At 61.1% G+C, this 57,671-nt stretch carries 48 protein-coding genes (2 of these 48 cut by a window edge); 15 read left to right on the top strand and 33 right to left on the bottom strand.

Annotated elements, in window-relative coordinates; translation table 11 throughout:
• The 6 genes from LB559_RS30070 to LB559_RS30045 all read right to left on the bottom strand — a co-directional run.
• A protein-coding gene (locus tag LB559_RS30070; RefSeq protein ID WP_224675665.1) for an ABC transporter ATP-binding protein crosses the window boundary here: on the bottom strand, nt 1-381 show its 5' portion. The gene continues 372 nt to the left of window position 1, outside the view; the window shows 381 of its 753 coding nt (coding positions 1-381); the start codon lies at nt 379-381; its stop codon lies beyond the left edge, outside the window.
• 247 nt (nt 382-628) lie between these two features.
• Entirely contained in the window at nt 629-1,600 is a 972-nt protein-coding gene (locus LB559_RS30065; RefSeq protein ID WP_063167471.1) for a biotin-dependent carboxyltransferase family protein, read from the bottom strand.
• On the bottom strand, nt 1,590-2,465 hold the full coding sequence (locus tag LB559_RS30060; RefSeq protein WP_013533154.1) for a 5-oxoprolinase subunit B family protein: 876 nt from the start codon (nt 2,463-2,465) through the stop codon (nt 1,590-1,592). The genes LB559_RS30065 and LB559_RS30060 overlap by 11 nt, the downstream gene beginning before the upstream one ends.
• Before the next feature lie 9 nt (nt 2,466-2,474).
• Nucleotides 2,475-3,839: an acetyl-CoA carboxylase biotin carboxylase subunit gene (locus tag LB559_RS30055; protein ID WP_013533153.1), complete on the bottom strand. Its 1,365-nt coding sequence runs from the start codon at nt 3,837-3,839 to the stop codon at nt 2,475-2,477.
• The gene (locus tag LB559_RS30050; RefSeq protein ID WP_013533152.1) at nt 3,839-4,072 is read right to left on the bottom strand and encodes an acetyl-CoA carboxylase; all 234 of its coding nucleotides are present in this window, start codon (nt 4,070-4,072) and stop codon (nt 3,839-3,841) included. Before LB559_RS30050 ends, LB559_RS30055 begins: the two co-directional genes overlap by 1 nt.
• Nucleotides 4,073-4,138: 66 nt before the next feature.
• Entirely contained in the window at nt 4,139-4,861 is a 723-nt protein-coding gene (locus LB559_RS30045) for a LamB/YcsF family protein (protein ID WP_224675664.1), read from the bottom strand.
• A gap of 135 nt (nt 4,862-4,996) precedes the next feature.
• Between LB559_RS30045 and LB559_RS30040 the strand changes: the two genes are divergently transcribed.
• Nucleotides 4,997-5,902: a LysR family transcriptional regulator gene (locus tag LB559_RS30040; protein WP_224675663.1), complete on the top strand. Its 906-nt coding sequence runs from the start codon at nt 4,997-4,999 to the stop codon at nt 5,900-5,902.
• A gap of 213 nt (nt 5,903-6,115) precedes the next feature.
• On the opposite strand, the gene LB559_RS30035 is transcribed toward LB559_RS30040, so the two are convergent.
• Nucleotides 6,116-6,856: an NADPH-dependent F420 reductase gene (locus LB559_RS30035; protein ID WP_224675662.1), complete on the bottom strand. Its 741-nt coding sequence runs from the start codon at nt 6,854-6,856 to the stop codon at nt 6,116-6,118.
• 354 nt (nt 6,857-7,210) lie between these two features.
• Between LB559_RS30035 and LB559_RS30030 the strand changes: the two genes are divergently transcribed.
• A complete protein-coding gene (locus LB559_RS30030) occupies nt 7,211-7,810 on the top strand; it encodes a TetR/AcrR family transcriptional regulator (RefSeq protein ID WP_224675661.1) in 600 nt (199 codons plus the stop codon).
• Between the two features lie 253 nt (nt 7,811-8,063).
• Here the strand turns inward: LB559_RS30030 and LB559_RS30025 are convergent, their stop codons facing one another.
• The 3 genes from LB559_RS30025 to LB559_RS30015 all read right to left on the bottom strand — a co-directional run bounded on the left by LB559_RS30025 (nt 8,064) and on the right by LB559_RS30015 (nt 11,174).
• Nucleotides 8,064-9,203 carry an alpha-hydroxy acid oxidase gene (locus LB559_RS30025; protein ID WP_224675660.1) on the bottom strand — a complete coding sequence of 380 codons (1,140 nt, stop codon included), beginning with the start codon at nt 9,201-9,203 and terminating at the stop codon, nt 8,064-8,066.
• A gap of 101 nt (nt 9,204-9,304) precedes the next feature.
• Nucleotides 9,305-10,405, bottom strand: a complete 1,101-nt coding sequence (locus tag LB559_RS30020) for an isocitrate/isopropylmalate dehydrogenase family protein (protein WP_063171496.1) — start codon at nt 10,403-10,405, stop codon at nt 9,305-9,307.
• Nucleotides 10,406-10,430: 25 nt separating this feature from the next.
• Nucleotides 10,431-11,174 (bottom strand): glucose 1-dehydrogenase, encoded by a 744-nt coding sequence (locus tag LB559_RS30015; protein WP_027163984.1) that lies wholly within the window; start codon nt 11,172-11,174, stop codon nt 10,431-10,433.
• A gap of 141 nt (nt 11,175-11,315) precedes the next feature.
• Between LB559_RS30015 and LB559_RS30010 the strand changes: the two genes are divergently transcribed.
• On the top strand, nt 11,316-12,812 hold the full coding sequence (locus LB559_RS30010) for an aldehyde dehydrogenase family protein (RefSeq protein ID WP_224675659.1): 1,497 nt from the start codon (nt 11,316-11,318) through the stop codon (nt 12,810-12,812).
• Between the two features lie 100 nt (nt 12,813-12,912).
• On the opposite strand, the gene LB559_RS30005 is transcribed toward LB559_RS30010, so the two are convergent.
• The 9 genes from LB559_RS30005 to LB559_RS29965 form a co-directional block, all read right to left on the bottom strand.
• Complete coding sequence (locus tag LB559_RS30005) at nt 12,913-13,809, bottom strand: LysR family transcriptional regulator (protein WP_013533142.1); 897 nt, start codon at nt 13,807-13,809, stop codon at nt 12,913-12,915.
• 124 nt (nt 13,810-13,933) lie between these two features.
• Complete coding sequence (locus tag LB559_RS30000; RefSeq protein ID WP_224675658.1) at nt 13,934-15,433, bottom strand: sugar ABC transporter ATP-binding protein; 1,500 nt, start codon at nt 15,431-15,433, stop codon at nt 13,934-13,936.
• A 3-nt stretch (nt 15,434-15,436) separates the two neighbouring features.
• A complete protein-coding gene (locus LB559_RS29995; protein ID WP_027163981.1) occupies nt 15,437-16,531 on the bottom strand; it encodes a hypothetical protein in 1,095 nt (364 codons plus the stop codon).
• Nucleotides 16,528-18,645 (bottom strand): ABC transporter permease, encoded by a 2,118-nt coding sequence (locus LB559_RS29990; RefSeq protein WP_224675657.1) that lies wholly within the window; start codon nt 18,643-18,645, stop codon nt 16,528-16,530. The genes LB559_RS29995 and LB559_RS29990 overlap by 4 nt, the downstream gene beginning before the upstream one ends.
• Before the next feature lie 12 nt (nt 18,646-18,657).
• Nucleotides 18,658-19,674, bottom strand: a complete 1,017-nt coding sequence (locus LB559_RS29985; RefSeq protein WP_127370934.1) for a sugar ABC transporter substrate-binding protein — start codon at nt 19,672-19,674, stop codon at nt 18,658-18,660.
• Between the two features lie 33 nt (nt 19,675-19,707).
• Nucleotides 19,708-20,661 (bottom strand): ABC transporter permease, encoded by a 954-nt coding sequence (locus LB559_RS29980; RefSeq protein ID WP_032809776.1) that lies wholly within the window; start codon nt 20,659-20,661, stop codon nt 19,708-19,710.
• Between the two features lie 393 nt (nt 20,662-21,054).
• Nucleotides 21,055-21,879 (bottom strand): alpha/beta hydrolase, encoded by an 825-nt coding sequence (locus LB559_RS29975; protein ID WP_224675656.1) that lies wholly within the window; start codon nt 21,877-21,879, stop codon nt 21,055-21,057.
• A 10-nt stretch (nt 21,880-21,889) separates the two neighbouring features.
• Nucleotides 21,890-23,371, bottom strand: coding sequence for an NAD-dependent succinate-semialdehyde dehydrogenase (locus LB559_RS29970; RefSeq protein WP_013533135.1), 1,482 nt, complete (start codon nt 23,369-23,371; stop codon nt 21,890-21,892).
• Nucleotides 23,372-23,387: 16 nt separating this feature from the next.
• A complete protein-coding gene (locus LB559_RS29965) occupies nt 23,388-24,614 on the bottom strand; it encodes an iron-containing alcohol dehydrogenase (RefSeq protein WP_013533134.1) in 1,227 nt (408 codons plus the stop codon).
• Nucleotides 24,615-24,790: 176 nt separating this feature from the next.
• On the opposite strand from LB559_RS29965, the gene LB559_RS29960 reads away from it, so the two are divergent.
• From LB559_RS29960 to LB559_RS29915, 10 genes are all read left to right on the top strand, one after another.
• The gene (locus LB559_RS29960) at nt 24,791-25,492 is read left to right on the top strand and encodes a GntR family transcriptional regulator (protein ID WP_013533133.1); all 702 of its coding nucleotides are present in this window, start codon (nt 24,791-24,793) and stop codon (nt 25,490-25,492) included.
• A gap of 11 nt (nt 25,493-25,503) precedes the next feature.
• Nucleotides 25,504-27,096 (top strand): sugar ABC transporter ATP-binding protein, encoded by a 1,593-nt coding sequence (locus LB559_RS29955; protein ID WP_224675655.1) that lies wholly within the window; start codon nt 25,504-25,506, stop codon nt 27,094-27,096.
• Complete coding sequence (locus LB559_RS29950) at nt 27,084-28,082, top strand: ABC transporter permease (protein WP_127365748.1); 999 nt, start codon at nt 27,084-27,086, stop codon at nt 28,080-28,082. Before LB559_RS29955 ends, LB559_RS29950 begins: the two co-directional genes overlap by 13 nt.
• A gap of 54 nt (nt 28,083-28,136) precedes the next feature.
• A complete protein-coding gene (locus LB559_RS29945; RefSeq protein ID WP_013533130.1) occupies nt 28,137-29,087 on the top strand; it encodes a substrate-binding domain-containing protein in 951 nt (316 codons plus the stop codon).
• A 72-nt stretch (nt 29,088-29,159) separates the two neighbouring features.
• Nucleotides 29,160-29,753: a DJ-1/PfpI family protein gene (locus LB559_RS29940; RefSeq protein ID WP_013533129.1), complete on the top strand. Its 594-nt coding sequence runs from the start codon at nt 29,160-29,162 to the stop codon at nt 29,751-29,753.
• Nucleotides 29,754-31,188: 1,435 nt separating this feature from the next.
• Nucleotides 31,189-33,783 carry a non-ribosomal peptide synthetase gene (locus LB559_RS29935; RefSeq protein ID WP_082826410.1) on the top strand — a complete coding sequence of 865 codons (2,595 nt, stop codon included), beginning with the start codon at nt 31,189-31,191 and terminating at the stop codon, nt 33,781-33,783.
• The gene (nadE, locus tag LB559_RS29930) at nt 33,780-34,763 is read left to right on the top strand and encodes an NAD(+) synthase (RefSeq protein WP_263499181.1); all 984 of its coding nucleotides are present in this window, start codon (nt 33,780-33,782) and stop codon (nt 34,761-34,763) included. Before LB559_RS29935 ends, nadE begins: the two co-directional genes overlap by 4 nt.
• A gap of 3 nt (nt 34,764-34,766) precedes the next feature.
• Complete coding sequence (asnB, locus tag LB559_RS29925; RefSeq protein WP_224675653.1) at nt 34,767-36,788, top strand: asparagine synthase (glutamine-hydrolyzing); 2,022 nt, start codon at nt 34,767-34,769, stop codon at nt 36,786-36,788.
• The gene (locus LB559_RS29920) at nt 36,785-38,338 is read left to right on the top strand and encodes a class I adenylate-forming enzyme family protein (protein ID WP_224675652.1); all 1,554 of its coding nucleotides are present in this window, start codon (nt 36,785-36,787) and stop codon (nt 38,336-38,338) included. Before asnB (LB559_RS29925) ends, LB559_RS29920 begins: the two co-directional genes overlap by 4 nt.
• A 39-nt stretch (nt 38,339-38,377) precedes the next feature.
• Nucleotides 38,378-38,644, top strand: coding sequence for an acyl carrier protein (locus tag LB559_RS29915; RefSeq protein ID WP_013533122.1), 267 nt, complete (start codon nt 38,378-38,380; stop codon nt 38,642-38,644).
• Nucleotides 38,645-38,703: 59 nt separating this feature from the next.
• On the opposite strand, the gene LB559_RS29910 is transcribed toward LB559_RS29915, so the two are convergent.
• The 7 genes from LB559_RS29910 to LB559_RS29880 form a co-directional block, all read right to left on the bottom strand.
• Nucleotides 38,704-39,396, bottom strand: a complete 693-nt coding sequence (locus LB559_RS29910) for a N5-glutamine methyltransferase family protein (RefSeq protein ID WP_224675675.1) — start codon at nt 39,394-39,396, stop codon at nt 38,704-38,706.
• Between the two features lie 110 nt (nt 39,397-39,506).
• Nucleotides 39,507-40,769, bottom strand: a complete 1,263-nt coding sequence (locus LB559_RS29905) for a polysaccharide biosynthesis/export family protein (protein ID WP_224675651.1) — start codon at nt 40,767-40,769, stop codon at nt 39,507-39,509.
• Nucleotides 40,770-40,785: 16 nt separating this feature from the next.
• Nucleotides 40,786-42,015 (bottom strand): hypothetical protein, encoded by a 1,230-nt coding sequence (locus tag LB559_RS29900; protein ID WP_224675650.1) that lies wholly within the window; start codon nt 42,013-42,015, stop codon nt 40,786-40,788.
• Nucleotides 42,012-43,016 (bottom strand): SDR family NAD(P)-dependent oxidoreductase, encoded by a 1,005-nt coding sequence (locus LB559_RS29895; RefSeq protein WP_024502427.1) that lies wholly within the window; start codon nt 43,014-43,016, stop codon nt 42,012-42,014. The genes LB559_RS29900 and LB559_RS29895 overlap by 4 nt, the downstream gene beginning before the upstream one ends.
• Nucleotides 43,017-43,103: 87 nt before the next feature.
• Complete coding sequence (locus LB559_RS29890) at nt 43,104-43,706, bottom strand: sugar transferase (RefSeq protein ID WP_224675649.1); 603 nt, start codon at nt 43,704-43,706, stop codon at nt 43,104-43,106.
• A 68-nt stretch (nt 43,707-43,774) separates the two neighbouring features.
• Nucleotides 43,775-44,911, bottom strand: a complete 1,137-nt coding sequence (locus LB559_RS29885; RefSeq protein ID WP_013533116.1) for a DegT/DnrJ/EryC1/StrS family aminotransferase — start codon at nt 44,909-44,911, stop codon at nt 43,775-43,777.
• Nucleotides 44,912-44,950: 39 nt separating this feature from the next.
• Nucleotides 44,951-45,673, bottom strand: a complete 723-nt coding sequence (locus tag LB559_RS29880) for an NDP-sugar synthase (protein ID WP_013533115.1) — start codon at nt 45,671-45,673, stop codon at nt 44,951-44,953.
• A 480-nt stretch (nt 45,674-46,153) separates the two neighbouring features.
• On the opposite strand from LB559_RS29880, the gene LB559_RS29875 reads away from it, so the two are divergent.
• Nucleotides 46,154-46,828, top strand: a complete 675-nt coding sequence (locus LB559_RS29875; protein ID WP_224675648.1) for a LuxR C-terminal-related transcriptional regulator — start codon at nt 46,154-46,156, stop codon at nt 46,826-46,828.
• On the opposite strand, the gene LB559_RS29870 is transcribed toward LB559_RS29875, so the two are convergent.
• Nucleotides 46,821-48,563, bottom strand: coding sequence for a PAS domain-containing protein (locus LB559_RS29870; protein WP_024502428.1), 1,743 nt, complete (start codon nt 48,561-48,563; stop codon nt 46,821-46,823). The two genes, LB559_RS29875 and LB559_RS29870, sit on opposite strands and share 8 nt — an antisense overlap.
• Before the next feature lie 213 nt (nt 48,564-48,776).
• Here LB559_RS29870 and LB559_RS29865 point away from each other — a divergent pair, with 213 nt between their 5' ends.
• Nucleotides 48,777-49,484 carry a helix-turn-helix transcriptional regulator gene (locus LB559_RS29865; RefSeq protein ID WP_224675647.1) on the top strand — a complete coding sequence of 236 codons (708 nt, stop codon included), beginning with the start codon at nt 48,777-48,779 and terminating at the stop codon, nt 49,482-49,484.
• 81 nt (nt 49,485-49,565) lie between these two features.
• Here the strand turns inward: LB559_RS29865 and LB559_RS29860 are convergent, their stop codons facing one another.
• From LB559_RS29860 to LB559_RS29835, 6 genes are all read right to left on the bottom strand, one after another.
• Complete coding sequence (locus LB559_RS29860) at nt 49,566-50,606, bottom strand: glycosyltransferase family 2 protein (protein WP_024502430.1); 1,041 nt, start codon at nt 50,604-50,606, stop codon at nt 49,566-49,568.
• On the bottom strand, nt 50,603-51,970 hold the full coding sequence (locus tag LB559_RS29855) for an oligosaccharide flippase family protein (protein WP_224675646.1): 1,368 nt from the start codon (nt 51,968-51,970) through the stop codon (nt 50,603-50,605). The genes LB559_RS29860 and LB559_RS29855 overlap by 4 nt, the downstream gene beginning before the upstream one ends.
• Nucleotides 51,971-52,148: 178 nt before the next feature.
• Nucleotides 52,149-54,380: a GumC family protein gene (locus LB559_RS29850; RefSeq protein ID WP_224675645.1), complete on the bottom strand. Its 2,232-nt coding sequence runs from the start codon at nt 54,378-54,380 to the stop codon at nt 52,149-52,151.
• Nucleotide 54,381: 1 nt separating this feature from the next.
• Nucleotides 54,382-56,379, bottom strand: coding sequence for an asparagine synthase (glutamine-hydrolyzing) (gene asnB, locus LB559_RS29845; protein ID WP_224675644.1), 1,998 nt, complete (start codon nt 56,377-56,379; stop codon nt 54,382-54,384).
• Nucleotides 56,380-57,639, bottom strand: a complete 1,260-nt coding sequence (locus LB559_RS29840) for an O-antigen ligase family protein (protein WP_063167494.1) — start codon at nt 57,637-57,639, stop codon at nt 56,380-56,382.
• On the bottom strand, nt 57,636-57,671 hold the end of the coding sequence (locus LB559_RS29835; RefSeq protein WP_063167495.1) for a glycosyltransferase family 4 protein. It continues 1,173 nt past the right edge of the window; only the last 36 of its 1,209 coding nucleotides appear in the window; its start codon lies beyond the right edge, outside the window; its stop codon occupies nt 57,636-57,638. The genes LB559_RS29840 and LB559_RS29835 overlap by 4 nt, the downstream gene beginning before the upstream one ends.

The following is a 57,671-nucleotide window of genomic DNA, read 5'->3' as shown; positions in this document are numbered from 1 at the left end:
ACCGATGCCTATCCAGTCGAGCATCGCTTCCGCTTCGGCGATGGCAGCGCGCCGGCTCATTCCCAGGCCAACGCCCGTTACCTCCAAATTGTCCAGCACAGGCAGGTCGCGGAAGAGCCGCCCACCCTGGAAGGTGCGGGCGATGCCGCGCCGCCGGACCTGATGCGGCTTGAGACCCGTGAGTGCTTCCCCGTCGAGCTTGATGGTGCCTTCCGTCGGTGCCTGGAAGCCGGTCAGCGCGTTGACGAGCGTGGTCTTGCCAGCGCCATTCGGGCCGATGAGGCCACTGATGCGGCCGGGCGTAATTTGGAGGTCTACCGATGACAGGGCCTTCAGCCCCGCAAACGATACCGAGACGTTCTCCGCGCTCAGATGACTCATGACCCTTTCCTTCTTTCTACCGACGGAAAGGCGCGAAGCATCCGGCCTTGCGGCCAGCCACGTTGCAAATGTCTTCCCCTGTCGGTTCCGGCGGTCTCTAGCGGACTGCTCGGGTGCCAAATTCACGCCGTTGCCCGGCGTCGTCTTGTCGTTTCGCGCACCGGATTTTGTCTTCCGCCACGCGCGGTCGGTTTTGGCCGGCCGATCTCCTCGCCTCCGGCTCCTCCGCCGGCATTCCCGGCTGACGTCAGCCGGCCAGATGCCCTTCAGCACGCGCCAGCGCGGCGCGCTGTTCGGTTCGCGCGGCAAGCGCGTCTTCCAGCGTCACCGGAACGAAGCGCGCCGGGGTGTGCGGCTGGAGCTGGGCGATAAGGTCCATGTCGGCCGATATCACCACGCCCAGCATCATATACCCGCCACCCGAAACCGCGTCCCGGTGAAGAACGATCGGCTCCGTGCCACTCGGCACCTGGACAGATCCGTAGGGATAGCAGGCATCGACGATGTTCGAGGGGTCGGAGCCCGCACCGAAAGGCTGCTCGCGCTCGACGAATTCGAGCGGCGTCCCGCCGCGGAAGCGATAGCCGATGCGGTCGGCTTCGGGCGCGACCTTCCAGGTTTCCTCAAAGAACCGATTGCCGGCAGCCTCAGTGATCCGATGCCAGTATATGCCGGGAAGCATTCTGAGTTCCGCCGGACTATTGCGCGCGCGGCGCAGATTTGCAGGCAGTGAAAGACCGGCTTTGCCGGAACCTTCGCCGAGGGGAAGCTCATCGCCCGCCTTCAGCGTGCGGCCCTGATGGCCGCCAAGCGCGCCCAGAATGTAAGTCGAGCGCGAACCGAGAACCACGGGTACGTCAATGCCGCCGGAGACGGCCAGATAAGCGCGCGCGCCGCCCTTGAGGAAGCCGAAGGAAAGCCGGTCACCGGCCTTCACCGGAAAACTTTCCCACGTCGACCGTTCCTCGCCATTGAGTTTGGGTGGGAGCTCTCCACCTGTGACGGCGACGACCGCGGATTGGGTGAATTCGAGTTCGGGACCCATGAAAGTGGCTTCGAGCACCGCGGCACCCGGATCGTTGCCGACAAGCAGGTTTGCGATGCGTGTCGCAAAGCGGTCCATGCCGCCGCCTTCTGGAATGCCGACATGATAGTGGCCGGGTCGGCCAAGGTCCTGCACGGAAGTGGAGAGGCCGGGAGAAATTACCTTAACGGCCATTGATAAGCTCCATCAGCTTTGCATTGGTGCCGTAAATGTCGCTGTTGAAATCCTTCAGGCTGAAGGTGCACTCGCGAACCGTCGGCTGCCACCGATTGGCTTCGATTTCCTCAAGCGTGGCGTCGTAGTCATCGCGGCCAATGGCCTTGAACTTGACGATATCGCCTGGCTTGAACAGGCACATGTCATCGGCGAGGTAGCGCACCTTCCTGGTCGGGTCGTAGATCGGGGCCGGGGTTATGCCATACATCTGGTAGCCGCCAGCGCCGCGTACCGAATAGATCGCTGCAAAGCAGCCGCCATGGCCAATGGTGAGCTTGGGAGTGTCGGTGCGTGGACGCAAGTATTTCGGCGCCTGAATCTGTTTCTTGCGCTCAACCATCTGGTACAGGAAGGGCAGTCCGGCGACGAAGCCGACCATCGATACGAACCAGGGCTGGCCGGAATAGGCCTCGATAAACTCTTCCACCGTGGCGTAGCCGTTGATGCGTGCCGAATATTCAAGATCGGTGGAGGAGGGGTCCTGATGGCGCTCGCGGAAGCGCAGGCAGGTTTCACGCGTCCATGGATCCTGGAAATAAACCGGCAGTTCGATGATCCGGGTCTTCAGCACCGGGTCCGACTTCGAGGCGGCCTCTTCCATCGACTTCAGTTCGCTGAGCAAATCCTGCGGCTTGACGATGTCGGGGTTGAAGCGAATCTGGAAGCTGGCGTTGGCTGGGCAGATCTCGGTGACGCCTCGGATGCCTGCCGTACGCACCGCATTGGTCATCGAAAGGCCGGTAAAGAAGGAGGTGAGCGACATTTCTTCGGACACCTCGCCGAAGATATGTTCGTCACCGCCGAAGTTGAATCGTATCGACATCGGTCCTCCTTAACCCGCCAATGCTGCGGCGTTTTCGATGAGCCAGCCTTCCAGCCAGCGGGTATGCACGTCTCCCGCCCGCATCGCCGGATCGGCGGCCAGCGCAAGAAACAGCGGCTTGGTGGTCTTGAGCCCGCCGATCTTCAACTCGTTGAGCGCGCGGATCAGGCGCACTATCGCCGCCTCGCGCGTCTCTGCATGCACGATCAGCTTGGCAAGCAGCGAGTCATAAAAGGGCGGCACCTGATAGCCTTGATAGAGCATCGAATCGAAGCGTACGCCCGGACCGCCGGGAATGCGAAGCTCGGCCACCTGCCCGGGGAATGGAGCGAACTCCTTCGCCGGGTCTTCGGCATTGAGCCGGACTTCGATCGCATGCCCTTTGACGGAGACATCGCTTTGCCGGATCCGCAGCTTCTCGCCGCCGGCGATGCGAAGCATCTCCGCAACGAGGTCGATGCCGGTGATCGCTTCGGTGACCGGGTGCTCGACCTGGATACGGGTGTTCATCTCGATGAAGTAAAAGCGGTCTGCTTCATCGTCGTAAAGATACTCTACCGTGCCGGCACCAGAGTATTTGACCGCCTTGGCCAAGGCGACCGCTGAAGCGCAGAGCTCTTCGCGCAGCCTGTCTGAAAGTGCGCGCGACGGCGCCTCCTCCCAAACCTTCTGGCGTCGCCGCTGCAGCGAGCACTCCCGCTCGTAGCAGTGGATGGCATCGCTTCCGTCTGCCAGCACCTGCACCTCGATATGGCGGGCCTTGCCGATCACCTTTTCCATGTAGAGACCACCATCGCCAAAGGCGGCGAGGGCTTCTGCTTCGGCCTGAGGAAAGGCTTGTTCGAACTCGGCAAGCGAGTTCGCGATGCGGATGCCCCGCCCGCCGCCGCCTGCCGCCGCCTTGATCATCACCGGAAAACCGGTTGCGGTCAGCACCTCGTGGCCAGCCTCGAGGCCCTCGACCCGGCCAGCCGAGCCTGGCACGACGGGGACACCTGCAGCGGCAGCGGCCGATCGCGCCGAGACCTTGTCTCCCATCATCCGGATCGCATCGCCCGACGGGCCGACGAAGACCAATGCAGCGCCTGTGACCGCGTCGGAAAACGCGGCATTCTCGGCAAGGAACCCATAGCCTGGATGAACACTGTCGCAACCGGTGTCGCGGGCAGCCTTCAGAATTGCTTCGACATTGAGATAGGACTTCTTTGCAGCTGGTGGGCCGATGTTGACCGCTTCGTCCGCAAGCTGGACGTGGAGCGACTCGGCGTCTGCGGCCGAATACACCGCCACGGTGGCGATCCCCAGATCTTGCGCGGCCCGGATGATCCTGACCGCTATCTCGCCCCGGTTGGCAACCAGAAGCTTTTTCAGCATCAGTCGAGATCCGCAATAGGTGCGCCGGCCATGATGGGATCCTCATTGTCGGCAATGAAGCGGATGTTCGTACCGGCCGTCTCGGCCCTCACTTCGTGGAACGACTTCATCACTTCGATGAGACCGATTACGTCTCCGGCGGACACCGCGTCGCCATCCGCCTTGTATGGCGGCTGGTCTGGCGAAGCGCTGCGATAAAAAGTGCCGGGAAGAGGTGAAAGAATCTGGGCCATAAAAAGCTCCGGAAAACTGCGGACAGACTAATCTGGAACCGCCCGCGCGGGCGGGTTCGGTCGAGTTCAGTGCCAGGGGGCGATTGCGGTGCGCACGGCCCGGGCTATTTCGATGGCGTTCGGCGTATCGGAATGCACGCAGATGGTTTCGCAGCGTACAGGGAAGAAACTGCCGTCCTCTGCCGTGCCCTCGCCCTCCCTGATGGCGCGTACGCACCGCTCGGCCATCTCTGCGGGGTCCTTGGCGTCATGAACGCGTGTCAAGATCAGCTTGCCGGAGGCATCGTAGTCGAGATCGGCATAGAACTCAGCGACAAATGGGATACCGCGCTCTTGATAGATCTTCTCGTGCAGGGTGCCCGTCATGCCGAAGAGGGGTACGCCGAAAACCTCTGCCGCGTCGCACACGCCATGGGCGATTGCCTCCTGCTGCATGGCCATGAAGTAGAGGCTGCCATGCGGCTTGATGTGGTGGAGTTCCACACCCTCGGCCTTGAGGAAGCCGGCAAGCGCTCCCACCTGGTAAATGATGGTGTTCCTGACTTCTTCGCGGGTCATCCGCATCTCGCGCCGGCCGAAACCCTGAATGTCGGGCAAGCCTGGATGGGCGCCGATCTTTACGCCACTCGCCTTGGCGCTGCGGACGGCGGCGTGCATGTGATCCGGATCGGAAGCGTGAAAACCACAGGCGACATTGGCAACGTCGATGATGGGCATCATGCTCATATCATCGCCAATCTTGTAGAGGCCAAAGCTTTCGCCCATGTCGCAGTTTAGCGTCACCGCCATCGCATTGTTACCCCTCGAAGCTGCCGTCTTTGCGGCGTTGCAGCATTTTTTGCGCATGCGAGGGCATTTGTGAAATAGTAGTTTATTGATTGTCATATCAAAAAAACAGATAATGGTTCTGGGCCAGGGCGCACCATGACCATCACCTTGAAACAGCTGGATTATTTTATCGCGACCGCCGAGAGCGGACAGGTCAGTCATGCCGCGGTGGAACTCAACATCTCGCAATCGGCGGTCACTGCGGCGATAAAGACGCTTGAGGCTGACCTGGGCGTACGGCTTTTGGAGCGTAACCACGCTGGCGTAAGCCTGACGATGGAGGGCGCGCGGTTTCTTGAACATGCGCGTGTTATCACCGGGGCCGTCGCTGCCGCCGTCCGAAGCCCGTTGCGCGATAGGAAAGGCCTGGCGGGCAAGCTGCGGCTGGGCATGACCTACACGGTCGTCGGCTACTACATGTCGCGCCACTACGCGCGGTTTCGAAAGACCTATCCCGAGATCGAGGTCGAGGTGCTGGAATTGCCCCGAGACGCTCTCGAAAGCGGCTTGATGTGCGGGGACATCGACATGGCCGTGATGCTGGTGTCGAACCTGGAGCACACCAAGGAGTTGGCGCAGGAGGTCTTGATGCGGTCGAACCGCCGGCTCTGGCTTTCGGCTGATCATCATCTGCTCGCGCGGCAGGAGATCAGCCTCGCCGATGTGGCGGCGGAAGATTATGTCATGCTGACGGTTGACGAGGCACGCACGACGGCCGCCCGTTACTGGGATGCCGCGGGCCTTTCGCTCCGCGCCGTCCTTACCACCAGTTCGGTCGAGGCCGTGCGGTCGCTCGTGGCTGCCGGCATGGGGGTCACTGTCCTGTCCGACATGGTTTATCGCCCCTGGTCCTTGGAGGGGCAGCGCATCGAAGTGCGCGGGCTTGTCGAGCCCATCCCCACTATGGACGTTGGCCTTGCCTGGTCGCGTGACAGATCAATCGAACCGGCGGCTGCGGCCTTCCGGGCCTTTATGTCCGTAACCATGGGCGGCGGCGGCTAATCTCCTGCCGCCAGTCAGGCGCTATGGCTCAGGCTCGCTGGTTGAGCAGCGGAGCATGCCGCGCTCAGGATCTGATGCCTTGCATCCTCAAGGGGGATTTCACCTTTGTCGCAAATTACCTCGTCATCGTCGTCCCTCAGGTTGCTCCCGACAAACAGAAGGAATTCTTGGACAGTCTTATTGGTCACCTCGGACCGGAACCGGAGAAGTTTCTCATCGGCGGGCGGTGACTTCACGGTTGCGGGCTACGATCTGCTCGTGGCGGAGGGGAGGCGTCGCCTCCATGAAGCCCTTGATCAGCGCGTCGCGAATTCCGGGTGCGCGCGCCTTTTCCGCCGTGGACAGCGCATCCTGAAGATCAGGCAACGTCAGTTCCGTGCAGTAGGCGGGCGTGCCCGGTTGCTGGCGCCAGGAATTCGCGAGATCGCCGGCATCAAGTGCGTCGAAACCGGTCTCGTTCACCAGTTCGCGTGCGATCGCTTTGGCATGCACATCATCGCCTGCGACGGGGATCGCGATGCGTCCGGTCATTCCGGTCGCTGCGCCACTTTCTGCGAGCGTTTGGGCGAGGACTGCATTGAATGCCTTGACCACTGGCCGGCCGAGTTGTTCGCTGGACCACACGCTTTCCGGCTTGCCATCGTCAACCTCCGCGATATTCCCGTCGCGCATGGGATAATAGTTGGAGGTGTCGATCACGACCACGTTGGCTGGTACATGGGCAAAGAGGCCGGCGACATCGGGGATATTCGCAAACGGGATCGATAGAACGATCGCCTCGACATCCCTGGCTGCTTCGTGCGCGGCAACCGGGAGCGCACCAACCTCCGTCGCTTTCTCGCCGATGTCCTCAGGCCCCTTCGAGCCCGCCAGCTTCACCGCGTGTCCGGCGGCTGACAGCTTTCGTGCAAGGGTGGTGCCGATATTTCCCGCGCCGATAATGCCGATCTTCATGCCGATTTCCTTCCAGATAATTGTGATTATGAGCTCAGCGCATGGTGCGCGGATCTACTCCGTATTGAGCGGACATCCAGAGGGTCACGCAGGGCGGTGCTGCCGACGGAGCAGTCCGCCTCGAAACTCGTATAGCTCGCGGCATCTGCTGACGGCGCGCGCCAGGCGCCAGGCAGGTTGCGGTACCCGTTGCCCGGATGCATGCCGGTATCATCTGCCTGATCATCGTGTCCTCGTTTAGCTCGCTGATGCCGACCTGTTAGAATAGTCGACCGGGGGCTATATGGAGACTCTCTCCGATTCGGCTTTTAGATGCGGAGAGTGTCTCCGGTATTCAAGGGTTCAAAGTCAGTAATGTCGCAATTGTCGGTCGCGTCAGCCCTGCGCAGGGACGCGCAGCATAATCGGGCGCACATTCTCGAGGTGGCGCGACAAGCGTTCGGCAACGACAGTGTTGACGTTTCGATGGATTCTATTGCGAAGCTGGCGGGCGTGGGAGCAGGGACGCTCTACCGCCATTTTCCAAACAAAGACGCCCTGCTGGCTGCGCTGTTAGTTCTTCATTATGAAGGCCTCGACCATCGTCGCGTTGAAATCGAAGCCGGGGAGAGCGATGCAGGCCGCGCACTCGAACTCTGGGTTGAAGCTCTCGGCGACTGGATGCTGGCTTATGAGGGCTTGCCTGAACCGTTACGGGCGGCTTGCCGAGTAGAATCCCCGCTGACGCCGACCTGCCATGCTGTCATCGCGACGACGGAGCGAATCCTGAAGGCTGCACAGGACGAAGGGCTTGCACGACGGACGATGACCGGGCGCGACATCTTTTTCGGGGCACTGGCGGTCGCTTGGGCGAGCGGCGCAACGACAGCGGGCGAAGACACCCGCAACGTGCTTCGCGACATTCTGAAGAACGGGTGGATGGAACCGAAAACAGCACCGGGCGGCCGACCTTAGTCTGCCTATCCGACTGCGCAGCCTCTCGAATTTAATCACGCCCGCCGCTAGCGGGTGTGCATCAAACAAGCGCTCTCTGACAGGCGGCCGCTGGGCTTGGGAAGGAGCGGCGTGCGAGGGCGGCAATTGGTCGGCCGCCCGCAGCCGCTTGCACAACCGCGATAGCAAAACCTTGGCATGATGAGGAAGAAGAATATTGGACGAGCGGGGGTTTTCTGTACCTCTTGACCAAGCGTGAGCACTCGTCTTGGCGCTATGCTATCATTTCTGATCCCGCTTCCTGAAAACGGGGGATCCCGCAGAGCCTGAGGCAAGTCACCACTTCGTCCAGGATGATATCCAGTGCCTTGGCCACGCCGGGCTCGCCAGCCACGGCGCCGAACAGGGCGGCCCGGCCGATCGCCGCGACGGTGGCGCCGCGTGCCTTGGCCTTGACGATGTCCGTGCCCGTGCGGATACCGGAATCGATGAGGATCGGGATTTGGGCGCCAAGTGCCTGACGGATAGCGGGCAGGGCGTCGATGCTCGATACAGCACCGTCGAGCTGGCGGCCTCCATGGTTGGACACCCAGATGCCATCGGCACCAGCCGCCACCAGTCGCGACGCATCGCCCGGGTGCAGGACGCCCTTGACCAGCAGCCGGCCTTTCCACCAGTCGCGGATCTGGCGGAAATCGTCCCAGTCGAAACCTGCATGGAGGCTGCCGCCAACACGCGCGGCGATCGTCAGGCCGGCGCTGTTGTCACCGAGATAGCCGCGGACGTTCTCGAACTGGGGCAGACCGCCGCGCAGCAGGCGCAGCGACCAGCGAGGATGAAGCATGCCTTCCCAGAGATGCCGGGCCGAAGGCCGCAGTGGGATAGATATGCCGTTCCTAAGATCCTTTTCGCGCTTGCCACCGGCTTGCAGATCAACGGTCACCACCAGCGTCGAATAGCCAAATTCTTCCGCTCGCCTCACCAACTGGCGATTGAAGTCGAAATCCTTGAGCACATAAAGCTGGAACCACAGCGGCCCCTGTACGGCTCGCGCCATGCCTTCGATGCTGGCCGTGGCCATGGTGGAGAGCGTGTAGGGGATGCTGCGAGCGGTTGCCGCCCTCGCGATGGCAATGTCGGCTCCGGGCCTGACCAGCGCGCAGGAGCCCATCGGGCTGATCACCAGCGGTGTTGGCAAGGTCTCGGACCAGAGCGTCGTGGAAACGTTCGGATGCGAAACATCGATAAGCACGCGCGGCAAAAGTCTGATCTTTTCGAAATCGCTTCGATTGGCGTTGAGGGTGAGTTCTTGCCCCGCCCCGCCATCGATGAATTCGAAGACTGACTTCGGCAGACGACGGCGGGCAAGCCTGCGAAAGTCCTCGACCGAAACATGGCGATCGAGAGCGCCCATCTCAGGTCTGGACCCTGTGCCCGCCGGCAATGAATATCCGGCGCATGAGCGTCTGGCCGACCTTGCCAGGTCCAACAAGATTTATCCTTGGCTTGGTCATATCAGTCGCGCCCGGCCGTGAGCCGGTCGCAGACCGAACGGGTTATCTCGCTGGTCGACGCCCTGCCTTTCAGGTCGGCGCTCAGAAGCCCGTTGGCCAGGCAGTCCTCGGTCACGCGACGGATGCGCGCGGCGGCCTGGTTGAGCCTCTCGTCGCCATGCTTGTGGCCGAGCCAGTCGAGCATCGAGGCTGCCGACAGGATCGTCCCATAAGGGTTGGCGATACCCTTGCCGGCAATGTCGGGTGCCGAGCCGTGCGCGGCCTGAAAGAAGCCGTTGGCCGCGCCGATCTCGGCTGAAGGCGCCATGCCCATCCCGCCCACCGTCGCGGCGGCGAGGTCGGACAGGATGTCGCCGAACATGTTCTCGCTGACGATGACGTTGAAATGGCCCGGTTTCACCACGAGATACATCGCCATGGCGTCGACCAGCGCGTGCTCGGTCGCGATATCGGGATAGTCCTTCGCCACTTCGTCGAAGACGGAGCGAAAGAAGGCATAGCTGCGCAGCACGTTGGCCTTGTCGCAGCAGGTCACCCGGCGCACGCCGTCACGGGGCGCGCCGCCCGACTGGCGCGCCAGTTCGAAGGCCTTGCGTGCGATACGCTCGATGCCGGAGCGGGTCTGCACCAGCGTGTCGACCGCCACTTCGCCGCGCAACAGCGCGCCCGATCCCCGCGCGGCGTAAAGCCCTTCGCTGTTCTCGCGCAAGATGATGTAGTCGATATCGCCGGCCTTCACTCCGCTCAACGGGCTCGGCACGCCCTCGAAGAGCCTGACGGGGCGGATGTTGGCATAGAGATCGAGTTCGAAGCGCAGCCTCAGCGTGAAATCCAGGCCTGCTTCGGTCCCATCGGGATGGATGACGCCCGGCAAGCCGCCCGCACCATGCAGGATGGCGTCCGCCTCGCGGCAGGCCTGGAAGGTCGGCTCGGGAAAGCTCTGGCCGGTCTTCAGGAAATGCTCGGCTCCGGCCGGGTATTCGCTGAAGTGCAAGGGGCTGCCGGGACCGAGCGCTGCTTTCACCACTTGAACCGCTGCGGCGCAGACTTCCGGGCCGATGCCGTCGCCATGCACCACGGCGATTTCGTAGACAGGCTTCATCGCCAACTCCCAAATGGTCTAACGCTCAGATGCACTTGCCGCCATCGACGTTGAGGTCGACGCCGGTGATCATGCTGGCCTCGTCGGAGCACAGGAATGCCGCGGCGTTGCCCATGTCCGCCGGCGTAGACAGCCTGCCGATCGGAATGGTGGCGACGACGCGGGCGCGGTTCTCTTCGCCGGAGCCGATGAAAGTGGACAGAAGCGGCGTGTCGCCGGCAACCGGGTTGATGGCGTTGACGCGGATGCCGAAGGGGGCGAGTTCCACGGCCATGGCCCGGGTGGCGGCAATCGCCCAGCCTTTGGAAGCATTGTACCACGTCAAATTCGGGCGCGGCGAGACGCCGCCGGTGGAGGCGACGTTGAGGATGGCGCCTGATTTGATGGATTTGAAATGCGCAACGACCGCACGGGCGCCATTGTAGATGGATCGCATGTTGACGTTGGCGATCCGGTCGAACATCTCTTCGTCCATTGTCTCGAGCGCCAAGGGCGGCTGGGCCACGCCGGCATTGTTGACCAGTATGTCGAGACCGCCAAAGGCCGAGCGGGCCAGGTCTGCCGCCGCTTCGAAGCTTCCGAGTGTCGAGACGTCGCCAGTGATTGGCCGCACATTTTCGCCGGCTTCGGCAGCAACGCGGGCCGCGGCGGCCTCATCACGGTCCATCAAAATGACCAGCGCACCTTCGGTGACGAATTTCCTGACGATGCCTTCGCCAAATCCCGAACCGCCGCCCGTGACGATAGCGACCTTGCCAGCAAGTCTCATATCTGTTCCTCCGTTGCCGGCACCATCGGGGAAGTCGCGTGCATTGCACAGTCCGATTATCTGAACGCCCTTTTAGCTTTCCTTGTTTGAGGTCAACCGGCGTGGGAGTCATAGTCGCCACGGAATTGTGAGGAGGAAGAGATGACGCTGAATTTCGACCCGCGGGCGAAGGCCACGGCGCTCTACCATGGCGAATTCCGGCCGATGTTCGTCGGCGGCAAGTGGGTTCCGGCACAATCCGGCCAGGAGATGCAGGCGCTCAACCCGGCGACTGGCGAAGTGTTGGCCACCGTGCCGCGTGGCTCGGCGGCCGACATCGATGCGGCGGTGGCCGCTGCGCGCACGGCCTTCGAAGGGCCGTGGTCAAAATTCTCGCCCTACGAGCGGCAGTGCGTGCTTCTGCGCATCGCCGATCTCTTCGAGACCCATTGGGAAGAACTCAGCGTTTCCGACACTCTCGACATGGGACTGCCGATCACGCGCACGCTCGCCAACCGGCGGCGCGTCATCGGCATGCTGCGCTTCTATGCGGGCATGGCGACCGCGCTGCATGGCGAATCCATAGACAATTCGATCCCCGGCGAGATCGTCTCGTTCACAAGGCGCGAGCCGGTAGGCGTTGTCGGCGCGATCATCCCCTGGAACGCTCCGACCGCAGCGTCGATCTGGAAGATCGCGCCGGCGCTCGCCACCGGCTGCACCATCGTGCTGAAGCCCTCGGAGGATGCTTCGTTGACGCCGCTGCTGATCGCCAGGCTGATGCAGGAGGCCGGCGTTCCCGACGGCGTCGTCAACGTCGTCACCGGCACCGGGACAGAGGCCGGGGCGCGGCTCGCTGAACATCCCGACGTCAACAAGATCGTCTTCACCGGCTCGACGCTGACCGGCCAGGCCATCGCGCGGGCGGGCGTGACCAACCTCAAGCGCGTTTCCCTGGAGCTCGGCGGCAAATCGCCGATCATCGTCTGCCGCGATGCCGACATCGACAAGGCGGTTCCGGTCGCCGCGATGGCTGTGTTCGTGCATTCGGGCCAGATCTGCATCGCCGGTTCGCGGCTTTTCGTGGCCCGCGAAATCCATGACGAATTCGTGCGCCGGGTCGCCGAGTTTGCCGCCAGGCTTCGCATCGGCCATGGCATCGAGGCGGAAACCGAAATCGGCCCGCTCATCAATGCCAGGCAGGCCGGCAAGGTGGTGGGCTATATCAAGGCCGGCCGCGACGAAGGCGCGGAACTGATGGCGGGCGGCTCGCGACTGACCGGCGGCCCCTACGACGGCGGCAATTTCATCGCGCCGACTGTCTTCGGTGCGGTGTCGGACAAGATGACCATCGCGCGTGAAGAGATCTTTGGTCCGGTGATTTCGGCGATGCCGTTCGACACGCTCGACGAAGCCGTGGCGCGGGCCAATGCGACGCCCTATGGCCTGGCGGCCGGCATTTTCACCAGTCATCTTGGCACCGCCCACAAGCTCGCCCGCCGCATCAAGGCCGGCTCGGTATGGGTCAACATGTACCACGCCATCGACCCGGCGGTGCCGTTCGGCGGGATGAAGATGTCCGGCTACGGCCGCGAGGGCGGCATCGAACATCTGCATGAATATCTGGAGACCAAGTCGATCTGGATCCAGACCGACTGAGGGTGCGCTGATATTCAGGAGAGGCCGGGCTGCCAATGGCGGCGTTCCCAACGCACCATTCTCGGCGCTCGTGCAAGGTGCCTGTCCGAAGGCGCGACGCTCAGTTTGCCAGTTCGCGCAAATTGGTTCGGATGAGGTTCATCAGCTGTTCGGAGAAGGAGTGGTGCACATAGCCCCGCGCGGTGATGATGCCGACCGAGCGGTGGGCGTCGCGATGGTCGATCGGCACCACCCGCATACGCTCGTCATTGCGCGAAATGGCGATGCCGGGCACCACGCAGACGCCAAGTCCCGAACACACCAGCGCCACCGCCGTCTGTGCGCTTTCGACCTCGTATTGCGGCTTGAACTCGATGCCTTCCGCCGCCGTCAGCCGATCGACAAGGCCGCGCACGGCGGTCTTGCGGCTGAGCAGGATGAGCGGATAGCGCAGCAGGTCCGAGAGTAGCAGCTTCTTTTCGCCACCGTATATTTCCGTGGGGATGCAGGCCATCAGCGGATCGTCGAGGATGGACTCGAACTGGAAGTCCGTCAGGTTTGGCAGTTCGGGGCCGATGTAGAACTCGACCTCCTGCTGTTGCAAAAGGCCAAGCGCGGCCTGCGGCGGGCTCTCGATGACCTCGACGATGCTGCGTGGATAGCGCAACTTGAATGTCGCCAGGATATCGCCCAGCCGGCTTGCCGCGAGCGTCGGGGCGCAGGCGATCTGCACTTTGCCCTTGCGCCGAGCGGCGACCTCCGTCAGGCGGTCGAGGCTGGTCTGCACCTGTGACATCACGTTGGCGATCTCCTCGAACAGGATCTGGCCTTCCGGCGTCAGGCTGGCACGCTGTGCGGTGCGGATGAACAGCGAGATGCCGATCTGCTCCTCAAGGTCGCGAATCTGCATCGAGACCGCCGATGGCGAACGGTTGCTCTCCTCGGCAGCACGTCGGAAGCTGCCGTTTTCGGCGGCAAGCAGGAACGTCTGCAGAAGTTTGAGGTTGACGCTGGGCATATCCGCTCGGGCAGGGTGATCTGACCCCTGACCTATTCAGACGCGGAACCGATTGCAAGGCAATAGGGCAGGCCAGACATTGGTCCTGGCTTGGCCGGCAAAAGTGTCTCTCTTGTCGAGCCGCTCAATGAACCGCGGCGAACATGACGCGTTCCTCGGTGGCCTCCGAAAGCATCATCTCCTCGACCACGCGGCCGCGCTTGACCACCAGAATGCGATCCGAAACGGCGAGAATTTCAGGCAGGTAGGACGAGATGACAACGACGGCCATGCCTTGCTCGGCGAGATCGCTGATGAGCTGGTGGATCTCGACGATGGCGCCGACGTCGACCCCGCGTGTCGGCTCGTCGAAGATCACCAGCCTCGGCTTCTGAATCAGCGATTTGGCGATCACAACCTTTTGCTGGTTACCGCCGGAGAGCTCGATCATCCGGGCTCGGTCGCTGGTCTGCCGCAGGCTCAGACGTTCGCCCCATTCGCGGGCAAGTTGCCTGGCTCGCGCCAGCGACACCATGGAGACGGGATTGGCGCCCTCGGTCAGTTCACCCATTTGCAGGTTCTCGCCCGCGGTCATGGTTTCGAAGAAACCGTCGACCTTGCGATCCTCGGTGACATAGACGATGCCGTCGCGCACCGCAGGCCTGGGCACCCGATAGCGCACCGACTTGCCGAGCAGGCGGATCTCGCCGCCGTGAAAGATGTTGCGCTTCAACAGTCCGGCGACGACCTTGGCCATTTCGGTGCGGCCGGCGCCGACAAGGCCGAACATGCCGGTGACCTGGCCTGAAAACACCGAGAAGGAAGAGTTGCGCACCAGACCGGCGCAGGACAGATTCTCGACCGAAAGCACCTTGTCGCCATAGGGGCGCGCCGTGCGCTTGACCTCGCCATGCAGCGTTTCGGTGAGCGTGCGGCCGACCATGGCCTGCACGATCGAGGCGCGGGTGAAACCCTTGGCCTCGCCGGACGCGACGATCTCGCCATCGCGCATGACCGTGATGCGGTTGGCGACGGCAAGCGCCTCTTCCAGCGCATGGGTGATGAAGATGACGGCGATGCCCTCCTTCACCAGCCGCTGCAAAAGTTTGAAGAAGTGGCTCTTCTCTTCAGGCGTCAGCGTCGCGGTCGGCTCGTCGAAGATGATGACGCGGGCCTTGTGGTGGACGGCGCGCGCGATCTCCACCATCTGCTTGTGCGCCGCGCCCAGCGTGCTGACCTGCGCGGACGGGTCGACCTGGAAGCCCATGCCGGCGAGGAACTGCCGCGCCTGAATGTAGAGGCCGCGCAACCGGTTGAACATCTTCTCTTCGCCGAGATAGAGATTCTGCGCTACGGTCATGGCCGGCACCAGGTTGGTTTCCTGGAACACCATGGCGATTCCGGCGCGCAGCGCTTCGGCGGGCGTGGCGAAGGACAGATCCTTGCCGTCGAAGGTCATCTTGCCCTCGGTCAGCTTGAAGACACCGGCCATGACCTTGGTCAGCGTCGACTTGCCGGCGCCGTTTTCCCCGAGCAGCGCGTGGATTTCGCCTTTGCGCAGGTCGAAATTGACATTCTTGAAGGCCGGAATGCGCGCGAATGCCTTGGCGGCATCCCTGAGTTCAATGATGTTGGCGTCCGACATCGCTTAGCCTCGCTTGCCGCTGGCGGCGCTCGCCACGCGTACGATCCTCGATCCGCCGCGCGAGGCGACCAGCAGATCATCGCCCAGCTCGCAGGCGCTCAGCGTCCCGTGCACCTTGCCGTCTGCGCGCGAATGGAAACTCGACAGCGGCTTCATGTTCTGGTCGCAAAGAACCACCAGCCCGTAGGACCTTGTCACCGCGTATGGCTTCAGCACGTTCATCTGCTTCAACTGGCTGCCTTGCATGGGCTCGCGATAGTCGCGCCATGAGCCGAGCGACGGCGCCATCCAGTAGGCCTCCGGGACTTCCGCCAGCATGCGGGTGCGGTAGGTCTCCTCGCGCAGGATGAACTCCACCAGTTGGTTGCGCACGGAATAGAAGGTCAGCCAATAGCCGGCGTTGAAGGCCGGGGCGATGCGGGCGGGGTAGGCCGGCAGATGCTCCAGCACGGGCAGCGTCGCCGTGGTGGCAAGGTCGATCGCCAGCACGCGGTGGCGCCAGGCCTCCGAAACGTAGATGCGGTTGGAGCCGGTGGTGGCGATGCCGGCCGGCCAGGCCAAGCCGTCCCTGACAAGCTCCAGCCGGCCGTTTTTTAGATCGAGCCGCCAGACCGAACCGGACACGCTCTTCTGCATCAGGTCGCGACGCCAACCGCTCGCCGGCACTGAGGCCGAACCGTTGGCCACCAGCAAGGTGTTGCTGTCGAGGAAGGTGAGAGCGGTGATGCAGGAAAGGCGCCGAGCCTCCTCACCCGTCGCCTCGCGCCCGTCATGCAGGCCGCCGTGGACGACGACGCCCTTGCCGTCGATGGCCATCGCGGTCATGCCGCGGGCATGGGCGAGTGCGGTGATCTCGCCCGGAAATTCCTGCAAGGTTTCGGCATGGCCGTCGGCGCTAAAGCGCATCAGCCGGTTGGCGCTGCTTGCCAGAATGCCCTTTTCGGTGCGTACGAGATTGTCGGCCTCGGCGAGGCCGGCGAACGGCTCGGCTTCCTCCAGTCCTTGGTTGGGCAGCAACGGCCCGTCGAGCGTCGGCACGGTCACTGCCCACTCGCCACGGCCGAGAAAGCGGTCAAAAAGCTGGCTCAAACCGCTCATGGCTTTTTGCCCCAGTAGGAATCCGAGCTGAACCAGTCGGGATCGACGCCTTTCAAGGGCAAGGTGCCCATGCGGTTGTTGAAGATGCCGCAGAGATAGAGGATGCCCTTGTGCTCGCGCATCGAGGTGATCATCGGATGCTTCTCGCCGGCCTGGTCCCACAGGCTTTCGAGGATCTGGCCGTTCTCGTCGAAGCGCAGCACGCAGCCGGTGTTGAGATTGGGCATCAGCCACGCGTCTTCCGATACGCGCCGCGCCATGCGACGGCGGAAGCTCGGTATTTCAAGCGAGAGATCCAAGGCCGGCGTGCGCATGCCCATCAGGGCCAGCCAGTAGGTACCGTCGGAGGCGCGGTTGATGTTGTCGGGATAGCCGGGCAAGCCCTCGATGACGCGCTCGACCTGGCCCTTCTTCGGGCCATCGAAATAATAGCGGCTGATGCGGCAGGCCCAGCTTTCGGCGAACAGCACCGACTGGCCGTCGAAGGCCGTGCAAATGCCGTTGGGGAAGACGAGGTTCGACAGCAGTGTGCGTGTCGAACCGGATTTGGGATCATGGACGATGATGCGTCCGTTGCCGCGGCTTTCCAGCGCGTCGGCATACCAGTCATGCATTTCGAAGCGCACGGTGGCTTCCGAAAAGACGATGCGGCCGTCCGGAAGAATGTCGCAGTCGTCGGCGAGCTTCATGGTCGAGTCGTCGACCACCGAGGTCAGTGAGCGGTTGGTTTCGGCGGTCAGCAGCTTTACGTCGCCGGCCGGCGAGACCTGATAGAGGCCCATGCCGGCGACGCAGATGACGAGATTGTCGTCGCGGTCGAAAGCCATGCCGAGCGGCGAGCCGCCAATATGTGCGAACACTTCGCTATCGGTATAATGGGGCGGCTGGAAGCGCAGGATCTCGCCCTGGCGGCTGCCGGTGTAGAGACGGTCCTGCCGGTCGAAGATCACATCCTCCGCGCCGTCGAGAACGCCGAGGCCGATGACGCCGACGTCCTTCAACCGGTCATTCACCGCCATTGGCGCGCCGGGCGCGGTCGAGATCGCCTGCGGCATCTTGGCGAAGGTTGGCGAGATGTAGACGCTGCGCAGGATCTTGTGGCGGTTCTTCACCCAGCGAACGTCGAGAAGCACCGACAAAAGCAGCACGATGCCGAGGATCAGGAAATTGACCGGGCCGGGCACGGCCAGCGCAAGCAGACTGTTCGACAGGACAAGCACGAAGACGGTGCCCATCAGCGCCTTGGCGACCGAGCCGCGCCCGCCGCCTAGCGAGATGCCGCCGAGCACGGTCGCGGTCAACACCTGCAGTTCGAGACCGGTGCCGATGTCGGAAGCGGCACTGCCGATGCGGGCCGAGAAGAAGAAGCCGGAGAGCGCCACCAGTACCGAGCACAAGACATAGGCGCTGAACAAGATGAAGCGCACATTGATGCCGGCATTGTAGGCAGAGCGGCGCGCGCCGCCGACCGCGAACAGCCGCCAGCCATAGCGGGCGCGCGACATCACGAGATGGATGATCAGCGCGATGACGACGAAGACCACAAAGGACGTCGGCACGCCCCAGATCGTACCGAAACCAAGAAAATCATAGGCCGGCGAATCCGGACCGCTGGTGACGATCCGGGTCGAGACCTGGGGAAAGACGATGTCGAAGGTCGAGCGGTAGATGATGAGCGTCACCAGCGTGGTGAGAAACGCCCGCATGCGCAGGAAGCCAACCAGGAAGCCGTTGATGGCGCCGCAAACGACGCCGAGGCCCAGGCACGCCAACAGGCCGGTACCAAAGCTCCACTGCTCGACATTCATCCCATAGAGCGTGACCAGCACGGCGAGCGCGAAGGTCGACCCGACAGACAGATCGATGCCGCCTGACACCATGACGATGGTCATGCCGAGCACCACAAGGCCAAGCTCGGCGGTCTGGCCGCTGAGATTGGTCAGCGTCGCCAGATCGAAGAAGCCCGGCACGATCGAGCCGAAGATCGCGCACAAAATGACCAGCGCCATGAAGGGAATGACGCTGTCGATCCACTTCTTGGTCAGGATCTCCCCGATCACGTGGTCGGGGAGCAGGCGGTAGCGCCAGCGCACAAGGCTTTCAGCCATGCTCATCAAGGAAGTCCGTTACTTGAGCTCGTCCAGCTTCCAGCAATTCCTGCCGGTCGCATTGGCCTTGTCGACGCGGGTGATCGGACCGAAGAAGATGGTCTTCTCGCTGCCCGCCTGCCGGCCGGACTGCTGCAGCAGCTCGGAAATCTGTTGTGCTGCGATCTCGGCCTGGATCGGGGCATTAAAGTTGAAGATCACGTCGAGCAGCCCGTTCTTGATGCTCTCGCAGCCCGTGGCGCTGCCCGCGCCATTGGTGACGATCGTCACCTGGTCCTGCTTGCCGGCGGCCACAACGGCGGCACCGGCGCCGACCTCGGCATTATCCCAGATGCCCATGATGCCGCACAGGTCCGGATGCTGCTGGAGGACCGTCTCGGTGATCTGGCGGGCCTTTTCGCTCATGTAATCGGCCGGCTGGTCGGAGACGAGCTGCAGCTCGGGATTGGCCTTCAGCACCTCGTCGATGCCGGTGCGCATGTAGATGTTGGCGGCACCCGTCTGGACGCCAGCGAGCCAGACCACCTTGTGCGAGACGGCATTGGGCCCGGTGCAGTGCTTGGCCAGTTCGCCCATTTCGAGACGGCCCATTTCGATCCAGTCGTTGCCGACATAACTGTCCGTCTGGGTGGCCGACTGCATGTTGACTTGCAGCACCTTGATGCCGGCCGCCTGCGCCTGTTTCAACAGGCGTGCGTAGGTCTGGACGTCGGGGTTCTGCACGATGATCAGGTCCGGCTTCTCGGCGATGGCGCCCTGCATGGCGCGAATGCCGGCATTGGTGTCGCCGGAGGGATCGCGCACTTCGAGGCTGAAGCCGTAGCGTGCCGCGTGACGTTGCCACACCACCACCCATGCCTGGTTGAGGTCCATGCCCTGCGAGATTGGCACGAAGATGACCTTCTTGCCCTTGAGCGCCTCGAGATAGGTGGAGCGGCCGACCTGATCGGTTTCCTGCGCCGTGGCGATTTTCGCCGCGCCCAGCAGCGCGAGCGCTGTCATGCCCGCGAGCAGGCAGTTCTTGAACAACTTCATGGTATCCTCCCAGATTTATATCTCGGTTCTTGTTCAGATGTCGCCGCTTTGCGAGGTCTGCTCGTCGCGCGGATTGATGATGGCGTCGATCGCCAGCGCGCCCAGCAGGATCACGCTCTTGATCAGGTTCTGGCTGGTGTAGCTGAAGTTCAGGATCGTCATGCCGTTGGTCAGGATGCCGACCAGGATGGTGCCGACGATGACGTTGCGTACGCCGCCCTGGCCACCGGAGAGGCCGATGCCGCCCAGCACGACCACCAGCAGCACGTCATAGATCAGGCTGGAATTGTACAGGCGCGTGTCGATGCCGGTGACCAGCCCCAGCATGATGATGCCGGCGATATAGGCAATGAGGGCGCTGATGACATATTGCGTCACGATGATCGGGCGCGTCGGCAGCCCGGTCGTGCGGGCCGCGTTCGGGTTGTCGCCAGTAGCATAGACCAGCCGGCCGAAGCGGGTCTTCCTCAGGAAAAAGCCCATGAGCGCGGCCACCGCCGCGAAGATGATCACCGACATCGGGATGCCGAGGATGGTTCCGTTGCCGACGAATTTCAGCCAGCCGATATCGGAGGGGGCATAGAGCACGTCGGACGCAAAGACGATGCGGCCAGAGCCGTAGACCGAGGACGCGATGGCAAGGGTGGCGAAGATCGGCGGAATTTCGGCCACCGCCACCATGACGCCGGTGAACAGGCCGATGGCCGCGACCAAGATGGCCCCGAAGACGACGGCCAGCGTGAAGTCGACGCCCCAGGTGGAGATCCAAATACTGAAGGCGACGCCGACGACCATCACCGCCACCATGGTCAGGTCGATGCCGCGCCCAACGACGATGAGCCCCATGCCGACGGCCAGCGTGCCCAGGATCGAGACATTCTTGAGAATGGCAAGGATGTTGCCTTGGCTCAGGAAATTGTTGAGCGTCGCCGAGAACACCAGGAAGAGGACGGCCGAGATCGCGCCGACGACGAGTTCCTGGGACATTTTGATGCCCAAGCGCGCGGTGTCGGATTTGCCCGAACCAGCCAAGTCTGTTCCTCCCTCGCTGCCGGTTTGAACCAGCGGCGTGCCAAAGCGGCCTTGCCCCGGGGGCTTTGCCGCGACGACGTTCCTCCACAGCCTAAGCCGGCTGCTTGCGGAAAGACCATCGCGGCTCAGGGCGGCAGGGGCAATTTCGATTTTCTGATGCGCTGTGCAGTTCGTCAGTGTGGAAAAAGAGGATGAGGAATCGTCGGTTGTGTGCTCTGCCGGATTTCACCTGTCGCAAAGCTCAGCCCGATGCCGGCAGCGTGCCGCGATCCCCATGACGGTACTTTCTTGAGTGACGGGAGCGTCAAGTAAGGCACAAGCGGGCCCTGCTCTCCCTGGGTTTCCGTCCTACAGGCCGTTTCCATCGATCATCGCCATCAGGCAATCGCCAGCTTGTGTGCCGCTGATGCCCAGATCACGCACGCTGTTCATGTGGTTTCGGTCATTCAGGCGGAGATCGCTGACAGGGTGCCCCTGCGCGCGCAAGCGCTTTCCGAAGTCGGCGGCCTGCTGGTGAAAAGGTGACGTTTCCTGATCTCCGACGAGAATGGTCGCTGCCGTCTCCGGGTCATGCCACCGCGTCATTGGGGTGAAGGCAGCTGCCTCCTCATCGGTGATGCCGATTAACGGCTGGAGGAAGGAGGTCTGAAGGGGCTTCAGGTCGTAAAGGCCGCCTAGCAGCAGCGCCGCACGTATGCGCGACGGCATTGGCGCCTTTTCGAACAGGAATGTGGCCAGGTGCGCACCCGCCGAATGACCACTTACGCTTAGCCGGGCAGGGTCGCCGCCATGGGCGGCTATATTGTCCAGCACCCATTGTTTGGCACGCCGGATCTGGTCGACGATTGCCGCCATCCTGAATTCGGGCATCAGCGCATAATCGACGATGACCGCGATCGCCCCAGCTTTGGTGACTGTGTTCGCTACATAAGAATAGTCGCTTCTGGAGAACATGCGCCAGTAGCCACCATGGATGAAGATGTGCACGGGAAGATCCCTGCGCACGCCGGGCGGAAAGAACAGGTCCAACCTTTCGGCCTCGCCCTCGCCATAGGCGATACCCACCGACATCGGCAGGGTCGCCCGGGTTTCGGCGCTGCGAGTCACTATGTCGGTCACGATATCGTCAAAATCGGCCACATGGTCGCGCGTGCGGAAAGGGTCCTTTGACATGACTGCCGGTTCAGAAGGTGACGGCAATATATTTAGCCTCCATGAACTCGGCGATGCCGTGGTGCTGGCCGCCTTCGCGGCCAAGGCCGCTCTGCTTGACGCCTCCGAATGGTGCGGCCGGATCCGACATCAGTCCCCGGTTGAGGCCGATCATGCCGGCCTCGATCCCCGACGCCACCCGCATGCCGCGCCCAACATCGCGTGTGTATATATAAGCGGCCAGGCCATATTCCGTGTTGTTGGCATGCGCGATGGCCTGGGCCTCGGTGTCGAAGCGTGTGATAGGTGCCACCGGGCCGAAAATCTCCTCGTGCGCCATCTCCGCATCGGGCGGCACATCGGACAGCACTGTGGGCGGATAGAAGAATCCTTCTTCCTCCGAAATCGCCCCGCCGCAAAGCACCTTGGCTCCCCGGCCCACCGCGTCCTTGACCAGGCGGTCGATCTTGTCGACAGCCTTTCTGGTGATCATCGGCCCGCACTCGGTGTCGGCATTCGGGCCCGCCCCCACCTTAAGTGCCGCCATGCGCTTGCGGAGCCCGTCGGCAAAAGCATCATAGATTCCCGATTGCACATAGAGGCGATTGGCGGCGGTGCAGGCTTCGCCGGCGTTGCGCATCTTGGCGATCATCGCGCCATCGAGGGCGGCGTCGAGATCGGCATCGTCGAAGACGACGAACGGGGCATTGCCGCCGAGTTCCATCGAACACGAAATGACATGCTTTGAAGCCTCGCCGAGCAAGGTTCGGCCGACACCCGTCGATCCCGTGAAGGACAGCTTCCTGACCCGCGGATCGGCAAGCATGGCCGAAGTCAGCGGCCCAGGACTGGTCGTGGTCAGCACGTTGACGACGCCGGCAGGCACGCCGGCTTCGCTGTAGAGTGCCGCCAGCGCATAGGCCGTCAGCGGTGTTTCGCTGGCCGGCTTTAGGACGACAGTGCAGCCTGCCGCCAGCGCCGGCGCGATCTTGCGGGTCGCCATCGCGGCCGGAAAATTCCACGGTGTGATCAGCACGCAAATTCCGATCGGCTCATAATCGACCACGATCCGGTTGGTGCCGGATGGCGCGGTGCCGAATTCACCGGTGATCCGGACCGCCTCTTCGGCATTCCAGCGGAAGAACTCGGCGGCATAAGCCACTTCGCCGCGCGCGTCGCGCAGCGCCTTGCCGTTCTCCAGCGAGATCAGCATGGCGAGCGTTTCGGAGCGTTCGACCATCAGTTCGAAACAGCGCCTGAGGATTTCCGAGCGTTTGCGCGGCGCAGTTTCCCGCCATCTCCTAGCTGCTTTGGCCGCCGCCTCGACGGCGGCGGTGGCGTCCTCGACCGTCGCATCGGGAACCGCCGCGATCACCGCCCCGGAGGAGGGATCGACGACATCGATGAGCCGACCGTCGGAGGACGACCGCCAAGTGCCGTCGATGTAGAGTCCGTGCGAAAAACCGCGCACGTCATAGCCATCCTGGTCGAGTTGCTGAGCGTTCAAATTCATCGCTTTGTTCCGTTTCTCACATAACGCAGGCGGCGAGGTCGCCGTCATGGGCGGCCTGGACGAGGCGTCGCATCGTGCCGAGATCGAACGCACGCGGATTGTTCTTGATCAGGCGGTCGATGCCGAGCGCTTGCTCTGCGGTCCAGTCAAGCTTATCGGCAGGGAGGCCCAGATCCGCCAATGTTGGCGTAATACCGATCGCCGCGAACAATCGCCTGATCTCCTCGATCGTGGCGGCTGCCATCTCGTCGGCGGTTCGCGCCTTGGCCTCCAAGCCAAGTGCCGCGCCGATCTCTGCCATCTCGTGAGCGGCGACGCGGCTGTTATAGGTCATCACGTAAGGCATCATTGTGGCCACGCCCAAACCATGGGCGGTGTGGGTGAGGGCGCCTGCCGGGTATTGCACGGCATGCGCCGCCGCCGTGCCGGCGGTGCCGAACGCGCAGCCCGCCGCCAGAGCGCCCATCATGACATCGGCACGCGCGTCGGCATCCGTGCCGTCGCTGCAGGCTTTCTCCAGACTCCGGCCAAGCAGCTTTATCGCGAGCAACGCGAAATGGTCTGTCAGCGCAGTCTTGCCGATGAAGACATGCTGTTGCGGGAGATTGGGGTCTTCACCGCGCCGCATGGCGGTGAAGGCCTCAATCGCATGGGTCAAAGCGTCGGCGCCGGCGATCGCGGTCAGGCCAGGCGGACAGGTCATTGTCAGCTCGGGATCGCACAGAGCGACCGCGGCGATAAGGTGAGGGCTCGATATGCCGACCTTGAGCGTCCGGTCCGGGTCGGAAATCACCGCGACCGGCGTCACCTCGGAGCCGGTGCCGGCCGTGGTGGGTACGGCGATCAGCGGCAGTGTCTGACCCGGCACCTTGAACTCCCCGTAATAGTCCTGGAGCTTGCCGCCATGGCTGAGCAGCAGGGTGGCGCATTTGGCGAAATCGAGACAGCTGCCGCCGCCGATGCCGATCACCATATCCGGCCCGAACCCCTTCGCTTCCTCGACGCAGACGCCGACCGTATCGCGTGGCACGTCGGGCAGAACACGATCATGCACCAGGACCTCGATCGAGGCTGACTGAAGGGACTTGATGATGTCGGCGAATACCGTTGTGCCCGCGAAACGCTCGTCGGTGCAGACCAGCGCGCGTCGGCCGAACCGGGCGGCGACCGTCGGCAGCACATGGCGTTGCCCCTTCCCGAACAGGATTTCACGCGGCAACCGCAGGGCGGCGAAGAGGGTCATGATTGGTCCTTTGACGGCTGCTGACTGGAAACGGAGGCATTGAACTCGGTCTGGATCGGACGGTTTAAGAGTGTGTCTCTCGCACTTAAGAGATATCCGCTTTAAAATCGTATAGGATATAGGATTGCATCCGCGGAACCATCGTGTTAGCAGTCCTCACTGTCAAGAGGCAAAATATGCAGACCGCAAACTTACCCGACCCAAGCGACGCCAGCATTGGAGCTGGTCGCATCCAGCGCGCCAACAGTCTCGTCGAAGATGTCTATGAAGCCATCTTCGCGCAGTTGATGGCGCTGAAGATCCCCCCCGGCTCGCGCATCACAGTCGACAGCTTGGTCAAGGAATTCAACGTCTCGCACACGCCGATCCGGGAAGCCCTCGGACGGCTCGAAGGCGAAGGCCTGGTGCTCAAGACGCATCTGATTGGTTATCGTGCCGCGCCCCAGATCACCCGGCGCCGTTTCGACGAATTATACGAGATGCGTCTGCTGCTCGAGCCGCATGGCGCCGCAAAGGCCGCCGCAACGATGGACGACGCCAAGCTCGATCTGTTGCTCGAAGCTGCCGGCGTGATGTCACGCCGCGAAGGCAAGGATGATCGCGTGCGCTATTCGAATTTCGCCAGGCAGGATGCGATCTTCCACGACAAGATCATGGAGTTTTCTCAAAACGAACTCATCCGCGAGACGTTGAGCCACCAGCACACGCACTTCCACATCTTCCGCCTGATGTTCCATGCACGCGTGACCGAGGAGGCGCTTGACGAACACGAGGCGATCCTTGCCGCGTTCGGCTCGGCCGATCCCGATGCCGCCGAAAAGGCGATGCGCATCCATATCGAGCACTCGCGCGATCGCCTGCTCCCGGCATTCGATTGAGGTCGGAACGGATGTCCATTGCCGCGAATATCGCCGGGGAGGGCGGGAGCACGTTGTCCAGCGATGCGCCTGGTTCGCTTGAACCGGTGCTGCGCGCCCAGGAATTGTCCAAGCAATACGGCCCAGTGACGGTGTTGTCGGACGTCACCCTGGACGTCCTGCCGGGAGAGATCCACGCCATCATTGGCGAGAACGGTGCCGGCAAGTCGACGTTGATGCGGCTGCTGTCCGGCTATGTCGAGCCAAGCCACGGCACGTTGTCGATGAACGGACACGCGGTGAAATTTGCCAAGCCTGCCCAAGCACAGGATGCCGGTATCGCTTTGGTTCATCAGGAGATACTGCTCGCCGAGGGGCTCACGGTCACCGACAATCTGTTTCTCGGGCGAGAGCTTTCGCGTGGCCATGTCGTGGATGACCGCAGCATGCGCCGGCTGGCAGCCGAGAAACTGGCGCAGATCGGCTGCGCGGTCTCGCCAAGGGCACTGGTGCGCGACGTTTCGCTGGCAGACCGGCAGATGGTGCAGATCGCTCGCGCCCTGCTTGACGACCACAAGGTGGTTATCTTCGACGAGCCGACCGCCGTTCTGACCGGTGGCGAGGTCGAGCGCCTGCTGGAGATCGTCCTGCAACTGAAGGCTCATGGCACCGCCGTGCTCTATATCAGCCACCGGTTGGATGAGGTGCAGCGGGTCGCCGACAAAGTGACCGTTCTGCGCGACGGCAAGATGGTCGGCACCTATCCCGGCAAGACGCTGAGCCAGATGGATATGGCGCGGCTGATGGTCGGGCGCGAACTGGCAGCGCTCTATCCTGAGAGAACCGCAGCGCTTTCGGATGTACCGATGCTGAGCGTGAGGAACGCCTCCGTTCCCGGCTATGTGGAGGACGTGTCGTTCACGGTCCACAAGGGCGAGATCCTGGGGTTCGCCGGTATGGTCGGCGCAGGCCGAACCGAACTCTTCGAGGGCATTATCGGCTTGCGCCCGGCAGTTGCCAAGATCGAACTTGAGGGCAAGTCGGTCCATTTCCAATCGCCGCGCGCGGCGATCGACGCCGGCGTCGGTTACCTGACCGAGGATCGCAAGGGCAAGGGACTGCTGCTGCAAGAGCACTTGGCGCCTAACCTGACGCTATCGGCGCTCGATGTGTTCCATCCCGGCCTCTCGATGGGTCGGCGCCGCGAAGCGCAAGCCCTGGAACAGGCCGTGGAGACATATGACATCAGGCTGAAGAGCCTCGGCGCCAAAGCGGCCCAGCTTTCCGGGGGCAATCAGCAGAAGCTGCTGCTGGCGAAGGTGCTGCTGACCGATCCTTCGGTGGTCATTATCGACGAGCCCACGCGTGGCATCGACATCGCCAACAAGGCGCAGATCTATGCCTTCATCCAGGAGCTTGTGGCCAAGGGCAAGGCCTGCATCGTCATCTCTTCGGAGATGCAGGAACTGATCGGCATCTGCGACCGCATCCTGGTGATGCGCGAAGGCCGCATCAGCGGCGAGGTCAGTGGCGCCGAAATGACCGAAAGCAATGTGGCGGTACTGGCGACCAGTGGCCCCAAGCAAGGGCCAAAAGCCAAGGGAGGCACAAAATGGCTGTCATGAGCGAATCCGCACCCAGGCGTCGCCCCCTCGATCTCAACATCAGTTGGACCGATATCGGGCCTTTTCTTGCGCTGGCAGCTCTGCTGGTGGTCGGTTACCTCATCAACCCCGATTTCCTGTCCGCCACCAACCTCGCCAACGTCATCACCCGCAGCGCCTTCATCGCTATTATCGCGGTCGGCGCGACATTTGTGATCTCGTCGGGGGGGCTCGATCTTTCCGTCGGCTCGATGGCCGCCTTCATCACCGGCATCACCATCATGTTCATGAATGCGGTGGCGCCGCATGCCGGCATCTGGGCTATTCCCGCCGGTATGGCGGTTGCGATCCTGGTCGGCCTGCTGTGCGGGCTTGCCAACGGGCTCATCGTCACGGTCGGCAGGATCGAACCGTTTATCGCCACGCTGGGCACGATGGGGATTTTCCGGGCGCTGATAACCTATCTGACCGATGGCGGCACGATACCGATCGACAGGTCGTTGCGCGAGGCCTACCGGCCTGTCTATTTCGGCACGGTCGGCGGGATCCCGGTTCCAATCCTCATATCCATCGCAGTCGCCGCGGTCGCATCCTTCATCCTTTACAAGATGAAATATGGGCGCAAATGTGCGGCGGTCGGCGCCAATGAGGATGTCGCCCGTTATTCCGGCATCTCGGTGATCAGGACACGGACCGTGGCCTATATCGTCCAGGGTGTCTGTGTGGCGATTGCCGCGATCTGCTACGTGCCGCGCCTGGGCGCCGCAACGCCGACAACCGGACAGCTTTGGGAACTGCAGGTCATCACTGCCGTGGTGATTGGCGGCACCGCATTGCGCGGCGGCAAGGGCCATGTGTGGGGGACAGTCGCCGGCGCCGTCATCCTGGAACTCATCGCCAATCTCATGGTGCTCTCGGACTTCGTCTCCGAATACCTCGTTGCCGCTGTTCAGGGCGTCATCATCATCATCGCCATGCTCATCCAGCGGTTTTCGAATTCGAAATAGCGCCGCGTCCGGACCACGCGGATTAACGTTCTTGTAGGTCCAAGGGAGAAGACAATGTTCAGTAGAAAATGGATTGCGGCAGCGACACTTGGCGCGCTGCTGCTGGCCGGCCAGGCCATGGCGCAAGACAAGAAGGTCATCGCGGTGTCGATACCGGCCGCTGACCACGGTTGGACAGCGGGCATCGTCTACCACGCACAAGCGGCGGCCAAGGAAATCAACGCCGCGTTCCCGAACGTCGAAGTGGTCGTGAAGACGTCGCCGTCCGCGGCGGAGCAGGTCAGCGCGCTTGAGGACCTGTCGGCCAGCCGCAAGCTGGATGCTCTGGTGATCCTGCCTTACAGCTCGGAAGAGCTGACCCAGCCGGTCAAGGCTATCAAGGACATGGGCACGTTCATCACCGTCGTCGATCGCGGTCTGACTGACGCCTCCGTCCAGGATCTCTACCTCGCCGGCGACAATATCGCGGTTGGCACCAACACCGCCAAGTTCATGATCGACAAGCTTGGCGGCAAGGGCGACGTCGTTGTGTTGCGCGGCATTCCGACCGTCATCGACGACGAGCGCATCAAGGGCTTCCAGGACACGATCAAAGGCACTGATCTGAAAGTCCTCGACATCCAGTACGCGCATTGGAACAGCGACGAAGCCTTCAAGCTGATGCAGGACTATCTGGCCAAGTACCCGCATATCGATGCGGTGTGGGCCAATGACGACGACATGCTGCTTGGCGTGCTCGAGGCGGTCAAGCAGTCGGGGCGGACCGACATCAAGCTTGCGCTCGGTGGCAACGGCATGAAGGACATCGTCAAGAAAGTGATCGACGGCGACGCCATGACGCCGGTCGAGACGCCATACCCGCCGTCGATGATCAAGACCGCGATCTACATGACAGTCGCCAACCTGATCGGCCAGGCACCCGTCCGTGGCACCGTCAAGCTCGACGCGCCGTTGATCACCCAGGCCAACGCCAAGGAATATTACTTTCCGGATTCGCCATTCTGACCCTATCCGATTTCACAGAAAGGCAGGCGCAGTCTGCGCCTTGCCTAGCTCAAAACACTGAGAGGAAGAACCATGCCAGGCAAAAAGATACTGATGCTGACCGGTGAGTTCACCGAAGAATACGAAATCTTTGTCTATCAGCAAGCGATGGAAGCCGTCGGTCACACCATCCACGTGGTATGCCCGGACAAGAACGCCGGAGATCTGATCAAGACCTCGCTGCACGACTTCGAGGGCGACCAGACCTACACCGAAAAGCTCGGCCATTATGCGCTGATCAACAAGACTTTCTCGGAAGCCGAGAGGCAGCTCGATCAGTATCATGCCGTCTACTGCGCGGGCGGCCGCGGCCCGGAATACATCCGCACCGACAAGCGCGTGCAGGCGATCGTGCGCCATTTCCACGAGGCCAAGAAGCCAATCTTCACCATCTGCCACGGCGTGCAGATCCTGATCGCTGTCGACGGCGTGGTGCGCGGCAAAAAGGTCGCGGCACTCGGCGCCTGCGAGCCGGAGGTGACACTGGCGGGTGGCACCTATATCGACCTGTCGCCGACCGAGGCCTATGTGGACGGGACAATGGTTTCGGCCAAAGGTTGGACGGCGCTTGCTGCGTTCATCCGCGAATGTCTGAAGGTGCTGGGAACGGAAATCCGCCACGCATAAGCTTCAGGAACCGACGCATTCGCCAAGGGATGCGTCGGTTCCCTTCAACAGCGCTTCCATATCCATCAATTCGGTCGGGATCGCGGCTCCCGAGCTACGATATAGGCGAGACACTTAAGTATTGCCGCCTGTTGCGCCGCTTTTCGTCCTGCCTGTTCCACTGGTGCTGTTCGACAGGGTTGGCGCGCGGCGTTGTTTCAGCATCCGGATAGGCCGTGTCGTCGACCGTGCGGCCCCGTCGTCCCCCCGAGGCCACCTCGCTCCGGGCTTGCTCATTCGGATTGCAAGCTGCTGACATCAGTCAACGCCTGCAACGGCGCTACGCCACCGGAAATCGGGGTGCGCTTGAGTTCAGGCCCGCGTCAGTAAATCTGGCATCGCGGACAATCCAATAATCTCCCGGCGTCCGGGGCTGGTCATCGGCCTGACGAAAAGAACGGCGTCCAGGAACGATTTCGGCCGGCTGTCGTTGCCTGACATTAGGTATCCCTTATGGACTTTGCGAAATGCCGCTGTGTCAGAATCTATGCCCTCTTGAAATGACGTTCAAATGTCCGCGCTGCGGATTGGCTTTGCTGAAACCCGGGCGCTGGTTCCAGGTTGCGTCCAAATATCGCTGCGAGGGCTGTCACAGCGAAATCCGGATTACGTATCCCGACAAGATTGCACTTTTCCAGAAGTATGCGGATTCGCAGGGCGAGGTCCATCTCCCCCAAAGCATAGCTCAGTCCTGACCAGTCGTTCAGCGGCTAGGCCACGGTCCTGCAGGAGGGCAGGCGATCTGAAGGCTGACTTCCGGCGGTAGGGTTGCCTGTAGCATGGAACGAAATCCGTTCCCTGCGGTTGGAGTTGTCCAGCTACACGCGATTGAACCGGCCTTGCCCCACAGTCAGGAGCAGTGATGCAAACATACCTGGTGGAACAAATGGAGGGGGATGACGTGGTCGCGGCGAGTAACGTCAATGCGTCCAGCCCGTTCACGGCGGCGACTATGTCAACGGGACGCCAGGTTACCCTGCGGACTTGGGAAAACAATTGGGTTCGTGTAACGGATGAGCTTGGAGGGGAAGTGTTCGCATACTGCTTCGTTTCAAGCACTGGCAAAGCGGATAGCAGCGCGCAGCCCGACACCTCTGTAAGGTAAGGTAGTCCCGCAGCCCGGGCGGGCGCAGGCTGGCCTCTTCATCTTCGAATAATTCAAGCGATTAAGACCGTCTCACGCATCATCCGAATGATTGATGAAAAGATCATGCCGCGGAGCGATAAGCGGCAACAATCCTAGCGTGGGGCCCTTATGTCTCTGGCGCATTTAGAATCTTCGAGGGCGATTCAAACGGTGCAGGCTGACTACCAAGCGGTGGTCCCTTGCCGATGGCTAAAAGCTCCCGATCATGCTCTTGACCATGGCGGGCCTGTTCTACGTCTGCATCAACGGATGGGAACTGGCTTCGCCGACGTTCCTGTCTTTGATCACCTGAGGGAGATCGCCGGGCGTTATTCCGAAAAATTAGCCGCCAGCGACGGCACCAATCGACTGACCTATTCCGAGCTTTTTCGGGCGGTCGAGGCATTGGCCGGCTGGATTGAAGCCGTCGTTCCCGACGGAAATGCGGTTGGAATACTTCAGGCCAACTCGGTCTGGTACACCGTTGCGATGCTGGCCAGCATGGCATCCGGTCGGCCGTCAGTGCCGCTTAACGTGCGAGATCCGGACTCGCGCATCAACGAAATCGTCGCCGACGCGAGGCTCTCCGCCATAATTGGCGACAAAGGCCTCCACGGCCTTGATCTGCCCCAGCACGTTGCCTGGATCGATATGGCGCAATCATTGCAGGCAACGCCCCATCCAGCCGCACACCGTGTGGTTTCTGTCGATGCACCGGCAATCGTGCTTTATACCTCCGGCAGCACGGGCCGCCCCAAGGGGATTGTCAACAGCCAGCGGAACTTGCTGTGCCGAGTGCAGCAATATGTCGATGCGTGCCACATCAATGCACAGGATGTATTCCTGCCTCTGACCGGCCCGGCAACCATCGCCGGCTGTCGGGAAATTCTTGCCGCTCTTCTCACGGGTGCCACGTTGCAGCTTGTGGAGGTTGAAGCCGTCGGCCTGCGCGCGGTTCGCGGCCGCATGCAATCCGAAGGCGTGACGATCACCTATCTGGTGCCGGCATTGCTTCGCGCTCTCTTGGCGGATGAACCCGCGGACGCCTTTGGTTCGCTCAGAGTTGCCCGAATTGGAGGCGAGAAGGTATCTTCGGCCGACATCCGCCTCGTGCGCAAGGCTGTCCCGCCAAATTGCCTGGTGCAGATCGGCTATTCATCGACGGAAACGACGGGATCGCAGTGGTTCTTGCCGCACGATTGGCCGGAATTCGATTCTTCGGCTCCCGTCGGCTGGCTGCTTCCGGGAATCAGCTTCGCAGTGGTCGATGAAGAGGGTTACCCGGTTCAGCCCGGCAAGATCGGAGAACTGTTGATCAGAAGCCCGTATGTCGCGCTTGGACATTGGGAAAACGGGGCCGTTGTTCCGTTTGAAGTAGACCCCGACGACCAGACGCTTCGCATCTTTGCGACGGGCGATCTTGTGCAAATCGGGAGTGACGGCCTGCTGCGGATCATAGGCCGCAAAGGGCGCCAGATAAAGGTCAATGGGCGGCGCGTTGAGCCGGCCGAACTCGAACGGGTTCTGCGTGGCGCGCCGTCGGTGAAGGATGCCGTGGTTATCGTCACCCCGGCGAATGAACTGGTTGCATTCGCCGTACCGCACAGCGGAGCGGGAGCCAGTTTTTGCGACGAGCTGCGCCAACTTGCCAGGACAAAATTGCCGCCGGCGCTTTGCCCGTTGCGACTCCATGCAAGCGCCGAGATACCGCGACTGCCCAGCGGAAAGATCGATATGACAACGCTGGCTGCAATTGACCTTTCGGTTCGGGAAACCACGCCCCCACCGCAAATACCCCATGCGGGACATGAAGTTCCTGCTCATCAGATCGTACGGCGTGCCTGGACCAAGGTCCTCAAGACGCGGGTCGCCCTGGGCTGTTGGGACGAAGCGGGGGGAGATTCGCTGAAGCTGCTGCACTGCGTCATGGAAATCGAAAGCGCGATCGGGCAGGAGCTCGGATTGGAAGCCTTCACGGTTGGAATGAGCTTCGATGAGATGGTTGCAGCGGTCATTTCTGCTCAAGGAGGCGGCGAGCACGCGCCCGCTTGGAAACACGAGCCTCCGCTGCTTTTCCTTTTCCCCGGCTCGGTCGGCTATGGTCCGAGCCTTGCTTCGTTCGCATCGGCAATAAGCAAGGTCGCCAGGGTGTCTCCCATCAGATATCCGGCCCTGGGCATGATCCTGCAAGGTCAGAACACCGTCGCCGCAATGGTCGAAGCTGCAATCGATCATATCAACCGCGTGCAGCCGACCGGCTGTGTTCGCCTGCTTGGTCACTCGCTCGGAGGAGCGGTTGCTTTTGAGGTTGCCGCGCGTCTGCTTGATCAAGGGCGAGCGGTAGCGTTCACGGGCATTCTGGATACCAGCCTGGTTGGCGAACGCAGCAAGCGTTGGGAGACGATTACCCGGACATTTCACCGGATCCGAACCAATCGTATATCGGCTAGTCGAGTGGCATGCCGCGCGCTTGCCAAGGTCGCGGTCAAAATGCACTGCGAATCCCGGCTTGCCAGCTTCCTCGATCGCTATGCCGAGGGTCAGTTCAACCCGACGAGCTTCAGAACCAAACTGGAACTGCAGGAAGTTCTGCGCGCGCGCGCCTTCTTCCAGTGGCTCACAGAACCCAGGCCGATACTGCCGATCACCGGCACCTTGTTCCGTTGCGCGCGGCCCGGAATGCCGCTTGCACTTGGGTGGGATCGGGCATTCGTCCATCTGGACGTCATTCCGATCGCCGGCACTCACATCGACATGGTCGTGGAGCCTCATCTGACCATCAATCGCCCGCTCATCGAAAACGCTGTGACTGAGACCTACTCTTCAATCGAGTCACAGAAACGGGAGGCAGTGTCATCGACCTGATCGGGGAATTCAGCAGCGATGTGCTGGCGCTCGATGCCCGGCTGGAGATCGATCGCATCGTTGAGACCTTGCGCGAACAGGTTCTCGGCACACAACGGCGCCGCGGAGTGGTTGTCGGGCTCTCCGGAGGCATCGACAGTTCGGTCGTCGCAACGGTCTGCGCACGCGCGTTCGGCAGGGACAAGGTACTGGGCCTGTTCATGCCGGAGCGCGATTCATCCGGCGACTCGTTGAGGCTTGGCCGCAGCGTCGCCGGGCAGCTTGGCATCGACACAATCCTTGAAGATATCCAGCCGGCGCTCGAGGGCATCGGTGCCTACGCCCGACAGATGGAGGCCATCCGAACTGCCGTCCCTGGATATGGCGAAGGCTGGAAATGCAAGCTGGTCATGGCATCGGTGCTGGAGAGCAGCGGCCTTAATATCACGCGCCTCACCGTCGAGGATCCGGACGGAAAGATCGACACCGTGCGTCTTTCGCCGGCGGCTTACCTGCAGATCGTCGCTGCAACCAACTACAAGCAGCGGGTTCGCAAGATGACTGAATACTATCATGCGGACCGCCTCAACTATGCAGTGGCAGGCACGCCAAACCGGCTCGAATATGACCAAGGCTTCTTCGTCAAGCAGGGCGACGGCGTCGCCGACGTGATGCCGATCGTCCATCTCTACAAGACCCAGGTTTATCAGCTGGCGGAATATCTCGGGATTGACGAGGAGGTCCGAACGAGGCCGCCGACCACGGACACGTTTTCCATGGCGCAAACCCAGGAGGAGTTCTACTTCGCCTTGCCCTATCAGCTGATGGATTTGTGCCTCTACGGCATGAATCACGGAATTTCGGCCGGCGTGGTTGCCGCCGCCGCCGGCCTGACGACCGAGCAGGTCGAGAAGGTCTATAAGGATATCGTCAGCAAACGCCGCGCCGCCCGCTACCTTCACGCACGGCCGCAGCTGTCCGCTGCGATGGACAGGGATTGACCCATGTGCGGCATCGCCGGAATTGTGGCGCTGAACGCGGCTGCGGAGCCTCCTTCACGAGCCGCGCTTCTACGAATGGCAGCCGCGCTCTCCCATCGAGGCCCGGACGAGAGCGGCGTTTACCGCGACAGGCGGGCGGGACTGGCGCATACCCGTCTGTCGGTCATCGATCTCTCGACCGGACAGCAGCCCCTCGCCGACACCGGCGATACCACCTGGATCGTGTTCAACGGCGAGATCTTCAACTACGTCGAGCTGCGTGAACAACTCATGGCGCTGGGGCATCGTTTCCGCACCCGCAGCGATACCGAGGTCATCGTGCACGCCTACCGCGCCTGGGGCGTGGCCGCGTTCGAGCGGCTAAACGGGCAGTGGGCACTCGCCATCTGGGATTCGCTGACAGGCCGCCTCGTCCTGTCGCGCGACCGGTTCGGCATCTGCCCGCTGCATTTGTGCGAACATGCTGGCCGCCTTCATTTCGCCAGCGAAGTGAAGGCCATTTTCGCAGCCGACCCGGCGATACCGCGGGCCTTCGATCCGGCGGGGATAGACCAGACTTTCACGCTGTGGACGGTCGTACCGCCGCAAGGCGTATTTCAGGGAGTGAAGGAACTTACCCCCGGCCATGTACGCATCTACGACAATGGCAGCGTTCGTGAGCACGCTTTCTGGAAACCTTGCTATCCCGAGATCGCGGACCAGGCCCATGGCACCTTCACCGGCTCACTGGACGATGCGGTGGACGAAGTGCGCAGCGCCTTGCAGGCCGCGACGGCGCTTAGAATGGTCAAGGCGGATGTGCCGGTTGGCTGCTACCTTTCCGGCGGGCTCGACAGCTCACTTGTCGCCATGCTCGGTAGGCGCTTCGCCGGCGCGCCATTCCAGACCTTCTCGTTGCGTTTTGCTGACGCCGAATATGATGAAACCCGTTACCAGCGGCTGGTTGCAAGTGCGAGCGGCGGCGAGCACCACGAGGTGATGGTTTCGCGCGGTGATATTGCCGAGGTTTTCCCAGATGTGATCCGTCACGCCGAGCGTCCGATTCTCAGGACCGCGCCGGCGCCGTTGTTCCTTCTCTCGAGGCTGGTGCGCGAACATGGCATCAAGGTCGTCCTGACCGGCGAGGGCGCCGACGAGATGTTTGCCGGCTACGACCTGTTCCGTGAAGGCAAGGTCCGCCGTTTCTGGGGGCGGCAGCCCGCATCCGCCCGACGCGCGCGACTGCTGGAACGGCTCTACCCCTATCTGAGCCGGTCGCCCGTCAAGCAGCAGGCGATGGCGCGCCAGTTCTTCGGACACGGTATCCATGCATTTGGCGCGCCCGGCTTCGCGCATGACACCCGCTGGCGCACCACCAGCGCCATCAAACGGCTGTTCTCGGCCGGCATGCATGCCGAAGCGGCGCGTCACGACGTGGTGGCGGACCTGCTTGGCCGCCTGCCCGAAGAGTTTCCACGATGGGGTCCTCTCGCGCAGGACCAGTATCTTGAGATCAGGACACTGATGTCGGGCTACCTGCTCTCCTCGCAGGGTGACAGGATGCTGATGGCCCATTCTGTCGAGGGGCGCTTCCCGTTCCTGGACGACAGGCTCGTGGCGTTGGCGAATTCGCTCCCGCCCGACTACAAGCTGCGCATTCTGGATGAGAAACACGTGCTGAAGCGTGTGGCGAAATCGATCGTGCCCGCGGAAGTCGTGGCCCGCAAGAAGCAACCCTACCGGGCGCCCAACGCACTTTGCTTCACGGGCGATGGCGCACCCGCCTATGTCCGCGAAGCACTCTCCGAGACTGCCCTGCGCGCGGCGAATGTCTTTGATCCGAACTCGGTCGCGCGCCTGCTGGACAAATGCGCTGCCAAGGCCGGCGATGGGGATCTGTCCAACTCGGACAACATGGCGTTGGTCGGCGTGCTGTCGACGCAGCTCCTCCATCAGCAGTTTGTCGCAAGCCGCCCATCGAGCGCGCATGCGGTCGACCTCAGGATAGACGTCGATCACCTGCACAGGGAAGAGGTGCTGGTATGATGCATGGCGCCGTCCCTCTGCTGCACGACTACCTCAGCCATTCGGCCGAACGGCTCGGCGGCAAGATAGCGCTGGTGTGCGGCGAGCACCGGCTCACCTATGACGAGCTTGAGACATGCTCCAGCGCGGTCGCCCGTCATCTCGTCACGTCCGGGGTCGCCCCCGGTGACCGCGTTATGATCTTCGCCGACAACACCGTCGAGACCGTGGTCAGCTTCTGGGCGGTTCTCAAGGCGAGCGCCGTTGTGTGCGTCGTCAATCCGCTCACCAAGAGCGACAAGCTGGGGTATTTGCTCAACGATTGCCTTCCGGCAGCATTGATCACCGACAAACATTTGCAGCCGGTCTTTGCTGAGCCGGCGCGTAACTGTCCGTCGCTGCGGCGGCTCATCGTCTCCGGTCAGGTGGACGACGCCGAGCTCCGGGGATTGCCGCATGCCGTGCGCTGGGATGAGGCGGCTGCCGGCCACGGCAAAGCGCCGGCCCGCCGCCGCATCGATATCGATCTCGCAGCCATCATCTACACGTCGGGCTCGACCGGCGAACCCAAAGGCGTGATGCTGACACACAGGAACATGATGACAGCCTGCACGTCTATCGCCTCGTACCTTGAGCTTGGCGAAGACGACGTGATCCTCAATGTCTTGCCCCTGGCCTTCGACTACGGCCTCTATCAGATGATAATGGCATTCCGTACCGGGGCGCGGTTGGTCCTCGAGCGCTCGTTTGCCTTCCCCGCACAGATACTTGCGATCATCGAAAGGGAGAGAGTTACAGGCTTTCCCGGCGTGCCGACCATCTTTGCCGCGCTGTCGGATCTCAGGACGCTGAAGGCAAATGATTTTGCAAGCATAAGGTATGTCACGAATACGGCGGCAGCCCTGCCGCTTAAGCACATTCGCCTGCTCCAGGAACTGTTTGCCGCCGCCCGCATCTATTCGATGTACGGCCTGACCGAATGCAAACGCTGCACCTATCTTCCGCCGGACGATCTTGCCCGAAAACCGTTGAGCGTGGGGATCGCCATCCCGAACACCGAAATGTGGATTGTCGATGAGGATGACCGAAGGGTTGGTCCCAATGTCGTTGGCCAGTTGGTCATCCGCGGGGCAACGGTCATGAAGGGCTACTGGGGTAAGCCGGAGGCTACCGCGAAGAAGCTCAAGCCAGGTCCTTTGCCCGGCGAGCAGGTTCTGTACACCGGCGACTACTGCCGAATGGACGAGGAAGGCTACCTCTATTTTGTCGGCCGCAGCGATGAGATCATAAAATCGCGGGGAGAAAAGGTGGCGCCTAGGGAAGTCGAAAACGTGCTGATGGAAATCCCGGGAGTACGGGAAGCCGCGGTTGTCGGAGTACCTGACGACCTGCTGGGGCAAGCAGTGAAAGCGTTTGTCGTCATGGAGCAAGGAACGATCATGGGCGAAAAGCAGCTGCGGATGGAATGTCAGAAGCGATTGGAAAACTTCATGATTCCGAAGTCCATCCAAATTGTGTCCAGTCTGCCGATAACGGACACGGGCAAGCTCAAGAAAATGGCGCTGTCATAAAGCAATTTACGGAAATTATTTGGATCGGAGGCCAATTCAATGCTGAGCACGAACAACAGAATTGACACCTACAGCGATCAAATCCGCGCCTTTCTGGCGTCAAACTTCTACGTAGCCGACCCGCGTGCGCTGGAAGTTGAAACGTCGTTGCTCGATCAGGGCATCATAGACTCGACTGGAGTGCTTGAAGTTATCGGATTCGTCGAGGAGACATTCGGCATCACTGTCGAGGACAGTGAACTTCTGCCGGAGAATTTCGATTCCATCCAGGGAATTGCACGTTACGTGGTCAGCAAGGAAAACTGATCGCCGGGCTACGGCTTGAGGGCGTCGTCCCAACCGGGCGCGCAAACCCATGGCGCGGCTCACGCTGGCGCTTTGGCCCGTGCACAAACCACCCTGGCTTCACCGGCTTTGTTCGCAACCGTGCGAATGCCCTCATAGGCTTTGGAACGCTCAACCAAACTCATGACCTGCCGGTCCTGGCCAAGCCCGACCTCGAAAAGCAGCATGCCACCTTGCCGCAGATAATGCTGCGCCTCCTTGATCACCCGCATATGAATGCTCAGGCCGTAAGGCCCGGCAGCGAACGCCTCACGGGGTTCAAGTTCCATCAGATGCGCGCGGTCGTTTTCGAGCCGCTTCTCCGAGATGTAAGGCGGGTTGCAGACAACCAGATCGATCGTACCTTCGAGCTCCAGACCCGAGAAGGAATTGAAGAGGTCGCCCTGTAGCACCGAAATGCGTCCGGCCAGGCCAAGATGGGCAACGTTCCGGCAGGTGGTTTCGACGCAGCTGTCAGTGAGATCGCTCGCCCAGACGCGCGCGGTGGGGACCTTGTATCCAATGGCGCAGGCGAGATTGCCCGCCCCGCAGCACATGTCCACGACACGCGGTACCGGCCTTTTAAGTTCACGAAGCACATTGAGGGCGGTGCTGCCGAGCAGTTCCGTCTCCGGGCGAGGGACGAGCACGCCGGGCGCGACAACCAACTTCAGCCCCATGAAGTCGGTGCGGCCGGTGCTGTAGGCGCTGGCGACATCTATTTCACCAATCACGGCAAACCCGCTTTCTTGATTTCCCCATGTTGATTTCTCAGGCGCCCGGTCTTCATGACGTGGGCGAGCCATCAGCAACGTCGTTCCCGGCTCGGTTCACGTCCGCGCAACTACTGGATCGCCGCGCTCTGCAGTTCGCTGCTGAACCTCACCTCGATGGTGTCTCCAGGCGCAACCTCGGTGTCCTGGTCGACCGGTCGACCTCTCGACGCGTCGCCGGCCCCGCCGGTTATTGTGATCCGCGCCTGAAAGGTTTCGCCGGCGACGGGCAGTGGAAGCGCGGACGCCCCTGATGGCTGAAGCTTCTGGCTGGCTGCGTGGAGCCTTGCAGTGGTCTCGGCGAGGCGAAGGTCGGTGTCCCTCAATTCGTTCAGAAGGCCGATCCTTCTTTGATTTTCATTGCGTTCCTGCTGCCTGACGGAGTCTTCCTGCTGGCGCCGCGTTCTCATCAGTTCGACCGAGGTCTCGAGCGCCCGGCTCGACGACATCAGCACGGCACGTCTGACGTCGGCGAGCCTGCTGTTGGTCAGGTTGCCCGATTCGAACGATTTGGTGACCCGCGCAAGATCGTCTTCATCCTGTTTCACCGCGGCCGCTTCCGTCTGCTCGCGCTTGAGCAGAACCTCGACCTGAGCCTCGGCATCCTTGGCGGTCTTGTCGAGATAGCTTTGCTCCTGCTGAAAATTGTTCAGCGAAATCTTGAGGCCCTCCGCTTCCGCCTGCGCGACCGCCGATATCAATGCATTCGACAGGGGCGAGCCTTGCGGCGGTTGCATGTCAAATTCTGCCTGGTTCTGAAGTTCGGCGCGGATGCGCGCGCCATGAAAGTAGTCTCTGATGTAGTCCCCCCAGATCGACTCGTAGTCGCGTCGCAGATCAACGGGATCAGGTCCGCTTTGGCTTGCCCGAGACCGCAGGAGACTAAAACCGCCGGCGACGGCAATTGCCTGTCGGACACTCATGAGTGGCCGGTAAGTCTGCTGCCCTGGTGTCAGCACATCGCCAGTCACATAGATCGGACGGTACTCCGCGATCACGGCCGTGACGTCGCTCGGCTTGATGACGATCATTTGCTCCCGTCCATCAGGCAGGCGCTGATGGACTATCTTGGTTGGCAGCACCGCCTCCATGCGCGTCTGCAATTCGGCCGGCGTCAGCCCGCCAACCGGGATCATCCCGAACTCGGGCAGCGCGATCGAGCCATCCATCTGGACGATCGCGCGTTGCGTTCGCTCCGCTATGGAGGCTATTCCTATCTCCACCGTATCGCCGGGCGACAGCTTATAGGCCACCGGCGCTTCAGCCGCGGCTGCGATATCCAGGGCCAGGCAGCCGGCAAGGGCTGCAAAGAAAATTCGGCTAACGAAGGCCATCGATGGCAATCTCCCTTTAATTCAGGCCCGGCTGCTGCGGCCAATCGAGATGGGCGACGAATTCGTAGACCGGCCCACCAGGCACCCCCCAATTGCTCGACCAGATCACTTGCGACCCATCAGGGGAGGGTGAGGCATGTGTCTCGCTCCAATAGTCGAACGGAGCGTTTCGCGTCTGCACGATGCGTCGCACCTCCTGACGACCGTCGACACGCAGCGCGATCACTTCGCGCGTGTATGGCGCCCAGTCCGGGTGGCTCCGAACCTCATCGGGATTGCCCCCGTAACTTATAAATGCCCATTCGGGCCTGTCCAAAGCACGCAGCGACGTATGCTCGGCCTCACCGTACTTCGTGAGCGACGTGACCTTTCCATCGGACAGCCGACGCTTGATCACCTGATATTTGTCCGGAGCGGATTTGCTGGTTCCGACGTAAATTTCGCTGCCATCCGCATCGAGAGTCAAATCGCCATGGCCGGGCCGATGATGATCCTTCCACGTTTGGCGCAGGGTGCCGTCGACTGCGAAAATGGCTCGCTGTTCGGTGCCGTCGACCAGATTTTGGAAACACAGGATGTTCTCTCCGAGCGGAGAAATGGTGCAGGAACTGGTCGTTCCGGCAACCTGGGCGAGATCGATGTCCGGGTATTTCAGACGCCGGTCGATGTCGTATGCGAAAACGACAGCAGCTCCATCATTGCGGGTCGCGCGTACGGCAATGCGGTTGCCGTCACGACTAGGATTTCCCTTGGACGGGCCGAATTCGAGATCCCGATATTTCGTTGCGGAATACACTATGTCCTCACGATTGGTGCGGGGCGCCCAGATCGAAATCTTTTGACCATCGACACAGATCATCATCTCCGCGTTTCGAGGGCGCCATTCGCACTCACCCGACTTGTTGCGATGAAACAAAGGGAGGTAGGTTTTCCCGTCGAGGAAACACATGCCGTTGCAGCCGTTCATGAGGACGAGGAGGCTCTGATCCGCATTCCAGGCTTGCGCGCTCGAGTAGCGATGACTGCAATATATTTTGCCGCAGACAATTCCGCTGCCAAGCGCTCCGGGCTGGGTGATCCGAGTAAAGCGGATCCCTGTCGCCGGATCAGTTGCAGGTTTCAGATAAGCGGGCAGATCCATTGCCGGCTCCGTGCCTGCCGCACCGCTCGGCCGGTTTCCGGCTGTGTGCAGCGCCAGCAGAGCGGCCATCAACAGCAAAGCTGGTATGAGCCGCGGAAAGGTCATGTCATGTAGCTCATTTCGCGTCGGACGCGGCCTTCGCTGAGGCGCGAGCGCCACCACTCGATGGTCTTTTCCAGACCATCACGCAAGCTCGTATGTGCCCGCCATCCGACTTTACTTTCAAGGTTCGAGGAATCGGCGAGCAACGCGCGAACCTCGGAGTTTTGCGGCCGCATCCGGCTTTCATCTCGACGAACTGGTTTCCTGGTGCCACTCAACTCGAGCACCAACTCCAAAACGTCCGAGACACTGACGGCGCGCTGGCTGCCTGCATTGTAGGCATGGCCAAATTCAAGCTCGGCCGCCCCTGCCGCCACAAATGCCGCAGCAGTGTCCTCCACAAAGGTAAGGTCGCGGATAGGGCTGGTGTCTCCGACCATGATCGCCGGACAGTTCTCGTCCAGAGCCTGCCTTATGATGGTCGGCACGATGGCCCGCTCGCTCTGGCGCGGCCCGTATGTATTGAACGGTCGCAGGATGACCACCGGCACATCGAAGGACCTGGCATAGGACGCCGCCATCATGTCTGCGCCGATCTTGGATGCAGAGTAGGGGGACTGTCCCTGCAGCGGGTGGGATTCGTCGATCGGCATGGTCAGAGCGGTGCCATAAACCTCGCTCGTGGACGTATGCACAATGCGTTCGGTTTCCCAGTGGCGTGCCGCTTCGAGGACATTCACGGTGCCCAGCACATTGGTTTCCACATAGGATTGGGCAGCCGCGTAGGAGTAGGGAATCGCAATCAGCGCAGCCAGGTGAAACACCGCCGCCTGGCCGCGCACGATCCGGTTGATGAACGCGCTGTCACGAACATCCCCGCGAATGCATTGCAGCTGGCCTCGAACGTGGTCGGGTAAATCGTCCAGCCAGCCATGGCTGTCGAACGAGTTGTAGAGGGCCAGTGCCGTTACATCGGCGCCTTCGTGCACCAGCGCTTCCGTGAGGTGGGATCCGATAAATCCATCCGCACCCGTGACCAGGACCTTCCTGCCGTGATAGCTCACGACTGCGCACTCCTTTGATCGTGTGAGCTGTCAAACTGGCGAACGAACAACAATCCATTCATGCCAAACTCTCCTCACTTTCCAACTCTACCCACTTGCCGCGGGAGGCAGGGACACGCCGAAAACCGCCCTGAAGCCTCGCATTATCCAGACGAGGTCCGATGCAATCGTGCGCCGCGGATAGTAGGCGAGGTCGATCGTTGCCTTGGCCGGGAACAGGACCTCTCGATAAAACAGGAGCGGATCAAGGGATGGCGGGTAAAAACAGGCTTCGTGACGGAAGAGAACCTGGGTCGGGCCGAGCAGACCGGGCTTCCACTGCAGGACGGCTTCATTGCCGCCGCGGAAACAATCGGCGAAGGCAAGGCTTTCCGGCCGCGGGCCGACAATTGCCATGTCTCCCGTAAAAACGTTCCACAGTTGCGGCAACTCATCAAGTTTCGTTGCCGCGAGAAAACGGCCTATCCGCGTCATGCGGCTGTCATCGTTCATGGTCAGCGCAAGGCCGAAAGGATCGGCTGTTGTCTTGAATTTGCGGAACTTGTACATGCGAAACGGTTTTGCGCCGGCACCCAGGCGCGTCTGTGCGAAAAGCACGGGCCAACCACCCTCGACAAAGAGTGCGACAGCAATCAGTAGCATCAGCGGAGCGAGTGCCATTCCCGCTGCTGCGGCGAGGATGATATCCATCGCGCGCCTGGCAATTCCGTGGCTGGTGCCAGCTACGGCGGGCCGATGCATCGTCACGTCGAGTGCGTTCATGCCGCGGCTCCCGCGCGCCCGCTGCTTTCAATCGCGGTGGCCAACGCAACAACCACCGACTCGATCGCACTTGCCGTAATTTGCGGGTGTAGTGGAATCGTCAACTCCCGCTGCGCGAAATCCTCGGTCTTCGGCAGATGGATTTCAGTGAACATTTGGCGATAGAGCGTCATCTGGTGCACGGGCGTATAGTGGATTGTGGTCTGTATTCCCTTCGTTCGCAGATGGTCGATCACCGTTTGCCGGTCGACGTCATGTGGCAGGAGGACAGGCATGATGTGATAGGCCGAGGTCCGCGGTTTGCAGAACGGAACTGTCACAGCCGAGCAATAGTCTGCGATCAGACGTCGATAGAGGACGACCAATATGCGCCGGATTTCATTCCATTCCTGCAGGTTCTGAAGCTGGACCAAGCCAATGGCGGCGCGCAATTCATCCATGCGGTAATTGAACCCGAGCATCGTCACATCGTATTGCGGCGTGCGGCTGTTCAGCCGCTGATGTGTGCCGCTGGTCATCCCATGTCCGCGAGCCTGGCGGATCGCTTCACGGAGCTGTGCATCCCGGGCGATTACGGCCCCACCTTCCGCGGTGGTCATGTTCTTGTTGCCGTAGAAGCTAAAGGCCGCGGCCGCACCGTAAGTCCCCACCTCCTTAAGGCCGGGAGCATGCGCGGCATCCTCGACGATATGCAGTCCTCGCACACGGGCAAATCTCTGCCATTCTTCCCGGTCGGCGAGGTAGCCGGCAAAGTGGACGAGAATGACGGCCTTGGTGCGTCCGGTGCACTTGGCTTCCGCGTCGCTTAGGGACATCAGTGGCACTTCGGCCGACTCTATGTCGACGAATACCGGTGTTGCTCCTACGTAGAGCACTGCATTCGCGGTCGCCACGAAGGTCAGCGAGGGAACCAGAACTTCGTCTCCGGGACCGATCCCAAGTGCATGGAGAATGAGATGCAGGGCGGCGGTGCAAGAGCTGACGGCAACGCAATCGACCGCATCATGCACGGCCGCGAAGGCCTCTTCAAAGGCTCGTACCTGGTCCCCCATCGTCAGCCACCCACTGTCGACAACTTTGGCCAAGGCCGCCTTTTCCGGAAAGCCAAGAATAGGAGCGCTGACCAAGAGCATTACGACCTCCTCATGTTGGCGTGGTCGAGCGTTCAGCCCTCAAGCGGCCGCTGCCGAGACCTCGATCGATGCGGACTGCTCTTCCCAGGCAATGGTTTGTGCGTTTTGAAAATCTTCAACGCGTCCGATATCCAGCCAAAGCCCGTCATGTTTGTAGACGTGCACATTCGTGCCGTTTTGCATCATCTGCAGCATGAGATCGTCGAATCCGAAGGCGATGCCGTCAGGTATAAAACGAAAAACGTCTGGATTCATGCAATATATTCCCATGCTTACCAGATGGGATAGCGTCGGTTTTTCACGAAATACTTGAACGGTATTGTCGACCTCGTCGATGACGCCGAAGTCCATCTTGATGACGCGGGATGCGGTGGCTATGGTGACTGGATCCGTGTGTGTGCGGTGTGATGCCACAAACCGGCTGAGACTGAGATCGGTAAGTACGTCCCCATTGAGAACAATGAACGGCTCGTCCAGTTCCTCCCTGATCAGGGAGAGCGGGCCAATGGTGCCGAGAGGTTCCAGTTCCTGGGTGTAGCGTATCCTTAGATTCCACTGGGATCCGTCCCCGCATACGGTGCGGATCAAGTGCCCCAGATAGCCGGTCGTGACGTAGACTTCCTGAATGCCGTTCCGCCGCAGCCACTTCAAAAGCAATTCAAGAACCGGTCGAGCACCGATCGGCATGAGAGGCTTGGGCAATATGGATGTGAAAGGCCGAAGGCGTGTTCCCATTCCACCGCACTGAATGACCGCTTTCATCTCGTCCTCCTATTGATACGACTGTCGCGGTGTGATGGGTCCAACCCACCCGGCCGGAAGGTACGCCAGTGTTGGTTTTGCCTCTCCGGAGTGCAGCGATGGTAAGTGGCGCTTGAGAAGGCGTCGTCGTGCATTTGAATGGCACTTTCCCGGCCTTTTGATTCAATATTCCAGTTGGCAGCGCATGGGCGCGGCAGGGCGATCAGAGCTGGGAACTGTTCACATGTCCGGCGCCGGCAACGACCTTCTCGGAAGGGCATCGCTACCGTTCGTACGAAAAAAACACTTCAACATCTGGCCCTGAAATGTGTGCGATTGTAAGCTATATTAGAAGGTTGAAATGTGCCGATGGGCGGCGGCGAGCGTCGACATACGGGGGATCAGCGGGCGGCTGATCTGTGTTGGGTCACCGTACAGTCCATCCAAAGGGAGGTTTCGGCAGCTAGGGACACATGCGGGCTGCCAAAAGGTGGGTGGTTCATGTATCGTATTATCATCGCCGATGATCACGGCTTGTATCGTCGTGGGCTGCGACTGGCTTTGATGGCCGGCATTCCAGACTTGGAAATATTCGAAGCGGCGTGTTTTGATACCGTCATAAGCTTGCTTGAAGATGAGGCGCCTGTTGATCTCGCCATCATCGACCTGAACATGCCGGGACTGTCCGGTCAGGACGACCTTCGCGACGTCTTACCGGCTCATCCCGACACACGGTTTGCAATTGTCTCAGGGACCGATTCACGCGCCGAGATTCTAACTGCCCTCTCGATTGGACTTCATGGCTATATCGTAAAGTCCCAAACGGACGAGGAGGTGGTCCTTGCGGTGAACGAAATCCTGGCTGGCCGCATTTACGTTCCGGCACTTCTTTCACAAAGGTCCAAGGAGTCGGTGCGCCTTCCATCCGAGGCTCCCACGCAAATGCCCCACAGGACCATCAGCGTCAACAATCTGGGCAGGCTTACGTCCAGACAGAAGGAAGTCCTCAGGTTGATGGCTGAAGGTTACTCGAACAAAGAGATTGCCCGCTCTCTTGAAATTGCAGAAGCGACGACGAAGATTCATGCGGCTGCCGTCCTGCGCGAACTTGGGGCACGAAATCGGACGGAAGCCGCGGTTTTGCTGAAGACATGGGCCGCCAGGGACATCAACTAGCGCCGATTGCTTTTGGCGGCAGCCGGACCGAATATTTCAGTCCGTGATCCAGCATCTCAAGCTTGGAAGAGTGGCCCACGATAGGCTCACCGTCGGCTCCGATAATCAACGACCCAAAGCCACGCCGAGCCGAGGTGGAGACCCGGCGCTCTCCCGATTCCGACCATTCAAACACTATGTCGGCGCCGGGCTCCTGGGCCACGAATTGCCACACCACCTCGATCCGTCCTGCCGGAGTGCCGAGAGCCCCATGCTTCACGGAATTGGTCGTAAGCTCGTGAACGATCATTGCGAAGCTCTCAGCCGAACCCTCAGCCATTTTTATTTCGGGTCCACTGATCGAAATGTCATGCGTCCCCATATAGGGCTGCAACTCCTGAACGATGAGGTCACGCAGGGAAGCCGACAGGCTGCCATCGCGTGAAAGAAGCAGATGCGTCGCCTGGAGTGCGCCGATCTTTTCGATCAGTGTCTGCTTATAGCTGGCGATATCATTGTCGGGGGCACCAACCATATTCACAAGCGCCGTGATCACCGGAAACAGATTGTTGAGCCTATGGCGCTGTTCAAGCATGGCCCGCTCTCGCTTCTTCGCCGCAGCCCGCAGCAGAATGGTTATGCGCCGATCGGTGAGATCCGCGGCGACTCCTATTCGCTGTGCACGACCGTCGCGCAATTCGTCCCGTCCCCGAAGAGCAATCCAGCGAATATGTCCGCCAGTTCGCCTGATGCGGATCTCAGCGTCATAGTCGGCGCCTGATGCAAGCTCTCCCGGGGCCATCAGATTAGGCAAGTCGGCCGGGTGAACGACCGCAGTCAATTCCTGCAATGGACGGCTCGGCGCGGGTGCCAGCCCCATCATTTCCCAGAACGCGGCTGAGCCCTTCACGGACCCGCTCTCGAAATCTATGCGCCATGTTCCCAACCGGCTTGACGATAGCGCCAGGTCCAACCATTCCTTCTGAGCCCGGAGTGCCTCGCGGGCGGTTCGCTCTCCCGATATGTCGTCCACCACTACAAAAATGCTTTGAGGGAGAGCATCGGCTGGCACGGCCAAAGACAGGGCCAATCTTGTCCACAAAATCGTGCCGTCTCTTCTCAGGAGACGGATCTCCGAGCCGAACGAAGTCGTGTCTTTCAGGCGAGTCAACGCTTCCGCCAAGGTGTGGTTGTCGTCGGGGTGGACGAGTGCGCTGAGCGGCAGACTTGAAAGCTCCTCCTCGACATACCCTGTCATCTCACAAAGACGCTTGTTGGACCGTTGCAACTCTCCGTTCTCATTCATGTTGGCAAAGCCAATGGCGGCACGTTCGAATGCCCAGCGATACCTGTTTTCGGTTGCTTCCAAGGCCGCGAGTCTAGCCTCCGCAACCTGCAAAAGGGTGCGGTAGTCCTGCCTCTGCCGGTGGAAAGTCAGGGCGATCATCCCCCCTGCAACCAGCAGCAGAATGGCTTGAACCCAAAGGCCGACATCGATTGGATGGTGCAGGACATCCCGCGTCAACAAGCCGACGGCAACCATCACAAATGTTGCCGCAAGAGCGATCATGCGATCTTCGAGATATGAGATGGCAATAATGGCGGGAACAAACTCAAAAAAGCCGATGTCGTATGCCACAGAGGTCGGCAGCGCTGTCTCGACTGCAAGTGTCGCTATCAGGAGCGACATCGAGGCAAGGCGGGTCAGCAACTTGCCTGAGCTGTTCGGATGCAAACTGAGCGAATGCAAACGCATGTGCCAGACTATAACCTTCTGACTAGTCCGTCGAGATTAGACCGAAAAGCGTACAGACTAGTCCGACCGCAGGATTGTTCCCCGGGATTGTAGCGCGCATTTTGTCCGATGTCGGGGGCGGATCGGACCGCTACTCTCCAAGCGACCTGACTGACATGTTTAAGGCACCTCCTTTTGACTGGGAGGCGTTGCCGTTTTGCGGGAGGTAAGAAAATGGCACTGGTTGGTAGGCAAGATGATGGAATTCTTGGTCGCCAATATGGAAGTTTCGGGGGAAAGCCTGTCTCCGCCTTGAGAACGCAAGGTGACCATGCTTCCGCTTGGCATCAAGCACCACAACGGTTCGACAGCGTTGCTGTCGAGCCACGGCAGAGCAGCCTTGCATCTGTTGTGAGAATGCTTGATCGCATCGGTTGTGGCTACCTGATCCTGAACAGCGACAGGAAGGTCATCGAGTGGAATTCAGCCGCTCAAAACACCTTGGAGCACGAAGGCGAGGCAGCCGATACGGCCAGCAAGGTATTTGCTGCGCTGAGACGGCTGATCGCAACCGTGCCGGGCAATTTTTCTCCTGGCACGCTTTCATGGGTGGTGATCCGAGGCATGGGCGACAGGCCCCTGATATTGAACGAGAAGGGCATAGCAACGCCTGACGCGACAAGCATCGTGGCGCTGCTGGATCGTGAAAACAGGTCCGGGCCAAATCCCCAGACGCTGCAAAGAATGTTTGGTCTGACGAGTGCCGAAACGCAGCTCGCACTGCGCTTGGCGCAGGGCGATGCCCCTTTGGAAATAGCCCGCAAGCGGCGCTTGAGCCGGACCACGATAAGGTCGCAGCTGGCGTCGCTGTTCGCCAAGACCGAAACACGGCGACAGGCGGAACTGGTAGCTCTTCTTGGGCGCATATGCGTTTTGCCGTGAGGCAAACGCCTTTACCATGCGCGCGCACAACAGGCTTGTGCGCGCAATCTGTCGCTGATGTGCTTGTCGGCCAGCTTCACCTTACCGCCGTCGCGTGCGCACCCGGCCCAATCTTGGGCGAATTGCAAACACGTGATTAAGCACGTGCCAGCCCGCCACCTTCATGACCGAAGGCCGGAAGATCTGTATCCCATCCAGGAATGTGGTCAACCAGGACTGCTGGTGGAACCGCATGGGAATACGAGCAACCCGCAGCGCCCGCAGCAATGTCTCGGGAGGCGGGAGATGGTTGCGGTCTTTGATGAGATTCCAGTTAAGCTGCTTGACGGCGAGGGTCACTTCGTCGACCTCGCGGAAACTCTTTGACGTGGTAATGCTTGGATGGCTCGTTGCATCATAAAAGGTAAGCGGATCGCTTATCGCCACCATGTCCCCATGGCTGGCTAGATCGACGAAGAACAGTTGATCCACTCCGGCCGGAATCTCTTTGTGCGTGCGCATCAAGCAGCCGGCACGAATGACGTCGCTGTTGATCAGCAATGTGGATGGAATGATCCCCAGGCAGCGTGTCGCGCGCACCAGATAGAGGTCCATCAGGCACTGCTGGCTGGAATAAAGGGAGATCGCTTCCTGCTCCTTGGGGACTTGGCGAAATCTCACTCGCTTGTCCTCGATTATGTTTGCGGCTGACGTCATGAAGGCAACCGACGGGTGCTGTTTGGCAACTTCGGCGAATGTCCTGAGTGCACCTGGCGCAAGCCAGTCATCGTCGTGCAGCAACTTGATCCACCGTCCAGAGCAAGCCAGCATAGCGTTGTTGGTGTTCTCCACCTGACCGCGACCTCGGCTGTTCTCGATGATGCGGATGCGAGGTTCGCTTCGTGCATAGTCGGTCACGATAGCCCAGGTCTCGCCCTCCGGTCCCTCGTCGTCGCTCACGACCAACTCCCAATCGGAGTAATCCTGACCCAGGACGCTGTCGATCGCCCTGCGGATCGTATCGGGCCGGCGAAAGGTTGGTATCCCGACAGAGATAAAAGGGCGTGACCATGAGACATCGGCACGGTCATGCTGGGTGACCGCAACTGCCGCTTGAAGATTGTCAACCGACGACGAATTCATGGCGTTTTTTCCTCGAGACATTCATGTTGGATGCACGTTGCAGCGCCTGCTGGTTGAGGGTCGTGGGTCAACAAATACAGCGATGCTGCCATTTTCAGAGCGAAGCCCGACGCGCCGCCGGCGGCCATGAAATAGATGACGGTGACTGGCTGCCAGCCCGCCTGGGCGCCGGCGAGGAGCGGGCCAAACACGAGAACCGCTCGTGCGAGGTCGATGACCAGCCTTGTTCCTTGCCGACGTAGCAGAGCGGGAACGTCGCTAAGCGGAGTCGACAACGCTTGTGCCGCGCCCATCAGCGCCAGTGCGGTCATGATTTCCGCGGTGGGCATCCAAGGCTCGCCCAGGAGCGGAACGACCACATAGGGCGCGGCGAGTCCAAGCAGCAATATCGGCACCGCGGTAAAGCCGGCAGCCAGCAGGAGAAGCCCGCGTGCCACGCCAAGCAGGTGTCCACGATTGTTGTTCTGGTTTGCTTCGGCGACAAAAACATTGCTGAGCGGTGAAGCGATCAGCGTCACTGGACCGGTAACCAGGCGCGTTGCTACGCCCAAATATCCGGCAAATGCTGTGCCGAACAGCCCACCGACAAGAACTGCCGGAAGATTGTTGATTGCTATGCTCGCGAGTGTTGCGGGGATATCGAACAGAGGAAATTTGTATTCCCGCCGGGCCTTTTCGAACACCGCACGCCAAGGTGCCCGGGCGATGCCGCGCAAATCTTCCCAGCTCGTCACCCGATAACCGATATACCCGATAAAGACGAACTGGCTCAAAATATGGGCATGGATCATCGCTTCGCCGCCGAGGTTGGCAATGCCGAAAACCAATTGCAGTGCAGCCATGCTCGCCGGCAGGATCAGCCGCCCAAGGGCAAAGTCGCGCAAAAGCCCGGCACGCAGGCTCCAGCAGTTCATGGCTTCGACCAGACCTGCGCCTCCCATTCCGATCGGAACGAGCCAGGCAAGCGAGCCGAAGCGGTTGGGAGCAAGGTTCGACAGCATCTGTCCGGCCGAAAAGGCCAGGACGGTGGTCACGAACACAGCCAAAAGGATAAGCTTGACCGTCACATAGGCCTGGGCGCTCCCCTTAACCCCATAGAGTGACGCCTCGAAGCGCAATGCTGCGACCCCGGCGAGTATGTTCACGATCGACAGATAAATCGTAAAGATGCCGAAATCCGCAGGCGAATAGAGCCGCGCCAAGACCGGAATTGCAGCAAGAAGCGTGAGTTGGCCGACAATTGCCATCGCCGACACTTCACCAGCTGCACGAATGATCGAACCGATCGTGCTCGGCCGAACAGCGATGATGGCTGTGTCGGCCGCGGGAACCATCTTGGGTCTCAGAAGATCGCTCAGTGCCATCGGTTCGCGCTTCCGAGGGAGGCAAATATCGGGGATTGCCGCAGCCTACGATGCACACCGAACCTTGCCATCATTCACCTGAATGACGCGCTCTGCGGACAGGCTGCACCCTGAATCGTCCGGGCCGCTCCCTGGATGAACCGCCTCGTCCGCGGCCCAAGGACGAGCCTGTGCTTGGTCATGCTATCTGCTCGCGCAAGAGGTCGGCGCTGTCCTCGAGCCGATATCCGGCATGTTTTTTCAAGTTCACTTGCGTGAGGACGCTGCCGACGGGTACCGCAAGAGAACCGTTGCCCTGAAGGAGTTCCAGCACCCCGCGAGCGAGGGTACGTGGCGTTTTCCTCCATCGGACGGCAAAAAGCACCGCATCAGCCCATCCAGCCAGAAATTTGGCTTCCGGCCGCCCGAGCGCCGACGGCAGGTTTATGATGACGATGCGATAGGTCAAGTGCAGATCCGCCATCACTTTGCCCCCATCCTCGCAGGACAACACCGCCAGCAGATCGTCCGACGGAGCAGCGGTCATCACGTCGATGCCGATTTCATGCAGACTGGCCACGGCGTTTTCCAGGTTGCTGCGATTGCAGACATAGTCAGCGAAGGAATGGCGGCTCTTGCGCTCGCTGAACTGATGCAGGAACTCGAGCGTGAGTTGAACGCCCTTGCGTTCAAGATCGATCAAGAGAACACGGCCGCCCATCCGCGTGCCGGCCAGCGCCAGACTCCATGCGAGCTCGGTCCCCCCATCCTCCGGGACGCTGGAGGTGACAAGCGCCGTGTACGACGAACGAGCCCTCAGCGCATTGGGCGCCGCAGCAATCAGCAACGACGTCACGGCGCGGCTATAGGCGGAGCTGCGCTCGCCCAGGACAAGGGTTCGCAGTCGTTTGGCATGCACCCTGCCTGCTTCGGGAATCTGCCCCATACATGGAACCTTGAGCACCGCTTCCGCCTCGGTCTCACCGCGGAAAGTCCGATCGAAGTGATTGCGCATCGTGACGAAAATCGCGCCCAGTATAGCGAACACAATCATCCCGGGCGGAACAAGGAAGATGGCGGGCAAGGTCTGCGGGATGGTCGGCGGCCATGCCGCCGATAGGATGGAAATTCCAGCCGAGGGGACTCCGATACGCCGCGTCAAATCCTGTTGCCGGCCAAGAAGTTCGTTGTATCGCTGGGTCAGCAAACTGACCTGCGGCTCGAGAACCCGCAACCCGGAAAGCCGGCTGGCGGTGTCGGCCATGACCGCATCCAAAATGGCCTTCCGGCTCTCAAGAGTGGCGATCTGGGCACGGAAAATGTTTGCGTCCGCAGCAATCTTGTCGATGCCTTGTTCGACCTTGCTTTCGGTCATGTTTCTGAGTTCTTGGTCCGCAGGCGCGCGAGCCTGTCGAGCCGCGAGATCGGCAAGTTCAGGCCCGCCAATGGCTTCGGCCACGGAGACGAAAGAAGCCCCCTGCGCTCGAAGCTCCTGAATGTGTCGCAGCCGAGTTTCCACAGCGGCGAGATCTGCGTTTGACATCGACAATTGCTGGCTGAGGTCGGCCCGTTCCCTGGCTGCATTGTCCGCCGAGCCTTGGTCGATGGCTCCGTGGCTCAACCGATATTTCTCAAGGCGGTCGGCCGCTGCCTGCAGATCGTTTTGCAGCCTGGGCAGGCTGGTGGTGATCGCATCGAGTTCTTGCTGGTCGGATGCCTGCCTTCTCCTTATCAGATTGTCGACATAGACCTGAGCGAATGTGTTGGCCACGAGCGCCGCCCGCGCGGGACTGTCATCGGCGAAAGCGACGGAGACTACTCTCGATCGCAGCTCCTGCCCGACCCGCATTCCTTGCCGCAAGGCTCTCAATTCGGAGGCATCCTCGGCTTGTGAATCGCTGATTGTTTTGTCCGCTCCTGGCCACAGTCGGTCCAGTAGACCACCGGCAAGCGAGCGTGTCCTCGGGGGAGGGATGGCAGACGGCTCAAGCCGGGAATTCCCGCTAGCGGAATTGTCCTGTCCGGTTTCAGCCGCACCTGTCTTGCGCAGTGCCGCCATGACGCGGCGCAGATGGTCTTGCGACGATAGCATCGTGATGTGGTCATCTATGCTTGAATCGACGAGGTCCTGCGAAGACGGGGCGCCGACGGGCAGTGAACCGCGCGATGGGGCGTCGATGATAAGCTGAGTAGTTGCTTCGTAGAGAACCGGGCGAAGACTTCCAAGCAACCCCGCCAGCAGCCCGCCCAACACAGCGAAGGCAACAATAGACCATTTTCGCCTTGCCAGAATCACGAAGAGTTGGCGCGACGCGGTGGGCGGCTCGACATATTCGCGCAATGACCGCACGTGCACTCTGCCTTCGAGAACCGGTGCTGGTGGTTGATTGATCCGTGGCAGCTGGATCGGGCTGATTGCGGAACCTACCATTTTATACTCCTGCCAGATCGGGTTCATGAATTGGGCCGGTTTGCTGTGCTTGCCGGTTGGCTTGGCTCCGCCAGGCCTGGAACATCAACGCGGACCACAATTCGCGCGAGCGGTTCTGGCCATCAATGTGATCGCGCCAGCAGGCGTCGATCTTCGCAGCGTCCAATACGTCACTGCTTTCTGCTCGCATGTCGGCGAGAAGATCGCTGGCCCAGTTGCGCAGCGGACCCCGCAGCCATGCTGCGATAGGGACATCGAAGCCCTGTTTCGGACGCTCGATCAGGTGCTGCGGGAGATACCGGCGTAGCAATCGACGAAGGATCCATTTGCCGGCGCCATCACGAACTTTCATGTTGGATGGCAGCCGCCAGGAGAATTCGACAACGCGGTGGTCGAGCAGAGGACACCGGCCCTCAAGGCTGTTGGCCATGGTGGCACGGTCCAGCTTCACCAAGATATCGCCGGGCAAGTATCCCTCCATGTCATCGCACAGAAGACGGGAGAGCAGGTCGTCAAGCGGCGGACCGCCGTAGCCGTAGATTGGTTCGGTGGGCCGCTGACGTCCCAGGTTTTCAGCCTGTGGCCGCGCCAGCCGCTGAAACAATTCGTCTTCATTCGATGCCGTGAGCAGCCGGGCGAGACGTTCCATCCGGTCGCTCCGGATAAAATGCCTCGCGCTCGCAGAGAGTGGCAGTTTGCCGATGACATCGTCGCGTCCGGCGCGTGCGAAAAAACCTGCCCCTGCCGCCAAGGTTCGGCGCAGTTGTCGTGGCAGGCGCAGGTGTCGTTTCAACCGCTCCGCCATGAAGTGGCGGCCGTATCCTGCGAAGCATTCGTCACCGCCGTCGCCCGACAGCGCTACGGTGACGTGCTGACGAGCGAGCCTGGCAACGAGCAAGGTCGGTATCTGCGATTCATCGGCGAAGGGTTCATCCCAGACCTGCGGCAACTCGGGAATGACGTCACGTGCGGCGCTGGGGGAGAGGTGAAGTTCGGAGTGGTCGGTGCCCAGATGACGGGCAACGGCCGCTGCGTATGGAGCTTCATCAAAGCCGCCCTCTGCGAACGAGATCGTGAAACTGCGAACCGGCTTGCAGGATTGAGCCTGCATCAGGGCGATCACGGCTGAGCTGTCGATCCCGCCCGACAGGAAGCCGCCCAGAGGGACGTCGGCGATCATGCGTTCCCGCACGGCCAGCCGAAGCCGGTTGTCCAGTTCGTCAACCAGATCTTCGTCGGTGCCGGTAGCGGGGTTCCGTCGCCCATCGGCTGCAACGTCAGCCAGTGACCACCAGCGGTGAATGCGTTGGGAAAGACGGTCCGCGCTGCGGTCTTCGGCATAATTCGCCGCGGTGATGGAAAGGACGGAACCAGGCGGCAGTTTGAACACGCCTCGCCAGATACAGAGATGGTCCGGCACCCATCCCGTTGAAAGCATTGCCGCCGCGGCATCAAGATCAAGGTCGGGAGAGAAGCCCGGAAAGGTGTTGATCGCCTTCAGCTCAGAGGCGAAGACCAATGCGTCTCGGGTCGAAGCAACATAGAGGGGCTTTTTGCCCATCCTGTCACGGGCCAGATAAAGGCTTCTTGTCTTCAGATCCCACAATGCGAACACGAACATTCCGGCAAAGCGTTTGAGGGCGGTTTCAAGCCCCCAATGCTCGATTGCGCTGAGCATCACTTCGGTGTCGCTGGCGCCTTGAAAGGTTTGGCCCGCACCCTCGAGTTCGCGACGCAAATCGCGAAAATTGTATATCTCACCGTTGAAGGTGATCACGTACCGGCCGCTGGCAGAATGCATCGGCTGGTGCCCGGCGGCTGACAGGTCGACAATTGCCAATCGCCTGTGGCCCAATGCGATTCCAGCCTCGCGATCGGCCCAGAGCCCTTCGCCATCCGGGCCCCGGTGACGCAGCGATGCGGTCATCCGCCCGATCGCTTGGAGCGGCTTTATGTCTGTGGCATCGGATGCCAATAGAATTCCGGCGATCCCACACATTTAGGGCACCCTGGGCTCGGCAAGTTGCCGCCGAAGTGCGGTCGGATTTCCGGCAACGAGGCAGAAAGCCAGCGAAAACCACACGATCGGATGGCGGATGATCAGGTGAGGCATGCTGAAGATTATCGTCGACGCACCGAGCACCAGCAGCGCGTCGAATCCCGCTCGCCAGGCAAGCGACATTGCGGCTCCTACGATCCAGACCAATGCCATCACCGCGAGCAATCCGCCCTGCAGGTAAAGGTCAAGAACGGTGTTATGGGCCTCGAAAGGGCGCTGTAGAAATTGACGGTCGGCGACGGGCGGGCGCTCGAGGTGAGGCCCAGGGCCCAATCCCAGCGACCCGGATTTCAACCCCGTTTCCACCGCGTCCTGCCACAGATAGAGCCGGAGTTCGAACGTTTCGAGTGTCGCTTCCCCACCCTGGTCCTTGGTAAGGCTCTTGGCAAAATGGGCGACGCTGGCCTCTTCGGTGAGCGCGTAGGGCGTCATCGCCAGCGCTAAAGGCAAGGAACCCGCCAACAGCACAATTGCTGCCAAGCGGGGCAGGCTGGCGCGACCGCTTGTTGCGATCCATGCACGAAGCCGCAATCCGAGAAAGACGAGGCAGCTCAGGATACTGGTGTAGAGATAGGTGTCGCTCTTCGTCAGCCGGCCGACATAAAAGGTCAGGATCAGGCTGGAGAATGCGAGCAAACGGCGCCATGGGTTGCGGGTGGTCGTGGCAAGGTGCAAAGCCAGGGGGCCAAAAAGCGCGCAATAGAGCGCAAGTTGGTTCGGGTTCTCGGACCAGCCCCGGAATCTGTCCCAGAACCAGGGGTCGACGCCGGGCTGGTGGGCTACCCCAAATGCCAATCCCAGCTGAATTACGAAGCTTCCATTGGCGATGGCGATCACCCACCAGGCACTGCGGCGAAGGTGACGATCGGCGTCGGGCTCCGCGGCCGCCAGGCATGTGAAGCCGGCCAGCAGCATGTAGGCCATCAGGTCATGTACCAGCCCGGTCAAGTAAAGGACGGTGGTCAGGTAGCCGACGATCGTGCCGATTCCCAAAGCCAGCGACAAGATCAGCCAGAAGCTCGCCAGTTGGACAAAAGCGGGTGTGACCTGGAGACGACCCCCGGCGAATATTCGTCCAATCGCCAGAACGATCCAGATCGCGATGAACAATTCGCCATAGCCGAGCGGCAATCCCGGAACGGCCAGTTGCGTCGCGTAGGACATCGCAACTCCCAGGGCGAGCAAGGCGTCCCGGATCATTGACGTGCTCCGCCCCGGTGATCTGCGAGGCT

The organism is Mesorhizobium sp. BR1-1-3 (genome assembly GCF_020165455.1).
Taxonomy (GTDB): Bacteria; Pseudomonadota; Alphaproteobacteria; order Rhizobiales; family Rhizobiaceae; genus Mesorhizobium; species Mesorhizobium ciceri.
Note: the sequence above shows the minus strand (reverse complement) of the source record. Positions and strands in the feature narration are given on the sequence as shown.

Bases quoted from the DNA above. Each gene is read 5' to 3' on its own strand.
- LB559_RS30035 (WP_224675662.1), bottom strand. From the start codon at position 6,856: ATGAAGATCGGCATTATCGGCGCGGGAAATATCGGCACCACCCTTGCA.
- LB559_RS30045 (WP_224675664.1), bottom strand. From the start codon at position 4,861: ATGGCGGTGACGCTAAACTGCGACATGGGCGAAAGCTTTGGCCTCTAC.
- LB559_RS29855 (WP_224675646.1), bottom strand. From the start codon at position 51,970: ATGGCACTGAGCGATCTTCTGAGACCCAAGATGGTTCCCGCGGCCGAC.
- LB559_RS29980 (WP_032809776.1), bottom strand. From the start codon at position 20,661: ATGTCCCAGGAACTCGTCGTCGGCGCGATCTCGGCCGTCCTCTTCCTG.
- asnB (WP_224675653.1), top strand. From the start codon at position 34,767: ATGTGCGGCATCGCCGGAATTGTGGCGCTGAACGCGGCTGCGGAGCCT.
- LB559_RS29865 (WP_224675647.1), top strand. From the start codon at position 48,777: ATGGCACTGGTTGGTAGGCAAGATGATGGAATTCTTGGTCGCCAATAT.
- LB559_RS29870 (WP_024502428.1), bottom strand. From the start codon at position 48,563: ATGCGTTTGCATTCGCTCAGTTTGCATCCGAACAGCTCAGGCAAGTTG.
- LB559_RS30065 (WP_063167471.1), bottom strand. From the start codon at position 1,600: ATGGCCGTTAAGGTAATTTCTCCCGGCCTCTCCACTTCCGTGCAGGAC.
- LB559_RS29955 (WP_224675655.1), top strand. From the start codon at position 25,504: ATGTCCATTGCCGCGAATATCGCCGGGGAGGGCGGGAGCACGTTGTCC.
- LB559_RS29960 (WP_013533133.1), top strand. From the start codon at position 24,791: ATGCAGACCGCAAACTTACCCGACCCAAGCGACGCCAGCATTGGAGCT.
- LB559_RS29940 (WP_013533129.1), top strand. From the start codon at position 29,160: ATGCCAGGCAAAAAGATACTGATGCTGACCGGTGAGTTCACCGAAGAA.
- LB559_RS30055 (WP_013533153.1), bottom strand. From the start codon at position 3,839: ATGCTGAAAAAGCTTCTGGTTGCCAACCGGGGCGAGATAGCGGTCAGG.
- LB559_RS30000 (WP_224675658.1), bottom strand. From the start codon at position 15,433: ATGTCGGACGCCAACATCATTGAACTCAGGGATGCCGCCAAGGCATTC.
- LB559_RS30040 (WP_224675663.1), top strand. From the start codon at position 4,997: ATGACCATCACCTTGAAACAGCTGGATTATTTTATCGCGACCGCCGAG.
- LB559_RS30030 (WP_224675661.1), top strand. From the start codon at position 7,211: ATGTCGCAATTGTCGGTCGCGTCAGCCCTGCGCAGGGACGCGCAGCAT.
- LB559_RS29985 (WP_127370934.1), bottom strand. From the start codon at position 19,674: ATGAAGTTGTTCAAGAACTGCCTGCTCGCGGGCATGACAGCGCTCGCG.
- LB559_RS29890 (WP_224675649.1), bottom strand. From the start codon at position 43,706: ATGGATATCATCCTCGCCGCAGCAGCGGGAATGGCACTCGCTCCGCTG.
- LB559_RS29875 (WP_224675648.1), top strand. From the start codon at position 46,154: ATGTATCGTATTATCATCGCCGATGATCACGGCTTGTATCGTCGTGGG.
- LB559_RS29950 (WP_127365748.1), top strand. From the start codon at position 27,084: ATGGCTGTCATGAGCGAATCCGCACCCAGGCGTCGCCCCCTCGATCTC.
- asnB (WP_224675644.1), bottom strand. From the start codon at position 56,379: ATGTGTGGGATCGCCGGAATTCTATTGGCATCCGATGCCACAGACATA.
- LB559_RS29880 (WP_013533115.1), bottom strand. From the start codon at position 45,673: ATGAAAGCGGTCATTCAGTGCGGTGGAATGGGAACACGCCTTCGGCCT.
- LB559_RS29840 (WP_063167494.1), bottom strand. From the start codon at position 57,639: ATGATCCGGGACGCCTTGCTCGCCCTGGGAGTTGCGATGTCCTACGCG.
- LB559_RS29885 (WP_013533116.1), bottom strand. From the start codon at position 44,911: ATGCTCTTGGTCAGCGCTCCTATTCTTGGCTTTCCGGAAAAGGCGGCC.
- LB559_RS29905 (WP_224675651.1), bottom strand. From the start codon at position 40,769: ATGGCCTTCGTTAGCCGAATTTTCTTTGCAGCCCTTGCCGGCTGCCTG.
- LB559_RS30025 (WP_224675660.1), bottom strand. From the start codon at position 9,203: ATGGGCGCTCTCGATCGCCATGTTTCGGTCGAGGACTTTCGCAGGCTT.
- LB559_RS29945 (WP_013533130.1), top strand. From the start codon at position 28,137: ATGTTCAGTAGAAAATGGATTGCGGCAGCGACACTTGGCGCGCTGCTG.
- LB559_RS30005 (WP_013533142.1), bottom strand. From the start codon at position 13,809: ATGCCCAGCGTCAACCTCAAACTTCTGCAGACGTTCCTGCTTGCCGCC.
- LB559_RS29900 (WP_224675650.1), bottom strand. From the start codon at position 42,015: ATGACCTTTCCGCGGCTCATACCAGCTTTGCTGTTGATGGCCGCTCTG.
- LB559_RS29990 (WP_224675657.1), bottom strand. From the start codon at position 18,645: ATGAGCATGGCTGAAAGCCTTGTGCGCTGGCGCTACCGCCTGCTCCCC.
- LB559_RS29970 (WP_013533135.1), bottom strand. From the start codon at position 23,371: ATGAATTTGAACGCTCAGCAACTCGACCAGGATGGCTATGACGTGCGC.
- LB559_RS29920 (WP_224675652.1), top strand. From the start codon at position 36,785: ATGATGCATGGCGCCGTCCCTCTGCTGCACGACTACCTCAGCCATTCG.
- LB559_RS29860 (WP_024502430.1), bottom strand. From the start codon at position 50,606: ATGAATTCGTCGTCGGTTGACAATCTTCAAGCGGCAGTTGCGGTCACC.
- LB559_RS29915 (WP_013533122.1), top strand. From the start codon at position 38,378: ATGCTGAGCACGAACAACAGAATTGACACCTACAGCGATCAAATCCGC.
- LB559_RS29995 (WP_027163981.1), bottom strand. From the start codon at position 16,531: ATGAGCGGTTTGAGCCAGCTTTTTGACCGCTTTCTCGGCCGTGGCGAG.
- LB559_RS29935 (WP_082826410.1), top strand. From the start codon at position 31,189: ATGGGAACTGGCTTCGCCGACGTTCCTGTCTTTGATCACCTGAGGGAG.
- LB559_RS30060 (WP_013533154.1), bottom strand. From the start codon at position 2,465: ATGTCGATACGATTCAACTTCGGCGGTGACGAACATATCTTCGGCGAG.
- LB559_RS29975 (WP_224675656.1), bottom strand. From the start codon at position 21,879: ATGTCAAAGGACCCTTTCCGCACGCGCGACCATGTGGCCGATTTTGAC.
- LB559_RS30010 (WP_224675659.1), top strand. From the start codon at position 11,316: ATGACGCTGAATTTCGACCCGCGGGCGAAGGCCACGGCGCTCTACCAT.
- LB559_RS29850 (WP_224675645.1), bottom strand. From the start codon at position 54,380: ATGGTAGGTTCCGCAATCAGCCCGATCCAGCTGCCACGGATCAATCAA.
- LB559_RS30020 (WP_063171496.1), bottom strand. From the start codon at position 10,405: ATGAAGCCTGTCTACGAAATCGCCGTGGTGCATGGCGACGGCATCGGC.
- LB559_RS30015 (WP_027163984.1), bottom strand. From the start codon at position 11,174: ATGAGACTTGCTGGCAAGGTCGCTATCGTCACGGGCGGCGGTTCGGGA.
- LB559_RS29965 (WP_013533134.1), bottom strand. From the start codon at position 24,614: ATGACCCTCTTCGCCGCCCTGCGGTTGCCGCGTGAAATCCTGTTCGGG.
- LB559_RS30050 (WP_013533152.1), bottom strand. From the start codon at position 4,072: ATGGCCCAGATTCTTTCACCTCTTCCCGGCACTTTTTATCGCAGCGCT.